Genomic DNA, 57671 nt, shown 5'->3' with positions numbered 1-57671 from the left:
AAATTAATACCGTTCACCTGCTTTTAGGTATTCTTTATAAATATGAAGATCCTACTTCAAATATTTTGGGAGCTTATGACATCGACTATGAGGGTGTTTCAAAAGAGTACCAAACTATGCTTAAAAATTCCGGGCAGTCACCACAGATGAGTGCTTATGATGACGATGATGAAAGAGAGGATTTTGAGCAGATGAGAAAGCCTACAGGAAACCTGGGCTCTGCAAAAAGTAAGACTCCAACTTTGGATAACTTTGGTAGAGACTTAACTTCCCTGGCAAGAGATGGAAAATTAGACCCAGTAATTGGTCGTGAAAAAGAAATTGAGAGAGTTTCTCAGATCCTATCACGTAGAAAGAAAAACAATCCGCTTCTTATTGGGGAACCGGGAGTTGGTAAATCTGCGATCGCGGAGGGGTTGGCATTAAGAATTCAACAAAAAAAAGTGTCACGAGTTCTTTACGGAAAACGTGTGATCACTTTGGATCTGGCAAGTTTAGTAGCCGGAACAAAATACCGTGGTCAGTTTGAGGAAAGAATGAAAGCGATCATGACAGAGCTGGAGAAAAACAGAGATGTCATCTTATTCATTGATGAGCTTCACACCATTGTAGGTGCGGGAAGTTCTACAGGAAGCCTGGATGCATCCAACATGTTCAAACCAGCCTTGGCAAGAGGTGAAATTCAATGCATCGGGGCTACCACTCTAGATGAATACCGTCAGTACATTGAAAAAGACGGAGCTTTAGAAAGAAGATTCCAGAAAGTAATGGTGGAACCTACTTCTATTGAGGAAACTATTCAGATTTTGAACCAGATTAAGGATAAGTATGAAGAACATCACAATGTAATTTATACTCCTGAGGCAATTAATGCATGTGTCAATTTGACATCAAGATATATTACGGATCGTTTCCTACCGGACAAAGCTATTGATGCTATGGACGAAGCGGGTTCCAGAGTTTATATTAAAAACATGAAAGTTCCTACTGAGATCATTGATTTTGAAAAGAAAATTGAAGATATCAAGGAATTGAAACAAAAAGCTGTAAAAGCTCAGGATTATCTTGAAGCAAGAAAGCTTAAAGATGAAGAGGAACGTCTTCAGATGGAACTGAATGCTGCTCAGGAAAAATGGGATAAAGATGTTAAGGAGAAAAAAGAAACCGTAAGTGAAGAAAGTGTTGCGGAAGTGGTTTCTATGATGAGTGGTGTTCCTGTAACGAAAGTGGGCAAAAACGAGCTTGATAAATTGGCTCAGATGGATGAGAAACTGAACGGAAAAGTAATAGGTCAGGAAGATGCTGTGAAGAAAGTAGTTAAGGCTATTCAAAGAAACAGAGCAGGTCTTAAGGATCCTAACCGTCCAATTGGTACATTTATCTTCCTTGGAACAACAGGGGTTGGTAAAACCGAGCTTGCAAAAGTAATGGCGAGAGAACTTTTTGAATCAGATGAATCTCTGATCCGAATTGATATGAGTGAATACATGGAGAAATTTGCAGTTTCAAGATTGGTTGGAGCGCCTCCGGGATATGTAGGATACGAAGAAGGGGGGCAGTTAACTGAAGCAGTAAGAAGAAAGCCTTATGCCGTGGTTCTTTTGGATGAGATTGAAAAAGCTCACCCGGATGTATTCAATATTCTGTTACAAATTCTGGATGAAGGACACGTTACAGATAGTTTAGGCAGAAAGATAGACTTTAGAAATACAATCATCATTCTTACTTCCAATATTGGAACAAGAGATCTTAAAGATTTCGGGGATGGTGTAGGATTCGGAACTTCAGCTAAAAAGACAACGTCTGATTCAAGAGCAAGAAGTACTATTGAAAATGCCCTTAAAAAAGCATTTGCTCCAGAATTCTTAAACAGAATTGATGATATTGTGATCTTCAACTCTCTTGTACAGGATGATATCAAGAAAATCATTGATATTGAACTGAACAAGCTTTATGGCAGACTTGAAAAATTAGGTTATAAGGTAGAATTAACTGAAGAAGCAAAAGACTTTATTTCTGAAAAAGGATGGGATAAAGACTTTGGTGCAAGACCACTGAAAAGAGCTATCCAGAAGTATATTGAAGATTTATTGGCAGAAATGCTGGTAAACAAACAATTAAATGAAGGAGAAACTGTAATTCTTGAACTTAATGAAGCAAAAGACGGATTGGTGGGAAAAACGTCAAAGCCAAAGAAATCATCAGCAGCTGAAAAATCTTCTCAACCTTAATAAATAAACAATCTAATTTCAATAGAAAAGCACCGGAAAGTTTCCGGTGCTTTTTATTTTTAATTGTATTCTAAATAGGCTTTGGCTAAAGTCTATCTCTATTGAATATCTATATTACAATCTAAATTATCTGGAAAATCTGCGAGATTATATTTAAGCTGCAAAATTTTTCCGTAGATTAACGATTAAAGGCCTACCACAAAACCGATATTGGGGACCAAGCCATTTGAAAATACACTTGAATTTTCTTTCCAAAGCACATTATACATTAATCCTAACTGCATAAAGGAATTATTTCCTATTCTCTGCATGTAGCCTCCACCAAGATATAATGCATTTTCTTCTCTGTTGTACTTGTAATCGTAATATTTATCATTATAATTGATGAAGTAATGTTGGAAGTTTGCACTTAAATAAAACGAGCGCGCAATATAATAATTGACAAAAGGTCCTATCCCGAACATCGTGGATCTATAATAATCTGAAGTCTGCCATGAAACACTTCCCACGGCTCCTGCTTCAAGATCTTCAGTAAGACGGTATCCTACTCTTGGAGAAGCCTGTAGATAGAATGAGCTGTTGCTTCCAAACCCAAGACCTATTCCGCCACCAAAGGTCCATTTATTATTCTCCTGTACCGGAGTACCTATTGAAACCTGGGAAAAAACTGATCCTGAGATCATCAGCACCATTGAAATAATAAACTTTTTCATATGTAAATATTTTATTTTGTCTAAGGATATTGATACATCATCATCATTTTCACCGGCATTCGGTCATTGAAAACTCCGTTAATTGTATCTTTTATACTACTATCGTTTTTATCAATGCTTAAAATTATGGTTTTTTTACGAATTTTTTTAGTTGTATTTTTGCCGGGTCAAACTAAGAACTCCCGTTAAGAGTTTCGTAAAATTGAAATACAATGAAAGTAGTAGTAGGCCTCTCCGGAGGTGTAGATTCAAGTGTCACAGCATATTTGCTACAACAGCAAGGCCATGAGGTAGTCGCCTTGTTTATGAGAAACTGGAATGATGCTTCCGTAACATTAGAAGATGAATGTCCTTGGATTGAGGACAGCAATGATGCCCTGATGGTTGCCCAGAAACTGGGAATTCCTTTCCAGGTTATAGATATGAGCGACCTTTACAAAGAACGTATTGTAGATTATATGTTCGATGAGTATCAAAAAGGAAGAACGCCAAATCCTGATGTTTTGTGTAACAGAGAAGTAAAATTCGATGTCTTTATGAAAACGGCAATGTCTTTAGGTGCTGATAAGGTGGCTACAGGACATTATGCAAGAGTCAATTCAACTATGGATGAAAATGGTAAGGAAGTTTTTCATCTTCTTGCCGGAAAAGATAACAATAAGGATCAATCTTATTTCCTTTGTCAGTTAAGCCAGGATCAGTTGTCTAAAGCCTTATTTCCTATTGGCGAGCTTACAAAGCCTCAGGTAAGAGAGATTGCGAAAGAAATAGGCCTAGTAACGGCTGATAAAAAAGATTCTCAGGGATTGTGCTTCATTGGAAAAGTAAGCCTTCCCCAATTCTTACAACAGCAACTTAAACCAAATGAGGGTGAAATCGTTGAGATTTTCAAAGATTCCCCATTATTTGCTGAAGAAAAACCGACATTCTCTTCCAAGAAGGAGGAGCTTGAATTTCTTTCAAGAAAAATCGACTATAAAAAGGCTGACGGAAAGGCAATTGGAAAGCATCAAGGCGCTCAATTTTTCACTATCGGACAAAGTAGGGGGCTAGGCATTGGCGGACACAAAGAAAGCTGCTTTATTATATCCAGAGACATGGAAAACAATATTATTTTTGTAGGAGAAGGAAATAAGTTCCCTGGTCTTTATAAAAAAGCTTTAAAAATTGACAATTCTGAATTGCATTGGGTTCGTGAAGATATGAAGTTGAAGAATGGAGAATCTATGGAAGTATTGGCAAGATTCAGATACAGACAGTCTTTACAGAAAGCAACTCTTTATCAGTTTGAAGATGGTTTTTATGTTGAATTTGAAGAACCTCAATCTGCCATTGCTGAAGGACAGTTTGCATCATGGTATATTGACGATGAACTTATTGGAAGCGGAGTAATCTCGTAGAACTTATTTTGAAGCTTTATTTTAATTAAAAATATTTTTTATTTTTTTTTGTAACGTATTTTGAATTGTCATACTTACTGGATAAATAACAATAAAAAATATCATTATGAAAACTTCAACAAACCCGTATGCTTATGCTAACAATATCCTTATTGCCATAGTATCCGCCATTTTTGGCTATAATTTGTATCAGGCAATTGTTCACCCCGATAATTCAAACATAGGAATAAGCCTTATTTTAGTAGTTCTCACTTCTGTTATGATCCGAAAATATGGTCATAAACAGACAAAGGATAGTCAAAAAAATAATTAATTTCAACAATTTATATAAAGCCCGAAGCATTTTGTTTCGGGTTTGTTTTTGATACTACTTCTTAATTTCATTCTTTACATGAAATAATCTAAACAATAATATTACAATACATTCCGAAATTAAAATAATTATTAAAAATCCTACAGGTTTTCCTAATAAAATTCCTCTTATTAATTTTATGATTCCCACCACGAAGATGAACAGCATAACATAAAGTGTGGTTTTCGAAATGGTTTCCTTTAATAATTTTAATATAAAAACTGAAAAATAAAACCCGAGTAAAAGAAGTAAATAAAATTTCAGAAATCCGGGACCTTTCAGCGTAAATGGATTAAGTGCCCGGCATGTTTCGATAAGCCACATAAAACTTATCACTATTGGAACTGAGTGAATGATTATCTTTTTCATAGGTATTCATTTTTATCCACCACAGCCGCCTCCGCAACCCCCACATCCACCTCCGCAGCTTCCCCCACCGCTACAACTGCTTCCTCCACTGCCACCGCTTTCTCCAGAACTTGATCCGGAATCCTTATTCTTTTTACCATTTGTATTCTGAATTAGAGAAACTACAATTCCAAAAGCAAAAATTCCCAGCATACTAAAAACTATAGATGTTACAGTGCCTATAATCTCTCCAAGGCAGGATGATAGCATAAAAAGAAGTCCAAAAAATGGAATTAGCCGCAGTCTTCGCCACCACTTGGTCTTACAATGAGCCTTTTCCTGTTCGTGCCAGATTTCCTGAGGGGCTTCAGATTGAAAAATTTCTTTGTAGTTCTTTAAGGTATTGGTAAACCAATGCTTGTGTTTAATACTTTCATTAGATCCTCCTTTCGATGGATGGTGATGCAAAGGCTTTTTTAGAATATTCGGACAAAATTCCTCCCAATAGTTTTGGGTATAGATCAGATGCATATGCCAGACCTTATCTACTATTTTGCTTGGTGAAGCTCCATTGGGAAGAATACAGCAGAGGTACACAAACCTTTTGTATTCTTCTATCGCCTTTCGGGCAAAATCAACACTCCAATTTTCTTCTTTTGCCAGTTTTTTCGAAAAGGGAAAATCAGCATCGGGAGCGTCCAGTGAAAATTCCTGAATTCTGTTCCAGAGGAACTCATCTTTTAATAACATTCTTGTTTCCATTGTTCTAACATTTGTTTTTCTACTCAAATATCAATGGATTTTACAATATAAAAGTCTTTCTATGGTATTCTTTAGTCTGATAAAAATCTTAAATTAGTCTTGTAAAAAATATAATAACAAATGAAAAAAGAAGATCTCCTTCACCTTGAGAAACTGATGAACTTCTTAAGCCGTCAATTTTTAAAGAAAAACCATTGGGAAGACGTTACCAAAACAGAATGGTCCTATATCTGTGCAGAGCTTAATGACCTTATTGCCAGTGACCATTCCGAGAAAGGAATAAAAAAGAGTCCAGATCTTCTGGGTTCAAATTATCTTTATGAACATTTGATTATCAATAAATTAAAGAAATTCTATCAAAACGAAAATGCCGTTTTAAGCAGACCAAATTTGGCAAAATTAAGTCTGATTGTTAGGGTTTTGGGATATTCGAACTACATTGACTTCATTAATTCCAATACAGAGGCTTTCAATTTTAACGATCTTAAGATTGATATGAATAATGTAAAGCTGAATACCATGTTATTGGATCGTTTAGTAGGCTGTTGGTATTCCTACAACAGAAATCTTCCTGAGAATCCCACACAAGCTAAAGAAGACCGGATCTGGCGCTCGGCCATGGAAATCTATAAGTCTGAAACTACAGGTGAGTATTTTATCGAAAGAAGTGGCGGTGACCATCATAAATATTTTGGAAAGGTCACCGCCTATTCCGATTATGTTTTTATTATCATGAACAGCAATACATTTATCAGACAGAGGCATTTTATATCGAGAATAAAAGATATTAAAGAAAAGCTTAAGAATCCGGAGTATAAACTTCATGAGCTTCATTTCATCAGTACCTGTATCAGTTTTAATCAGGAACCTATTGCCTTATTTGAAATCTTTCAGAAAGCAGACAGAAAGAACTTTATTTCCGATTCTATCAGCCTTCCCATAGACAGTGATGAGATCCCGGAATCTATTATTAAACAACTTGAAGACACTGAATCTAATAGAATTGATTACAGATAGTTAAGAGTGTAATTTTTTAGATATCTAATCATTTTGATTTTGCATTACTGAATGTATACTTTGGTAAAGAGATAAAGTTTTTTGAAATTTTTCTGTAATGTATTCGAATGGCATAATTACTAGATAAATAACAATAAAAACAATATTATGAAAACTTCAACCTCAAACAACCAGTACGCAGAATCCAACAATGTCCGGGTCATTCTCGCATCTATGCATTTAAGCTATAACATTTACCAGAAGATTTATTATCCTGAGAAATCAGATCTTTTTTATGGATTGTTTTGGTAGTACTTACCTCTGTAATGGTAAAAAATACAGCATCAAAACTGAGCAAAAAGACAAGAAATAAATACCCATATCTACTCATCATATCTACCCCAAAATAGTTTTTTTTCGGGTTTCATTATTATTTCTCCTATGTCTAGAATACTTTTAAGCTTTTAAAATCAAAACCTTACTATAATAATTACCTACCTTAATTGTTTTAATGTTGAACCCCAATTATCTTGTTATGGAATACTATGAATTATATGAAGTTTTGAAAGATCATTTTGATTCCAAAAAAGAGATGATTGAAATTGAAGATTTAAATATAACTATTGAATCGATCCCCTTTGAGTCTAAGGTTTCAGATTTGCTTCATGGCTCTGAAAATCTAGCCTGTCCCAAACATCATCAATCCTTGAAAACCAATGAAAGTGCTTATTTGGTATATCATCAGCCCTCGGTTGATATTAAAGATATTGATATAGAATGCAATAAAAAATTTGAGTATCATATTCTGAAAAGAACTGATATAGAAACGGCCAATGGATGTATTATTTTTTTTCATGGTCTGAATGAAAAGAAATGGGATAAATACCTTCCATGGGCTTATGAACTGGCTCAAAAAACTCATAAAGCTATTATTTTATTTCCAATCGCCTTTCATATGGATCGTGCAGAAGCTATCTGGAGTGACCGGCATCATATGATGGAAATTGTAAAATTCCGAAAGGGAAAATATCCGGAAAACACACATTTTTCCTATGTAAATGCAGCAATAAGCTCAAGACTGGAGGCTCATCCACAACGAATCTTTTGGTCAGGATTACAGACCTATTCTGATATTATTGAAGTAGTAAAGAAAATTAAAACCGGTAAGATTAAAAGCATATCTCCGGATGCAAGCCTGGATTTGTTTGGGTATTCTATTGGTTCTTTTCTTTCCCTGATTATTAAAATGGCAGATCCATATAGATTCTTCACCACCTCAAAGATCTTCTGCTTTTGTGGAGGAATGACCATTGACAGGATGTTTCCGATCTCAAAATACATTATGGACTCCCAGGCCACGATTAAAATGCAATCTGTTTTTACAGAGCTATTAAGTTCAGATTTTAAGTTTGATAACAGGCTGAAACATTATCAGGATGATGATCTCCATCCCCAAGAAAGCTGGTTTAAAAAGATGCTCAGATATAATTATTTTCAAAAGGAAAGAGAGGATCGAATCTCTGAAATCCAGTCTCAGGTAAAGGCTTTTGTATTGGAAAAAGATACTGTTGCACCTCCAATGGAAGCACTAAATACCCTGCAGGGTGGCTATCGAAACATCAATGTGGAAGTTGAGATAAAGGATTTCCCTTTTGATTATTCACACATGGTTCCTTTTCCTCTGGCTCGTAAGCAGAAGACGGAAGTGACTGAAGCCTTTCATACAGTTATGAACTCTGCAGCCGATTTTTACAACCAATCATGATCAGGGGTAAAAAATAGAGAGAAAAAGCTTGAAAAGTAATAATAAGAGGTCCATGGTAGTGTTTTTGAGGTTATTATATTTATAGTTTAGCTTACAAGCCAGTCTTTGAAATCTTTAACCCGATCTCTGCTAACGGTAATTTCTTCCTGAGGCTGAAATTCAAGGTCTACTTTGTAATAAGGTGACGTATGAATGTTTTTTATATAATCAGAATTGATAATAAACTGCCTATTGACACGGAAAAACTTTTTATTATCCAAAAGATCTTCCAATTCGTCTAGGGTAAAATCTGAAGGATAGGTACGATCTTCTGTTTGTAAATAGACAATCTTATTTTCACTGAAAAAGCAGCTTATTTCGGGTGCCTGAACAATTTTCAGATTATACCCTATCTTCACCAAGACTCTTGAAAGAGTGGATTTTTCTTTCCTGATCAGCTGCTTTATATCCTGCGAACCGATGGCATCATTGGCTGGAATAAATGACTTAAATTTTTCTACAGCCCCAATAAGATCTTCTTCAAGGATTGGTTTCAAAAGATAATCTATACTGTTTAGTTTAAAGGCTTTTAAGGTATACTGATCAAATGCGGTTGTATAAATGATAAATCCTTTGGTAGGAATTTTTTCAAAGATATCGAATGAAAGCCCGTCTCCCAGAACAATGTCAGAAAAGATCAGCTGAGGATGTTCATTCTCAGAAAACCAGGCTACCCCTTCTTCTACAGATTCTATTTTAGCAACCACTTCAATTTCAGGAAAGTTACTTAACATTCTCTCTAATTTCCTTGAAGCTGGTTTTTCGTCTTCAATAATAACCGTTTTGATCATTGAATTTACAGTTTTAGAATTTTGGAAATAAAATTAGATAAAAAATAGGAGGTTTTAAAAGTCTATTGCCTTTTTATCTTTTTTAAATTCCTTATCCATTATTTTCTTTTCCCATGAGTCATCAAAAACAAACAAAGAGATTGCTTTTATGATGATAAAAATTGCCCAGATAGTCAGTATCAAATGCCCGCTCAATACATTATAATGCAATCCGTTTTTAATAAGATCATTACCCATAATGATTCCTGCAACAATTCCAAACCACATAAGGTTTTTATAGAATTTTTTCAATTGCCGAACCCTGTTGTGTGCTCTGTTATAATCCATGATTATATTTTTTAAAGTTATTATAACGTTTTTGTTTTTCCTCTTTCCTGATCCATAAGCTCCTTAATTTTCTTCTCTTCCCAGCTTTTGCCAATTCCAAATATATTGACTGCATGAAACGCAATTCCTATTCCCCAGCCTAACATTGGCCATAAAAACCATAAATATCCGGGTGCTGTGATAATATTCAATAAAGCTAGAAAGGGAATTACGATACAGAAAGAAGTAAGGTTTCCATAGAATTCTTTTAATTCTTTTACTCTTTTTGAGGCTCTTTCATATGCGGTTGTTTCTTTGCTAAAAGTTTCCATACTATTTTGATTTAAGAGTTAATTTGTTTTTTTCTTGAATCAAAGGTATGATGGAAAAGGGCCTCAAATCAATTTTATATTACCGAATGGTAGTTTATGCTTTCCGAATGGTAAAAACCCTAGATTAACGGAACCAGATGGGCTTTAATAAATAAAAGGGATTAGTTTTTTTGTCGTTTTACGATAGGCAATATATTCTTCGCCAAACTGTTCTAATAAAGCCTGTTCTTCAATTTTAATTCTGTAGGCAAAGGCTAAAAATGGTGGAACAAACGCAAATAGCAATGACAGCCAATTATTTAAATATAATCCAAGCCCAAGTGATGTAAGCAAAGAAAAGGCATAGGATGGATGTCTCAGATATTTGTAGAAACCCACTTTTTTGATCTTATGATCCTGTTTGATAGTAACATCCACCGTAAAATATTTTCCTAAAGATCTTATGATGATAAATCTGATAAGAATTCCTATAAGAATAAAAGCTTCACCTACATACAGAATCCATTCTCCACCGGTAATGGGTAATGTAGATAATTTGGAAATTGTGATTGCCGCCGCAATGGAAAACGGAATGGCCAGCCACAGGATATTAAGCGTTGATTTATCCTTACCTTTTCTATCTTCTTTATTGGATTTTAAGATGCTTTTGTAAAGAAACTCGCTGAGAAACCATGCAGCCATGGAAATAGAGAACAGTATTTGTAAAGGATTCATATCGTGATTTTTTAGGGTAAAAAGGGTGAAATTCCGAAAGGCTTAATAACATCCTTTTACAAAAAAATTACCCTTTATTGATAAATTCATCAGTTATTATGTCCATTTAAGGCTGTATTAATCTCTTTTTTATTTTTCCATCAGCTCACGGATCTTTCTCTCTTCCCATTTTTGCAGGTAACTGGTTTTGGAAAGAAAAACTACTGCCGCATGTGCTAAAATCCCAATTCCCCAAAAAGTGGCAGTAAAGAAGTTCTTAAACTGAAAATAGCTTTCTCCGGGTTTTAAATGCGTATAATTATAATAGACAATCACCAGATTTATAATAAGGTAGATAAAAAGATGGCTATAAAATCCTCTTAACCTTTCTACCTGTCGTTTTGCTTTCTGATATTGAATATCATCATCGTCAAATGTTTCCATCATTTCTATTTTTTTGTTTATCCATTATTTCACGAATCTTTTTTTCCTGCCAGGATTCTCCAATCCCAAATACCTGAAAAGCGTGGGATGCGAGACCAATTCCCCAACCAAATACTGGGAACCAAAACCAATGACTTCGGCTTCCTGTAAAAAGATTGATAAAAATCAAAAAGGGAATAACGATACAATAAGAGATCAGATTGGTGTAGAACCCTCTGATTTCCTTTACTCTTTTTTGTGCTTTTTTGTAGGCCTTATAATCATCATCTGGTTTTGTACTGACAATATTAGGCTTATCTGCAAGCATTGGAAGTTTTACTTTAAAATAATCCTCAGATTTTTCTATAAAAACATTTCGCTTGGTAAGCAGAGAATAACGCTGTACAATATTGGATAATCCAATACCCGAACTCTCCTTAATTTGCTCCCTTACCTGTAAATTATTCTCAATGCATAGGATATCTCCCTCTGAAAATATTCTAATAACCAATGGTTTTGAAGAGGTTGCAAAATTATGCTTGATACAATTTTCCAACAGAAGCTGCAGTGATAGTGGTACTACATATTTCCGGTAGTCTTCTTTTTTAACACCAAAGTTAAAATCTACACTATCTTCAAATCTTGTTTTTAAAAGGTCACAATAGGTTTTTGCAAATTCCATTTCATCCTCCACGGTTACCAGTTCTTTATCTTTCTGTTCAAGCACATAACGATAAATCTTTGACATTGAAGCAGTAAACTTTTGGGCCTGATGAGGGTTTTCATCTATCAGGGCGCTTAAAACATTTAAAGAATTAAAAAGGAAATGAGGATCCAGTTGGTTCTTAAGACTTTCAAATTGTGCATTGGCAGACTTGGCAATAAGCTTCTGTTCTACCACTTCCTTTCTGGAAGTTTTCTTCAACTCTTCCATAAATCCTTTGGCATGTAGGAATGCTGAAATAAGCAGTGCAATATTGATGGTAAACCAATTGACAAGATTATATTTCCCTGAGAAAAACTCCTCGGTAGTACTTGCATTCTGAATCAACACAAAATTGATATAGTTACACAAATAGACCAATACAATGTTAGCAATAACAATGGAAATAATACTTATAACTGCTCTTTTGGTTGTTTCTTCAGACCAGGGAAATCTTTTATTGAGAAAACTGTTGAGAAACCCATTTCCGCCTCCCAATATCACAGTATAGAGCAGGGAAATAAGCATGGTAAGGACAAAACTCTCTATACTTTTCTCTGATGTAAAGGCAAAAAAGAAAAACATGGAGACTATGAGTGAGACCCAAAATAGTGTGATAATTTCCTTACGTTTCATGATTCATTTTCTTGGTTCAAAATTAGTCTTTATTAAAGGTAAGTAAAATTATTTCTTACTGAACGGTAGCTTTTTGCCCCCGAATGGTATTTGAAGACATAGCGAAAAAACACTATCTAATACTGAATTTACACTAATAATTAAAATTAACAATTCAATACATTTATTACATGTTTAAATATAAAATCTATTAAAAAATAAACATTTTTATGAAAATAATTTTGCAATTTAAAACATTTACCCTAATTTAGGGAAATACAAATTAGCGTTATCCGAAAAGCTTAAAGAGTAGGAAACATCAAAAAACAAACTAAAATGAAAAAACAAATCAAGTTAAAAGAACTAAAAAAATTAACCAGAGACGAGCAAAAGAAAGTTGCTGGAGGATTAATGATAAAAGATCCATTTGAAGATGATGGATGTGGATGGAATATGTGTAGAAACCAATTTGGAAGATGCTCTGTTTTTGCATGCTAATATTCAAATAATTTAAATTATAAAATCGGCTGCCTCACTTTGAGGCAGCCGATTTACTTTAATCCGCAATAAATGGTGTCGTTTGCTATTTCTAAACTGTAGAAAATGAAAACCAGTTCATTACTTACTCTTTTCTACAGGTAAGCTCATAAAATATTCTGCTTCTGCTCTTCCCCAGTTTGGGTCTAAAGTGGTTTTAGGCTTAAAAGCATTAAATTTTGCAATGGTTTCCTTAAACATTTCTATTCCCTTGGTTTTACTTCCTCCAAACTGTTCTGGAGTAAAATAAATATCCTCAGCTTTAATCAGGGCAATTCTTGGATTGGCAGGATCCAGCTTCTCTGCTCTAATAAGCTCTTCAGATGCTCTCGCACCATCGGTCATAAAACGTTGCTGTGGATTAACCATCATTCTGAGAGAATAAGCCATTTTTTTCAGCAGGTGAATCTCCGCATTATCTGCTCCAGCAAGATTCTGGGCTGTGCCTAAATATTTTTCAGCCTGTGCGGCTACCCCATCCAGTTCCTGCACATTTCCATTCCTCATCATAAGTCTTCCTTTTTGAATATAGGAAAAAGCAGCATAGTATGCAGGAAGCCATTGTCCACTTTCTTTACTTCCTATTCTCTGAAAATCATTTGCCAATGCCTGAAACTCTTCTGTTGTTTTGCAAGCCTCTATTTTCCCAATCTTTTCAGACATAATTTTTTCATAATCTGATTGAGCGAAAGCGGTTAAGCTCATCAAAACTAAAGCAAAGCTTAAAATGTATTTTTTCATTATATTAATTTTAAAAAGTTAATTGTATTGTTTTCCGAAGATATGTTTTTATAAATTACTGTTGATTACATCCTCTGTTTTATCTACTCCAAAGATGAAGAATGCACCTACAAATACAAAGGTATTTACTGGCGGCAAAACAGCTGAACTTCTGGAGCCGTCTGTTGAAAAATTATATCCATACACATTTTTTGAGCCTAAAATATTGGAAACACTCAGAACAAATATGGGAAATACCTTTGCGTCTTTCTTCCCTATATTGGGCAGGTAATTAAAGCTCAGATTAAGGCTGTTGTAGTCTTTTAATTCTCCTTCATTTCTAGTATAATTAACAGCTTTTCCATCTTCCCACCTCGATGCAATATCATAATACGGTCGTCCTTTGGTGTATAAATAAGACAGATTAGCACCTACTTTCCATTCCGGAATAAATCTTTTGACGACTACAGATAATGTATGTTCTGCAGCAAAGTTGGGTTTCATACTTACAGGATAATTAAGGAAGTCTCTTTTGGTATCCAGATAGGAATAACTAACCCAATAATCAATGTTTTTAAAGGTTTTATTATTATCGCGCCAGAATACTTCCATTCCTTTTGAATAACCGTAACCATCATTATTTAGGGCTGTTTGTACCTGTTGCTGCTGGGCATTTCCCGGAATAATGTTGTAGGTTTTGATCAGCTGGTCATACTTTTTGTAAAAAGCCTCCAGACGCAGCGATCTCCCTTCTGAACTTCTCTGAACCTGTAGAACATAGTGTTCCGATTTCTGAAAGCCCAAATTGGCCGGTCCATTAATGTATTTACTTTCTGGGTTTTGGTAGAAAATTCCATAGGCTAATGATGATGTCCAATTCTTTGCTAAACGGTATGCCAGAGCAAAACGAGGTGCAATATTATTCTTTCCCAAATAAGATGAATGCTCTGCCCTCACTCCTATTTTGGCTGACAATGCATTACTGAATCCAAGATCTGTTTCTACAAAAGCAGAGGAGATTAAATCCCTGTAATGCTTCCGAACATCTTCAAAGTTTAGTTTTTCATCGGCATTATTCAACTCAAAACCTCCTCTTATCGCGCTGATTCTGTTAATTTTTCTTTCAAGAACGGCTTTAAGATTGATATAGTTCCCATCTGTAAGCAATCTGGTTCTGTCTGATTCTACATTATTGGTTTCTGTAGAAAAATTAAGGTCAGATCTGTTAAATGCATACGAAGTTCCCACATTCAGCAGATATTTTCCAAATTTCTGTCTAAAAGTCAGATTATGATAAGTGCTTTTTCCTTTCAGTCTTACCAGAGAAAAATCACTTCCAGGCTCCAGACTTTCTGATTTCACGCCCATATTGTTTCCAGTATACATTCCGTAGTATTTTATGAACCCGCCTGATTTTGTCTTAATTCTAAAATTAAAGTTACCATTCAGCCCTTTGGGAGAGTCTACAAAGTTTGTATTATAATTGAATACTTTCTGCATTAGGCTTAAATCTGAATAATTCAAAGAAACTCCATAAGAATGCCTATTGTCATTGGTTAATTTTTGAAATCCACCACCGAGAAAAATCGGTGAAACTGAAAAATCATAGGAAGTCTGGTCCGGTAAATCAACACTTTCTAACAATACAGCTCCGGAAAGAGCCTGTCCGTATAATGCAGAATAACCACCACTTGAAAATACATTTCCTTTAAAAATAGAAGTATTAAACTGGTCTCTTCCTGCTATTCCTGATACTGAATTGGAGAAATAATTGTTGATTAAAATTCCATCCATGAATATTTTAGCTTCTGTTCCTGTACCTCCTCTGATAAAGACCCCCTCCGTTCCTCCCACTTTCTGTACTCCGGGAAGATAGTTTAGCGCAGAGGAAACTTGTGCATCGGCCCCTGCGATAGTATAAATATCCGTAGGCGTAAGTAATGCGCTTGCTCTTTTTTTATCACTGGCTTCAATGGAACCTGCAGAAACCACTATAGCATCAATCTCACTTACTTGTTCTTTAATTTCAATATTTCCTAATAAAACATCCTGATTATCAATTACAATAGTTTTGTTAATCTCTTCATATTTCGGGTGGGTAAAGGTTAGAACATGACTTCCTTTTTCTAAGGTTTCAAAGGAAAAACGTCCTTGTGCATCAGTTGTTGCTCCATCATAGGTGTCTTTTAATGTGACATTTACCTCATTTATCCCTTTATTTTTAAAGGTTACTTTACCCGATATTTTTATCTGAGAATATCCTATTACAAAAAAGAGAAGAGCAATAAGAAAGAATATTTTATGAGCTTGTGCTTTCATGGTTATTGTTTTCTGGATCAAAAGTAATACGATAAATACCCTTCTGTAAAAAAATTATTACTGAAGGGTATTGTTTTCTTACCGAATGGGAAATTAATGAATCGGAATACAAAAATCCACGGTATTATTTGTCTTTTATTGATCTTTTTCAGGCTTTGTTTTGATCTTATTTAAAAATAATTATCTTGACACCCAACCAGCAGGTTTAGAGGCCAAAACAAGGCATATTACAATTCTGAATAATAATATCTTCCTAAAAAAGACCGAAATCCTAAAGGGTTCTGGAAAATCTTTTTTAAATTTATCATTAAATCATTATAAATCATTTAAAAATGAAAGTACAAACATTAGCATTATTGGCGGGATGTGCGTTTTTTGCCGTTTCTTGCGGAACTACTAAAACATACAGCGTAAATGCCAAAAGCGGAACAGAAACAGGTGGAACAGCAAAGTTTACCCAACAAGGAAATGATGTCATCCTGAAGCTGGACATAACGAACCTTACCCCTGGAATACATGCTGTACACATTCATGAAAAAGGAGATTGTTCTGCTGCAGACGGAACCTCTACTGGCGGACACTGGAACCCATCCAAGAACGATCACGGAAAATGGGGTGCTGAGCATTTCCATATGGGAGATATAGGAAATTTAGTTGCTGACCAAAGCGGAACTGCAACACTTACATTCAAGACAGACAAGTGGTGTCTTGGCTGTACAGACGAGTCTAAGAACATTATCGGAAAAGGCCTTATTGTGCATGCTGCAGCTGATGACTTCCATACTCAGCCTACAGGAAACGCTGGAGGAAGAGTGGGATGTGTAGAAATTAAGTAATCCTTTTATTCAATAAAAAAACCGCTAATTTTCATTAGCGGTTTTTTTATGTTTATGATTTTGTTCCCATCTCTGAAACAATATTCATTGCTTCTTGCAGATAGAGATCCTTTTTAAGGTTCTTGATCCACATTTCAGATTTTTTCTTGAACGCTTCATCTTTTTTCTCTCTTTCAACCTCACTTGGATACATGATAAACTGAAGTCCATTTTCAAACTTAGTCAGTACCTTAAATTTTTCAATTTGAGATTTTCTATGTTTCATCACTTCATTGAATTTATTGATATTCAAAGTAATGTTTTCTTCTTTGTCTAATTTTTCTCTCCATTGAGCAGATTCTAAAAGCAACTGATAATTCTTGTTTTTAGCCATTCTATCTGCACTTGCCTTTTCAAGAGCCTGAATATTAAAGAAGTTCAGTTTTTCGAATTTGGTAGCCGGAATTTTATCCCAAGCCAGCGCAAAGTCATCATATCTTTCTCCTACTTCTGCATAGGTAAAGAAATCTTTCATCTGAATATCTGAAACAATTCCTTTTCTCTGTGTAGATTCACCTGTAATTCTATAGAATTTCTGAATGGTTAGTTTTAAAGATCCAAAATCATCCTCAGTATTCAGGAATCTGTTCAGGTCAACAAAAGTCTGTACGGTACCTTTCCCAAAAGATTGTGGAGATCCGATGATCATTGCTCTTCCGTAATCCTGCATTACACCTGCCAAGATCTCAGAAGCCGAAGCAGAAAGTTCGTTTTGCATAATCACTAAAGGGCCTGTCCAGATTGGAGTTTCATTTTTATTCTTTAGAGTCTGTATTTTTCCATTTCCATCCTTTACCTGTACATAAGGTCCGGCATCCATGAAAAGACCCATAATATCTCCTACTTCCGTTAAGGAACCTCCACCATTATTTCTAAGGTCTAAAACAATTCCTTCAATATTCTGAGCTTTAAGCTTAACGATTTCATTTTTAATATCATCCGAAGCGTTTCTTCCTTTGGCATTTTCAAAATCAGCATTAAAGCTAGGAAGATTGATAAACCCGTATTTTTTTCCATTTGGAGCATTTACTACAATACTTCTTGCAAAAGTATCTTCAATGGCAACTTCCTCACGGATCATGGTTACATCTTTTATGGTACCATCTTTTTTCTGAACCGTTAAGGTAACAGGTGTTCCTTTTTCTCCTCGGATTAATCTTACCGCTTCATCAGAAAGCATTCCTACTACGTTTACAGCATCATCTTTCGGCTTGGATTTTACCTTTAGAATCTTATCCCCTTCAGAAAGCTGCTTGGACTTCCATGCCGGAGCACCAATTGTAAGAGCACCCAGGTAAAGGTTTCCTTTTTTCTCCTGAATTAAAGCTCCAATCCCTATTACCTTTCCGGTAAACTGAGTATCGAAATCTTCTTTATCCTTTGGAGAATAATAATTGGTATGTGGATCAAATACTTCTGTATATGCATTCATATACACTGTAAACCAATCCATTTTCTTTCTCTTTTTGAATCTGGTAAACGTATCCTTTACAAGATCTTTTACTTCATCTGTTGCTTTTTTGATCTTTTCGTCCTGAGTAAGAACCTTAAACTTGATTGTATCCTGTAACTTGTACTTCTGAACTGAATCTTTCTTTTCTTTTTGAGCCTCTTCTTTACTGTTCATCGATTCAATTTCCTGAAGGATATTGTATTTAATGAACTTTTTCCACTCATTGTATTGTTCCTGCTTGTTGGCGGGTACCTTTTTAAGTTTGGGCTCTAAAGTAAGTGTTTCATCTTCCTGAAGATTAATCGGTTTACTGAAAATATCCTGTGTAATCTTATCAATCTCATCTACTCTCTGGTAAAGCCTGTCGATGGTAAGCTTATAGAATGAAAGATCACCCTGGTTGATATAATCATCAAGCTTGGTTTCATGCTTGTTGAATTCATCCATATCAGATTGAAGGAAATATCTTTTCGCAGGATCTACTAATTCAAAATAGTGCTTATAAACGTCCTTTGAGTAGGCATCATTAATAGTTTTTGGACTATAGTGCAGGTAAGAAAGGGTATTTTTTACGCTCACCATTATTGTCTGCATCTTTTCATCATCGTTCTTTGGCGAGTTGAAGCAAAACATTAGACTGGTTAATGGAATCAGTAGTAAAAATTTATTCAGTTTGAAATTTTTCCACATAAACTGTCTTTATTTATAATTTTAAAAATATAAGTATTGTAATGAGTAGCAATAATTAGCAGACTGTTACAAACTATCAAATTTAATACCTTATTTACAAATATCGTATAGTTTTCAGGTTTTTTATTCAATAGATGTGCGTCTTTTTTTATTGCAGAAACCATCATCTTAAATATAGGATAAAAAGTGAAACGGCTTTCATCAGCTAAGTATCATTCCTTGAAAAGAATTGAATCTATTGACATTGAAAGAAAAGGGCAGGAAAAAACTATTTCCTACCCTAAGTATGTTTAGAAATCAATGTTTTTTAAAATCCTATTTAGCATCCTTTACAGTATCAAAAACCATTACTTCCTCCAACTTTTTCATATATTCATATGCTGTCAGGTCAAACTTAACAGGTACAATCGAGATATATCCGTTGGCCAAAGCTATTTCATCAGCATCCTCAGAATCATCCATATTATTGAAGTAACCGGTTAACCAGTAATATTTTTTTCCGTGTGGGTTTACTCTTTCATCAAAGCTTTCTTCCCATTTAGCATTAGCCTGCTTACAAACTTTTACTCCTTTTATTTCCTCTTTAGGAAGTTTTGGAATATTTACATTCAGAACAATTCCCTTTGGCATTGGGTTTTCCAATGTTTTTCTTACTATATTCTGAATAAACTCTTTAGCTTGAGTAAAATCAGCCTCCCAGCTGAAATCCAGTAATGAGAACCCAATAGCAGGAATTCCCTCCACTCCTGCTTCTACAGCTGCAGACATTGTTCCTGAATAGATTACATTGATAGATGAGTTTGCTCCGTGATTAATTCCAGAAACTACGATATCCGGTCTTCTTGTTAAAATTTTATCGAGAGCCATTTTTACACAGTCTACAGGAGTTCCACTACAAGAAAAATCAATCTGTGGACCATCTAGGGTTACTTCTTCGTAACTTAGGGTAGAATTAATAGTGATTGCGTGGCCTTTTCCACTTTGAGGCGAGTTCGGAGCTACAACAATTACTTCTCCGATTTCATTCATAAAATTGACAAGGTTTCTGATACCTGGTGCTGTAATCCCATCATCATTAGTAACCAGAATAAGTGGTCTTTCCATATATTATCTTAATTTTTTTAATACAAATGCGTACAATCTGTTCATTTTGAGAATTGAACAAAAAGAATTTTCACCCATCAAATGTAGCTAAAAATAAGATGCTATAAAACAGCAGATTTGTTATCATTGAATTAAATAGAGAGATTTCTATACTCAATCTGAAAGGAAACCCTGTTGTAGAAATAGATAATGCCTCTATCTTAAAACAATACTCTATCTTCTTTTCTTAATTCTTCTAAATAGCTTTTCTTATCATCACGGTAGAAAAGGTTCATGGTTTCAAATGGGATCAGTTTCAGGTCTTTATTGACAATGTGAACACACGACTTTTTCACAGCCCGAACATCAAAATCATGGGCATCCATAAAGTTCATGATAATAATTCTGAACAGATTATCATAATCGAGGTCAGGGGCACAGACCTCCGGAAGACAACAAAGTAACTGGTTGACCTTAGGTTTTACTTTATCTACAGAAATACCGGTACTGAATATGTCCAGCAACTGCATGTGAAGCCCTTTATCCTGCTCGTAGACAATGGTATTTCTGGATTCATTATTCAGAAGATCAGCAGGATTAATATAACGTGTTAAAGGAATGGTTTCGTCTTCAAGTTTTAAAATATATCCCATTGCCAAGGCATCCGGATTACATGGAACCGGAATAATATCATCAGAATTCAAAATTGGAAACTGATTGATGATTTCCTGTCTCACTTCCGTTAAAGTGATTTTCTCGTAAGCCGAATCCTCCCTATTTCTCCCTGCAATTTCCACAGGCTGGAATGTAATTCCTCTTACACATTTCTGCTTCAGGGCAAATTCAATGATCTTCCCTATTTCATCTATATTTTTATCTTTTTGAAGAACAATAACCAAGGTAGTGGAAAGATTGAGTTCATTCAGTTTTTCCAGTGCTTTCATCCTTACCGAACTGAGATCCTTTCCCCTAAACTCCTCTAAAACTTCCGCCTTAAAAGAATCGAACTGAAGATACACCTCAAATTCAGGAGCATACGTTGCCAGTTTTTCTGCAAAACCTGGATCATTGGCAATTCTTATCCCATTCGTATTCAACATTAAATGTTTAATAGGCTTGGTCTTCGCTATGTCCATAATTTTAAAAAACTCAGGATGGATGGTGGGCTCTCCCCCACTGATCTGAACAACATCCGGTTCACCCTCATTTTTAACAATAACATCAAACATCGCCTCAATTTCCTCCAGACTTCTATGACTGCCATAATGAGGTGATGACATTGCATAGCAGGTAGGACAGGTCAGATTACAACGATCTGTAACCTCCACAATGGAAAGGCAGCTGTGTTGTTCATGATCTATACAAAGCCCACAGTCATAAGGACATCCGTACTCCACATCTGTTCCGAAGTGAAGTGGCATTTCCGAAGCTTTATTATAGTTTCTTATATTTTTGTAATAGGGTACGTCTGAAGCAATTTTTGTTTTAAAGAAACCATGATCAGGACATCTTTTGGTCATAAAAACGGCTTCATCCTCTATAATAATCTTTGCACCTACTCTCTTCAGACATTCCGGGCAAAGACTAATGGTATAATCGTAGTATGTATAATTTCTTATCGGCATAATTAATTTTTAAATTCCTTATCCACAAATATACCCGCTAATCAGGCCACAGATCAACAGACTAATCACAAAGGTTTGTATAAACTGTTTTTTGCTGAACTTCTTATCATCCTTTCTTTCGTAAATTAGCTTTACAACAAAGGTAACAATGATAGAAAAGAACAAGGCGCCTAAAATCATAATACCAACGATCATGATTACTAAACCCGTCAGGTCACCAGCTTCCAAAAGTGTTAAAGATTTCATCTTGAATATTTTAAATAGTGGATTGAGTGTTTTTCATAGTATAAATGTAGTAAATAATTACACAAATACATACTATTTGAATAGTTCCTAAATTCCCTAAAATTTCAACCCTGGGTTTAATAAAATCCAACAAAAGCCTAAAGGTAAAGTAACTCAGCATAAAGATCTGAAAAAGAAACCCTGATGGATGTCTTTTCAGTTTTTGAATATACTTCAGGCAAATCCAAAGAATGATTAAAAAACCAATCTCATACAAGGCAACAGGATGCCTGAGATATTGATCTCCCAGATTCATTCCAAAGATGGAATCCGTAGGAATACCATAGGTTTCCTCATAAATTCCCGTAAGGAAACAGCCGATTCTTCCAATGATCATGGCCAGCATTAAGGGAAAAACGATTAAATCGCCTGTACTTTCCTTATGATTAACTACCTTTTTGGCAAGCTCCACTCCTAATAATCCAAAGGCTAGTCCACCCACAATGGTATTACTTGACCAGAATTTTTGAACACTAAAACGATCAAACATCAAATAAGGATTTTCCAGATTTCCAATAAGTTTAGAGCCTAGTAAAGCGCCTGCTGTTGCCCCTATCAAAACTGCTGCAGAAGTGTTGAACGATAGCTTTTCCTTTGATTTTCTTTTGACATAAAAATAATACCGCATGCCCAGAAACATTCCTACCGCCTCAAAAAGAGGATGTGCAAAGATTGTTTTACCGAAAATATGAAAAGCTACAGGAAAATCCATTGCTCCAAAAATAATCCATTTCAGATTATTTACTACCTTTATTCTGACAAATAAATACAAGATGCGTATAGAATATGACATAAAACTGGGGTTTAAGGATGTAATGTTCCGCCCTAAACGTTCCACATTAAAGTCCCGTTCAGAAGTAGATCTGGAAAGGGAGTTTATTTTCAAGCACACTAAAAAAAGATGGAGTGGCATCCCTATTATTGCTGCCAATATGGATACTGTAGGAACCTTTGAAATGGCCGTAGAACTGGCTAAGGATAAAATTATCACAGCGGTACACAAACATTATACTGCTGAAGAATGGAGTCAATTTCTGCAAAGCCAGCCAGAAAGCATTCATCAATATATTGCCCTAAGTACCGGAACAGGAAAAGCAGATGAAGAGAAAATCCGATTAATCCTTGAAAAGCACCCAAAAATAGAGTTTCTCTGCATAGATGTAGCCAATGGATATTCGGAACATTTTGTTCAATTTGTGAAGACGGCAAGAGCAAATTTTCCGGATAAGATCATCATTGCCGGAAATGTGGTGACCGGAGAAATGGTAGAAGAGCTTCTTTTGGTAGGAGCAGATATCATCAAAGTTGGGATTGGTCCCGGATCCGTATGTACAACCCGTGTAAAAACAGGGGTAGGCTATCCTCAACTTTCAGCAATTATTGAATGTGCTGATGCTGCCCACGGATTGGGTGGTCATATCATTGCAGATGGAGGCTGCAAAGTTCCTGGAGATGTTGCCAAGGCCTTTGGTGGCGGTGCAGATTTCGTTATGCTGGGTGGAATGTTTGCCGGCCATGACGAAAGCGGTGGCGAAATGGTTGAAGAGAATGGTAAAAAATACCGTTCATTCTACGGAATGAGCTCCAAAACAGCTATGGATAAACATTCTGGAGGGGTAGCTGAGTACCGTGCATCTGAAGGGAAAACGGTGAAAGTGGCTTACAAAGGACCTGTTTCAGAAACAGTAAAGGATATTTTAGGAGGGGTACGATCTACCTGTACCTATGTAGGGGCTTCCAAACTTAAGGAACTTTCCAAAAGAACTACTTTTATCAGGGTTCAGGAACAGGAAAATCAGGTTTTTAATTAAAAAAAGAGGCTATACATTTTGTATAGCCTCTTTCTATTTTTTAAGTTAGCATTCCACCATCTACATTTAATGTCTGTCCGGTAATATATGCTGACATATCACTTCCGAAGAATACACAAGCATTAGCGATATCTTCCGGCTGGCCTCCTCTTTTCATTGGAACGCCATCTCTCCATCCCTGAACTGTTTTTTCATCCAAAACAGCTGTCATTTCAGTTTCAATAAATCCAGGAGCAATTGCATTACATCTGATATTTCTGGACCCTAATTCCAATGCAACAGACTTCGTAAAGCCAATTACCCCAGCTTTAGACGCGGCATAGTTAGCCTGTCCTGCATTTCCTTTTACTCCAACTACTGAGGTCATATTGATGATAGATCCTGACTTTGCCTTCATCATCGGTTTGATTACCGCTTTTGTAAGGTTAAAAACTGAATCCAGGTTTACCTTGATTACTTTATCCCAATCATCTTTGGACATTCTCAATAACAGGTTATCTTTTGTAATTCCTGCATTGTTTACCAAAATATCAATCTTTCCAAACTCCTCCATTACATCTTCTACTAGTTTTTGAGCTGCATCATAATCTGATGCGTCAGACTGATATCCTTTAATTTGGGTTACAGAACTTAAAGCTGCCTCTAATTCTTTAGCTTTGTCTACAGAGCCGGCATAGGTAAATGCTACTTTTGCCCCTTGCTGAGCAAACATTTCAGCGATCCCCTTTCCGATTCCTCTTGTAGCTCCGGTAATTAGTGCTACTTTTCCTTCTAATATTCTCATATCTATTGACAATTATTTTCTTTATAACTTGTTCAGCTTGTGATGGCTGACTCAATTAGCATTCATAATTCCTTTCCGGAATTAAACGGTTTGCAAAGATATTATAAATTGTTATTCAACACATTTAATTCATTAAAATACTGAACTTTTATGTGTTTTTTTTTGCAATTTTACTAAAGTTCCGTCAACTCATTTCTAAATCTGGTGAAATAAATGAAATCTGATTTTTTTCCTTTGTTCATTTTCAATACTTCTTTCATCCAAAAATAAGTGTCGTAAATAATCTCTGTTAAAGGCTCATTCTGAAAATTTAAAACTCCAAATTTGCTGTCTTTTTTTACAACAATTTCATTTTCAAAATTTTCAAATGCTATAATATCTTCGTAGACGAATGGTACAATTTCTGTTCCTTTTCCATCCAGAACACCATAAAGATGACTGTCATTCCTACAGACAAGAGGTTTTGAGTATTCATTAAGAATGTTAAAATATCCAATATCCTGACTTTTAACAAAAGTAATTCCTTCCAGTTCCACTCTAGATTGGGATGCCATTGAAATTTTGTAGTACTTATCTTTATTACTGATAATCAAACTCTCAGGATAAAAGCCAAGAATCCGATCCCCTTCATTTAAAATATTTTTAAGATCGGTATTAAGAAGCTGTTCTTCACTTCCTTTTTTAAGGTAAATAAAATCTTTTCCTGAAAGGGTAAAATCTTTAATAAATTCATACTCATGGGACATTATTATACTTCCTTGCAGATCAACAATACCGTACTTTTTTAACTTGTCGTTATAAACACTTAAAAAGCCGTGAAATAAAGGAGTTGGAAATTCAAAATTACCAGAGTATAATTGTCTATCCTTTTTAGAAAAAACCGTTATTTTACTTCGTTTTTTGAGATAAATATATTCTTTCTTGCCAAAGTATTCAGGAGTGATTTCATTAAAAACTTCATCAGCAATGATGTTTTCATCTGTATCAATCAATCCGTATTTTCCGGTCACCTTATTTTTTGTAATTAAAAAGGGATAAGCATTAATATTATCAATCTGTTTTGAAAATTTATGCAACGTATGCCCATCACTTCCTATAATCTCACTCTGATTTTCTTCATTGATGATAAGGGCTTTTCCATTTTCAAAGTTATAGTCGTCCCTAAATTCGCGATCATTGGTTTGCTTGCCATTATAGTCATACAAAAGCCATTTTTGATCTTTCAAAACAAAGAATCTGTCTTTTCCTGCAAACCTAATTTTATCTGAATAAGGAATTATCTGCTTTCCGTTATAATCATAAACCGCATCCTTCCCCTGTTTGGAAGAAATAATACGTTCCCTGCTCCACCACGGAGTATTGAACTCATGATCATCTAAAGGAACAAGTTCATTCCCTTTTTCATCGATAATTGCAGATTTTCTCTTGTTATTAGCTTCTTCCGAATAAAGAATAAATCTTTTTTTGAAAATATGTGAAATTCCTCCTTTGTGGGGAGATTCAAAGGTGATGGTTCCTGATGCATCTACAATTCCGTCTTTTTTGGAAACTGGGTCATACACCGTTCCGAATCCATCTGAATATGAATTTACCTCCTTACCGGTTTTTTTGGAAAGGAGAACCTTCGTGTATTGGTTAGTCTGCCCCATACAAACTGTAGAACACAATACAAAAATTAGTTTTTTCAATTAGAATTTAAATAGAATTATTGACAATAAGAACGATCTCTCCTTTTAAAGTTTTACTCTTGGAAAATTCAATTAATTCATTGATAGTTCCGCGTTTAGTTTCTTCAAATTTCTTGGAGATTTCGCGGCTCAAGCTAGCCTTTGTTTCTTCACCAAAGAATTCCTTGATCTGTTCCAATGTGGTATTGATCTTATGGGGGCTTTCATAAAGGACAATTGTTTTTTTCTCCTCTGCAAGTTGCTTAAGTTTGGTTTGTCTTCCTTTTTTCTGGGGCAAAAATCCTGCAAATAAAAATTCATTATTGGGAAGTCCGGAAACTACTAGAGCCGGAATTAATGCTGTTGCTCCTGGAAGGCAGATCATTTCTATATTATTATCTGCTCCTGCTTTTGCCAGTAAATAACCAGGGTCTGAGATACCAGGGGTTCCGGCATCGGTAATGATCGCGATATTCTGGCCATTTTTAAGGTCTGTAATCACTTTCTCTGTTGCCTGATGCTCATTGTGTAAATGATAAGACTTTAAAGGCTTAGAGATTTCAAAGTGCTTTAAAAGTATTCCAGAAGTTCTGGTGTCTTCACATAAAATATAATCTACTTCCTTAAGAACATTCACTGCTCTAAAGGTCATATCCTCAAGGTTCCCAACGGGTGTAGGAACAAAATATAAGATTCCGCTCAAAATTATAAGAATTTATTTTCCACCAATATCCAAAGTCTCTGAGCATATTCATCCACTCCATTCCATTTTCTCTCATAGTAAAGGTCACTCAGATATTCCTTTGCTTCCTCCAGCGTTTTGAATTGATTCAGATAAGCTACCGTTTCATTAAGATCTGCCTGACTTCCACCAAACAGCATTTTTGAAAAAGCAATTCTATCATTCAAATCCAGTTTAAACTCTGGTTTCTGCTTTTCAGCCTCCATAAAATTGGTAGGAATATTAGACTTCATAACACTTCCTGTGTCTTCCTTTACAAATGTAGTTTGGCTTTCCATTGGAAATTCTCTTTCCAGAGGATCATCGTCAAAGAGGGATTGAACAGCTTTCAACCCTTTGATATTGGCTAATTTTATTTTTTTCTCCTGATGATATTCATCTAAGTTTTCAAAACTTTCATCAGAAGGATGTCTTTCTGTTTCTTCGGGAACAGGCTTGTCTATTTCAACAATTTTTCTTCGGTCATAAACTTCTGCAAGAACATTTTCTTCCTTTATGTCTTGTTCGGAATGATCATTTTTAATCTCATTCAGAATATTTTCTACATTAGAGGTTTCTGTTACCAGCTCTCCTTGCTCTAACGAAATGTTTGAATTGGCAAACTGATCTTCATTTTCCTCAATCAACATTTCATCATCAAGCATTTCAGTATCGAAAATACTTGGAATTGTTTCAGTAGTTACCTTGTTATCTTTAAGTTCACTTACTGCAGCATAATCCACTTCATTTTTTTCTTCAGATTCATCATCATTCTCTATTTCATTCAGTTGATTGTTGAAAATCGCTTCCTCCTCTGTTACTTCATCATTAAACATATCTTCATTAATATCCTCATCTGAATCAGGCTTAGCATCAGAAAGAATTTTCTCTTCATCTACAAAACTCAGAATAGCATCCGGAGCAATTGAATGTTCATTTTCATCAATTTCGTTCAATTGATTATTGAAGATTGCTTCTTCTTCTGTCACTTCAGTAGAAGAAATTGACGTCTGCATACTTTCAGCAGACTTTTCTTCGTGGTTTTCTTCCACAAAGTTTACCATGTTTTCATGGAATTCATTTTCAACAATCTCATTCAATTGATTATTGAAAACAACCTCTTCTTCCTCGGATTCCAATATAAAACTGTCATTTTCATGCTCATCAATTTCATTCAGCTCATTATTAAAGATCGCTTCCTCCTCCGTTACTTCATTTCCGGAATCATGATGGTCCAATTCTCCTGAAGCAAAAGAAGTGGAATGATTGTCCGAATATTTAACTGGTTCGTCTGCTATGAAATATTCAATGTTTTTTTCCAGCAGTTTCAAAAAAGAAATCCTGTTAGCAAGCTCATCTACAAGATCTTGCTTGGAAAGTAACTCGTCTACATTATTTATTTTGTCCAGATTATCAATGATATTCTTGGATTCAAAAAAAATTTTTTCCTTTAAATCTTGGATATTTTGCATAATAAGATTCTTATTAAAATTGCTTACTTTTGATTTTGAAAATATACGGCTAATTTAACAAATGTTTTTAGAAAATACAATTAATCATTCCAAACAAAGTGGTTGGATGGAAGTGATTTGTGGCTCTATGTTTTCGGGTAAAACCGAGGAGTTGATCCGAAGATTACGGAGAGCTGAAATGGCAGGACAAAATGTGGAAATTTTTAAACCGAAACTGGATATCCGGTATTCTGAGGAAGATGTAGTTTCTCATAATCAGAATAAAATACGCAGTAGTGCAGTAGAAAATCCGAACGAAATTCTTCTACTGGCATCCAATTGTGATGTGGTAGGGATAGATGAAGCTCAGTTTTTTGATGAAAGCATTGTTGACATTGCGAATCAACTGGCCAATAGCGGCGTAAGAGTAGTTGTTGCAGGGTTGGACATGGACTTTTTGGGTCGTCCCTTTGGGCCAATGCCCAATCTGATGGCTACGGCAGAATATGTAACAAAAGTGCATGCTATTTGCAAGAGAACAGGTAATCTCGCCAACTATTCTATGAGAACTTCCCAGGGAGATAATCTTGTAGAATTGGGAGAAACTGAAAGCTACGAAGCAGTAAGCCGCCGTGTATTTATTGATGAAGTGCTTTCAAAAAGGAAGTAACACAAAAAGTAAAACTGCAAAGTCGCAAAAAAGCTCTATAATATAGTAGCCAGTAAAATACATTCACAGAATATTAATAAATGAAAAACGAAAAAGCAATAGTGTAAAATTTCAAAAATGAGAAATCAGTTAAAAATAAGCTTTTCTGACCTCTTTCCAGTTTTACCTTTTTGCAGTTTCGCCTAAAAATAAAGCAGAAAGGGCACCAATGAACTATACAGTACATCAAATTGCAGAAATCACCAATTCACAGGTTATTGGTGAGAATAATTTAATGGTTAAAAACATAGCTTACGACAGCAGGATTATTTATTCAACGAAGAATACTGCGTTTATTGCCATTAATACCCATAAAAATTCTGGCGAAAAGTTCATTGAATCTGCCATTGACAGAGGAATCAATATTATTATTTCCGAACATCAATATCCACAGTTTGAAAATATAACATGGATTATTGTCAAAAATTCCGTGGATTTTCTTCAACAATTAGCAAAGTATCACTTTGAAAATTCTCATTTGCGATCCATAGGAATTACAGGAAGTAATGGTAAAACCATTTTAAAGGAATGGCTTTATCAATGTTTATGGAATGAATTTCCAACTGTAAAGAGCCCAAAGAGTTTTAATTCTCAAATAGGCCTTCCCCTTTCATTACTTCAGATTAATGATTCTCATCAACTGGGAATTTTTGAGGTAGGAATTTCCAAACCGAATGAAATGGAAAAACTTGAAAATATTTTCCATCCACAAATCGGATTGTTAACCCATATCGGAACAGCTCATGCCGCCAACTTTTCTTCTGAGGAAGAATTGATAGATGAGAAGATTAAACTTTTTAAGGATTCTGAAGTTATCATTTATAATGGTGACCATCCTTTGGTAGATAAAAAAATTAAAAAATTATATTCGGATAAAAAATTAATCTCTTACGGATTTCAAGAAGGAAACCAGGTCTTCATCAAAAACAATATTTCCAAGGATGAAAACATCATTGTTGAATATTTTGGTGAAGAAATCAGTTTTCCTGCCCATCAAAGAGACGAAGCGACATTAACCAACGCTACAGCACTTATCGCTGCACTTAAGGAGTTAGGAGTCGAAAACAAAAAGATCGTTGAAAAAATCAACCTTTTAAAGGCCGTCGAAATGAGGCTTGAAGCCATCGAAGGAATTAAGGGTAATATTGTCATCAATGATTCATTTAACCTTGACCTCGATTCTTTGAAAACTGCCCTGCAATTTTTAAACGAATACAATAAGCCTAAAAAGTCATTGGTCTTGACGGATATTGTAGGAGTGAATACTAATTCTCAGGAACTTTATGAAGAAGTTTCCGAATTGGTAAATGATCAACATTTTGATTCTGTCTTTCTAATTGGCGATGAAATTTCAAAGTTCAGTGAATTATTTAAGTCTAAAACTTATACTTTCATAGACACTAAGGAACTTATTGAAAGTAAACACCTTTCTGAAATAGAAAATCAAATCATTCTTTTAAAAGGAGCAAGAAAATTTGAAATAGAGAAGCTTAAAGATATCCTTGAACTCAGAAAGCATGATACTGTTTTAGAGATTAATCTAAACGCTATTCTTCATAATATTAACTATCACAAGTCGCTATTGAAACCCGGAACGAAAATGATGGCTATGGTAAAAGCTAATGCCTACGGTTTGGGTAGTTATGAAATCTCAGAGTTCCTACAGCATCATCACATCGACTATCTTGGGGTAGCTTTTGCTGATGAAGGAGTAGAACTGCGTAAAAAGGGAATCACTACTCCTATTATAGTGATGAATCCTGAGCAACACAGTTATCAAACGATCATTGAATATAATCTGGAGCCTGAAATTTACAGTTTCAGGGTGTTGGAACTATTTTATGAAGCTGTGCAGAAATCAGGATATGATAAAAAATATCCTATTCATATTAAACTGGAAACGGGAATGCACCGTCTTGGATTTAAGGACTTTGAACTGGACCAACTCAGTGAAACTTTAAGCCAGAAAAATCTTAAAGTTCAAAGTATGTTCAGTCACTTATCTTCCTCAGATATGCCGGAAGAGAAAGAGTTTACTTTAAAGCAGCTGGAGGTTTTTGAAAAAAATTCTCGCTATTTAACTGAAAAATTAGACTACACTCCTATCCGACATATTTTAAACTCGTCTGGAATTACAAGCTATACGGATCATCAGCATGATATGGTGCGGATCGGTATCGGAATGATTGGAGAATCACCGGATAGTGAAATACAAAAACAATTACAGTCTGTAGTAAGCTTTAAAACAGTAATATCCCAAATTTCCGTGGTTGAAAGTGGAGAATCTGTAGGCTACAGCAGAAAATATAAAGCAGATCATAAGACTAAGATTGCAACGATCCCTGTTGGATATGCTGACGGTATCCCAAGATTGATAGGAAATCAGATAGGCCATTTGGGAGTCAATAAAACATTGGTTCCTATTGTTGGAAATATCTGTATGGATATGATGATGATTAACGTAGAAAATGCTCCCCATGTAAAGGAGGGAGATACTGTAACAGTCTTCAATGCTCAACCAAGTTTAAAACAATTTGCAGGCTACTGTAAAACTATAACCTATGAAGTATTAACGTCCATTTCCCCACGGGTGAAACGGATTTATATAAAAGATTAACTATGAGAAAACTCCTGATTCTTCTTTTCGTATTCCAATTGCTATTGTTCAACTCTCAGGTAAAAAAAGACTTAGTAATTCCGAAGAACCCCAAAATAGGACTCTCACTTGCCGGTGGTGGGGCCAAAGGTTTTTCACATGTCGGAGTGCTAAAAGTGTTAGATTCATTGGGAGTAAAGGTGGATTATATTGCCGGAACAAGTATGGGAGCCATCGTTGGTGGATTATACGCTTCCGGATATTCCGGAAAGGAAATAGAAAAAATCGTAATGGATACGGATTTCTATTCTTTGATTATGGATCCAAAATCAAGACAGGAAGCAAGTTTCTTCAATAAATCTGTAGACAAATATCTTTTATCTATTCCATTGAAAAATGGAAAAATTACCCTTCCCTCTTCCATTAGTACAGGCCAGAGAAATGTTTATCTTCTAAAGGAACTTTTCAAAAATGTTTCCAATATTGAGGACTTTTCCAAAATGCCTATCCCTTTTTTATGCGTTGCCACCAATCTTGAAAGTGGAAATATGCAGATCTTTGAAAAGGGTGACCTTGTACAATCTATAATGGCGAGTTCTGCTTTTCCATCTTTAATGGATCCTATTAAAATAGGTGATAGTATTTATATTGATGGAGCCATGACGGTAAACTACCCGTCAAAGCCATTAAAAGACAAAGGAATTGATATCGTTATCGGTGTGGATCTTAATCAGGACCTGTCAAAAAGAGAGGATTTAAACAATATTATTTCAATTCTGAATCAGGTTATTGACTTTGGAATAAAAAGGGATACAAAAAAGCAATATAAGTATACGGACATCAATATTAAGCCTAACCTTAAAGGAATGTCTGCCACAAGCTATGACGACAAGAAAAAAATTCTAGACAGCGGCTATGTAGAAGGCTTAAAGTATACCCAAGTTCTGGATCAATTACCCAAACGCCCGTTTGACCGCCTTAGACAACGCGTAAATCCAATATATTCCAATGTATATAAGATAGACAGCATCTCTATTGAAGGAAGTAAAATCTTCGGTAAAAACTATACGTTGGGTAAAATGGGTCTACGACTACCCTCTTTACAAACCTATGGCAGTATCAATAAGATGATTGATAAACTTGTTGCTACGAATAATTACAAATTCATCAATTATGATATCGTTCAGGAGAATGATGCTAATTATCTAAAGCTTTATGTAACGGAAGATGATACCCGTCATTTTTTAAGATTTGGTTTGCATTATGATGAAGTTTTCAAAACAGGGTTGCTATTAAACTACTCTGCAAAGAGACTTTTATTCAAAAACTCTAACCTTTCGGTAGATGTAGTTGTAGGTGACAAACTTAGATATTATGTAAATTATTTTATTGATAACGGATATATTCCTGGATTTGGTATTTATTCTTCTGGAATGAGCTTTGATTTGAAGAATGGGGATAATTATGTTATCGACAAATGGGAATGGGCCAGAAATGAAGCTTATATACAGTCCATTTGGAAAGATAAATTTGCTATTGGCGGTGGTATTAGCCACGATTACTTTAGAGCGGAAATTAACGGTGAAAACAGGCGTTATAGCCGTTTTTTAAATCCTTATGTATTTCTGAAGACAGATACACAGGATGACAAGGAATTTCCAACAAAAGGAGTCTATTTTGCTGCAGAAGGAAAAGTGATTGATCTTTTAAAATCTGAAGTGGAAAGAAGAATCGTTCAGATAAAAGCTGATTTGAAAATAAATATTCCTCTTGGTAAACAGTTCACTTACCGCCTTAACTTATTTGGAGGTGTTACCCTTGGAGAACACCTTCCCTCCTATTATCAATATAGATTGGGAGGACTTTTTGAACAGAATATTATTAACTTCAAAAGCTTTGGAGGATTTTATTTTGCCCAGCTACATACAAATAATGTAATATTGGCATCCAATGATCTTCAGTTTAAATTCAATAAGAACTATTTTATCAGCGGAAACTTTACCTTTGCCAACCTTTCAAATGATATTAAATTTGAAGATGCAGTTAAAGTAAATTTTAGTTCACTAGGACTTACGGCTGGATACAAATCTCCTTTCGGACAGATTAAAGTAAACTTTAGCCACTCACTTAAAAACAATCAAAAAGGCATATTCAGTGTTATTTTAGGACACTGGTTTTAATACAATGATACAATTCTTTTACGAAAATTTACCAGAGTCGGTAAACACAGATTACAAAAAATGGCTGGAAGATCTTATTCTTTCAGAAGGAAAAAAACTAGGAGAAATCAATTACATTTTCTGTGATGATGAATATCTTTTAAAGATTAATCAGGATTATTTACAGCATGATTATTATACCGATATTATCACTTTTGATTATGTAAAAGGCAAGACAATAAGCGCTGAGATTTTTGTATCTTTGCAGCGCATTTCTGATAACGCCTCTACCCTTTCCCGAGATCATGAAGAAGAATTAAGAAGGGTTTTAGCCCACGGTATTTTACACCTTGCCGGCTATAAAGACAAGACGGAAGAAGAAGAAAAAGAGATGCGAAGAATGGAAGATTTGTACTTAGCTAAATACAGGGATTTAAAGAATTGAAATTGAACAATTACTTAAAGTCTGATATCTAAAGTACTCTATTCTAGCAATAATACAAGTTTACCTAGAGTGCATTCTTCAAAAATGTTTCACGTGAAACATTAGTAATAAAGATAAGGTTTAAAAGCTTAAACAAGCGAGATAAAAATGATTTCAGAAATATATGATGTGATGGTAGTAGGTGCAGGACACGCAGGATGTGAAGCAGCAGCAGCAGCAGCCAACCTGGGTTCAAAAACACTATTGATTACAATGAATATGCAGACCATCGGACAGATGAGTTGCAACCCCGCAATGGGTGGAATCGCAAAAGGACAGATCGTAAGAGAGATTGATGCAATGGGAGGATATTCCGGAATTGTAGCAGACAAATCAGCAATACAATTCAAGATGCTGAATCTTTCAAAAGGTCCTGCCATGTGGTCCCCAAGAACCCAAAATGATAGAATGCTTTTCGCAGAAGAATGGCGACTTGCATTAGAGAATACTCCGAATCTTGATTTCTTTCAGGATATGGTGAAACAGCTAATTGTAGAGAACAATAAAGTAACCGGAGTGATCAGTTCTTTAGGAATTGAAATCAAAGGAAAATCAGTAGTCCTTACCAACGGAACTTTTCTTAACGGATTAATTCACGTTGGAGATAAACAATTAGGAGGAGGAAGAATGGGTGAACCTAGAGCGTTTGGTATTACCGAGCAATTGGTAACTTTAGGTTTCGAAGCTGGAAGAATGAAGACGGGTACTCCACCGAGAGTAGATGGAAGAAGTTTGGATTATTCTAAAATGGAAGAACAGAAAGGAGATGAAAATCCTCAAAAGTTCAGTTATCTTGATACTCCTAAATTAACAAAACAATTAAGCTGCCATATTGTTTATACCAACGAAACAGTTCATGATATTCTTCGTGAAGGATTTGATAGAAGTCCAATGTTCAATGGTACCATCCAAAGTTTAGGTCCAAGATATTGTCCAAGTATTGAAGATAAGATTAATCGTTTCGCTGAAAGAAACAGACACCAGCTTTTCGTAGAACCGGAAGGATGGAAAACTGTAGAGATCTATGTAAACGGATTTAGTTCATCTCTTCCTGAGGATGTACAGATCAAAGCCATGAGACATATTCCAGGATTTGAAAATGTAAAAGTTTTCCGTCCGGGTTACGCTATTGAATATGACTACTTCCCTCCTACCCAATTGAAACATACCCTGGAAACAAAATTAATTGACAATTTATATTTCGCAGGACAGATCAATGGAACTACAGGATATGAAGAAGCAGCAGGCCAAGGTTTAATTGCCGGAATCAACGCACACAATAAAGTTCATGAGAAAGGAGACTTTATCCTTAATAGAGATGAAGCCTATATTGGAGTATTGATAGATGACCTGATTACAAAGGGAACTGAAGAACCTTACAGAATGTTTACTTCACGTGCAGAATACAGACTTCTTTTAAGACAAGATAACGCCGATATCAGATTAACTGAAAAAGCTTATAACTTAGGACTTGCAAAAGAAGAAAGATTAAGAAAAGTAGAATCTAAAATATCTGATAGTCAATCACTTGAAGAGTTTCTTAAAGAAACTTCTTTAAAACCAGGCGTTATTAACCCTATTTTAGAATCTGTAGAAAGTAATCCTGTAGATCAAGCCTATAGAGCAGCTCAAATTCTTACAAGACCCAATATTACATTAGAAAAATTAGATGAAATTGATTTCATTAAAGAAGTTTCTAGTCGATATAATGATGAAGTAAGAGAGCAGGCGCAAATTAATATCAAGTATAGAGGCTATATTGAGAAAGAAAAGGAAAATGTGGCTAAACTTAATCGTTTAGAAAACATTAAAATTCCTGAAGACTTTGATTATATGAAGCTTTCAAGCCTTTCTGCAGAAGCAAAACAGAAGATGTCCAACGTACGTCCCAAGACTATTGCACAAGCAGGAAGAATAAGCGGGGTTTCTCCGGCTGATATTAACGTTTTACTAGTGTATTTAGGACGTTAAAAAAGAAATGTTTCACGTGAAACATTAAAAAAAATACAACAGAAATTAAGGTATTTATGAGCATGCAATATATCTCTGAATATCTTAATTTTTTAAATATAACAGATAGCGAATTCAATGAAAATAAAAGATCATTTTCTTTCACAGGAAATATTTGAAATTAAGGAAACAGAAACAAAAGGAGTATATAAAACCTCCCCTATCCCATCCAATATTTCCAAATACTACGAAAGCGAAGATTATATTTCTCATCATCAGGACTCCGGAAGTTTGAAAGAAAAGCTTTACAAATTTCTTCAGTCTTTCAATTTACAATATAAGAAGAATATTCTTGTTGACAGAATTAAAAAGGGATCAAAAGTATTAGACTACGGATGTGGTGCAGGAGAATTCGTAAGGTATATAGAGAATGATTTTGAAACATTCGGTTTTGAACCCGATGCAGATGCAAGAAATGCCGCACAGGGGAAAATAGCAAAAGCCAAGATTCTGGATGATATCAATAAAATTGAAGAAAACAGTTTAGACGCTATTACACTTTGGCATGTATTTGAACACATCGAGAATCAGGATGAAATGCTAAATGCTTTTCACGGGAAATTAAAAGAAAAAGGACTTCTTATCATTGCCGTACCCAACCCTACTTCTTACGATGCAAAACATTACAAAGAATATTGGGCAGCCTATGACGTTCCAAGACACATCTACCATTTTTCAAAAAATGGAATGGAAAATTTGATTTCAAAAAAATCAGACTGGAAAATGAGAAAGATAAAACCATTGGTTCTAGATTCTTATTATATCTCCATGCTCAGCGAAAAATATAAAAAATCACCTCTATTTTGGCTAAAAGCTACAATCTACGGAACGATTTCGAACATAAAAGCCCTTTTTTCGAACGAATTTTCAAGTTTGATATATATTATCGAAAAAAGATAGAAAATCGATTTTTAAGCCATTTCTGAAAGCCGAATTTCAGTATTTTCATCAAAAAATTTAAAAAACTCAGGATAATTACTCCTGAGTTTTTATTTTTATAAAAGGATGCTACTCAGATTTATTTAAAAATTCAAAAAAGAAAATTAGATTTCTAAATAATCAAATTTTGCATTTACAATCCTACTCTATTTTCACATGAAAACTATTTAGTACTTTTCAGATCGCGATAAATTTAGAAAATAAACAAATATTCAAAAAAAATAAAATTTTAAGAAAATCATCTTTATAACCAATCAAAAAATCAAAAAAAACAACTTCAAAAGAAAAAAAACAAATAGAAACCTATTATTTCAGGCTTTATTTCTTATTAAGCATACAAATACTCGGAAATATATAGTTTTTTGATTTTTAAAGTATTTATGGATGTCGATTTTCACACTATAAAAAACAAAGACCGGAATAATTCAGGCCTTTGTTTTATAAGCTAACAATCAAGTTACTAACTAAATTTGGATTTCCTGAAAATATGGTTGATGTCATGTTATCAACTTTAAATTTCACATCCGACGTTCCTCCGGCACCAAAAGTATGGGCATTGAAGAAAAGTTCAGGGAACGGATATGTTGGCTGAATGGTGTACATCCCCCCTACCCTCTTGTGGCTACTTGAAAGTACAGGACTAATCAGAGCAGATCCCCCACCATTAATACTAGGTACAGGTGTACTCACTAATGACAGAACATATTTAGCTTTATTGGACGGATCAGCCAAGAATACTAAAGAAGGTGTAAACTCAACTTTTGGCTGGTTTGAAATATAAATATTATCTCTTACCGTTGTGGATTGAATAATATCACTATTGATCTCAATCAGGTTTTCAACCGAGCTATTATCAAGTACAGTAGAATTGTTAGCAATTAAACAATAATTCAATTTTCTTGCCTCTATTTTAACTAATTTAGAAGAAGAAGTAAAATTATTACCTGAAATTTTAATAAAAGAAAAATCCACATACTGAGTATTAGGCGGATCAGCAGTAGTAAATTTTACTCCAAGAGAATGCCCAATAAAATGATTATCACAGATCTCTAAAGATTCTGTTGCACAAGAAATACCAATAGCAAATCTTGTTTCAATATTATTGTTTTCAGAATACAGTATATGAGAAACATTGTTTCTTACAGTAACTCTCTCACATTTACCCAACTTATTTTCAATAATTAATAAAGATTGCCATCCATTATAAAATGGAAGTTCACCTACAATATGTTTATGTCTAATATTATTAGAAGCAATAAGGACATTTGAGGTAATACAATTCTTTGTACCCCATAAATAAACAGCACCAGCTGTTAATTCAGCAATATTATCAGAAATTGTAATATTAGAAATACTCTCTTTTTCACCAGCATTTCCTACTACAAAATTCATTCTCAAATAGTTGTATATTTTATTGTTTGAGAACGATGTATTACTAGCATGAATTTCACATGCACAGCCAATAAATCTTGTTTGCTCATTACCAATAAAAACATTATCATAAACAGATAAAAAATTAGCATTTCCATAGATCGTAGAATGATCATCATTAATTTTTTTATTACTCATAACTAGATTTTCAAAAATACAGTTATGGATAGAAACCTTATTACCATTTTCAGCCCAACCAACTCCTATACAGTTAGTTAAATCACCATTCGTCCAATATAGTCCATCTATATCAACATTTGTACAGTTACCTCCCTCAAAACCGATTCTACGTTTATAAGAAGTCCTTAATTGTGAAACCTGCCCATTAAAATCAATAACTCCCCTACCTTTAAAAGTGATATTGTATAAAGGTGAAAAATTTATAGGCTTTCGAGCATTAAAACCAGAAAAAAGTACAAATGCCTTGTCATCAAAGAACTCACCAAGCTTAATAACGCTATATTCCTCAAATTCTACATCTAAATAAGATCTTAATTCTAAAACATTGGCATGCTCCAAAACAAGAACTGCATCATCACTGTAAGAATTAATTAGAAAATGACCACTTGGAAAAACTAATTTTAATCCAAGCTTGGAGCTGATATCAAATACCTTTTGGATAGCAGGTCTTTGATCTACAGTATAAGATGACTTAACACCAAAACAGGTTACATATACTCTTTTTGAAGCAAAAACTACAGTGTTTACATAATAATCATTACCCCTTGATCGATAAATAATCTCATCACTCAATACTCTGGGATCATTCACACCAAGAGCTTGCCCATCAATCCAAGTAGTTACTTTTTTAAAGTTGACATTCTCTTTGGTAAAACTGTCAATTAGCTGTATAAGATCATCATTAGGAGCTGTATTTCCTACCGCGAAAAATTCATTTGTATACATCAAAATATTTTAATTTGGTACTGCAAATGTATTTCCCGCTAACGCCAAAACTTGACGTATAAAAAATATTCAGAAAGAAGAAAAGATTTAATTTCTACTCTTAAAAAAACTAGAATTCTATTTGAAATTAAAATGATCATTTTTCGTTTTAAAAAGCTTGTTATAATATAACTTTCTATCAATGAATCAAGTCTATTTAGTATAACCTAAGGTTATATCTAAAAACAATACAAACCACGATCAATTCAGGATTTCTCAATAGAATTTCAAACATAAAAAAGCCTGCTAATTAAATTAGCAGGCTTTAAAATATAGATATTTATTTCTTATTAATTATTGATAGCAGCTACTCCAGGAAGTTCAAGTCCTTCAAGACTTTCAAGCATTGCTCCACCTCCGGTAGAAACATAGCTTACTTTATCAGCATATCCAAACTGCTTAACGAAAGCAACACTGTCTCCTCCTCCAACTAAAGAGAAAGCACCTAATCTTGTAGCTTCAGCAATACTGTCACCCAATGCAACAGTTCCTCCTGCAAAATGTGACATTTCAAAAACTCCAATTGGACCATTCCAAAGAATTGTTCTTGAATTTAATAATACATCATTAAACTGATCTCTTGATTTGTGACCTGCATCCAATCCCATCCATCCTTCAGGAATAGCATAAATGTCTGCTTCTTTTCTTTCAACATCATTACTGAAACTTTCAGCGATGATGGCATCAGAAGGAAGATAAATCTTAACCTTATGTTCTTTTGCCTTACCTAAAATTTCAAGAGCTAAAGGAATCTTATCTTCTTCTACTAATGAATTTCCAATTTTCCCTCCCAGAGCCTTAATAAATGTGAAAGCCATTCCACCTCCAATAATCAGATTATCTACTGCCGGAAGAATATTTTCTATAATGGTTATTTTAGTTGAAACCTTAGATCCACCTAAGATTGCAGTGATAGGTTTCTCACCACTTTTCAAAACTTTATCGATTGCCTGAAGTTCTTTAGCCATCAATAAACCGAAGAATTTAGTTGAACTAAAGAATTTCGCAATGACAGCTGTTGAAGCATGTGCTCTGTGTGCTGTTCCAAAAGCATCGTTTACAAAAGCATCCCCAAGCTTGGAAAGTTGTTCAGCAAAACCTTCATCTCCTTTCTCTTCTTCATTGTGAAAACGTACATTCTCTAATAATAAAATTTCACCCGGCTTAAGTTCAGAAGCTGCTTTCTCAGCCTTTTCCCCAATACATTCATCAACGAACTTCACTTCCTGACCAAGAACATCGGAAACTTCTCCTAGGATATGTTTTAGAGAAAACTCATCCTTAACCTCTCCTTTGGGTCTTCCAAGGTGTGTCATTAAGATAACAGAACCGCCATCTTTAAGGATTTTCTCTACTGTCGGCTTCACTGCAACAATTCTGGTATTGTCAGTCACATTCAGTTGGTCATCCTGTGGAACATTGAAATCAACTCTTACAAGAGCTTTCTTATCTTTAAAATTGAAGTCGTTAATTGTTTTCATTTTTATATTTAGATTTATTTTTTTCTAAAATCACTTGGAAATACTAATCCAGCTCTAATGGCTTTTCAGCAAATTTCGCCAGAGGCAGTTCCATCAATTTCTTCGATTTTTCGTTTCACAAATGTAAGGTTTTAAACTTTTTCAACAGATTGATTAAAATAAAAGTTTTCAAAAACTTTCCCCGAACCCAATCACCCACTAATCAACATTTCTTCTCTCTTTAAAAAAAAGAATAATGTAGTTGTTGTTGTATATTGTTAGTATCGGGGATAAGTTTTTGGCTAAAAATTGATAATACTCAACCGGTACTCAATTCATATTTAACTCACAATATAAATGCTTGTAAACCTGCATATTTAGACACTTATTCACAATTGTTGATAACTTTACCAAGAAACCATTATTAGTTATTTTATTATGGAAAAATCTGGGGATAGCTTGAGAAAAGATCTGGAAAGTTGTGGTGAAAACTTTCAAAAGGATTTTCTATTACGAAATATATTCTTCTTGAAAAATAGAAAGTTGAAAAAAGTTTTCCACAGTTATTCACATACCTTTTCACAATTAACTCACGGTTTACTAACACGAATTGTTATTATTCTTACCTTTGTAAGGAAATAAAATCTAAAAAAGCTTAATAAGAGTATTATGAAAAGAAAAATTGCTATCGCAGCGGACCATGCAGGCTATGAATATAAGGAGATTGTTAAGAACTACCTTTCAGAACAGTTTGAAGTTCAAGATTTTGGAACGTTTTCCACAAACAGTGTGGATTATCCAGACTTTGTCCACCCTGCTGCCACCTCTGTGGAAAACGGAGAAAATGAGCTGGGAATTTTGATCTGTGGAAGCGGAAACGGGGTTCAGATCACTGCGAACAAACATCAGAAGATTAGATGCGCACTTTGCTGGATGCCGGAGATTGCGACATTGGCAAGACTGCATAATGATGCGAATATGATTTCCATGCCGGCAAGGTTTATATCAAAGGAACTGGCCATTGAAATTGTAGATAAATTTCTTTCTACAGATTTCGAAGGTGGAAGACACCAAAACAGGGTTGATAAGATTGCTGTTTGCTAAATATACTAGGGCTTGTAATTTGAATTACAAGCCTTATTTATTTTTTATTCGTACATTTGCAGTGTTCAATAGAAGTTATATTCTATTCTTCTTCCAGAACCTTTATAATATTAAAACATATTAAATAGAAGGTTTTTCTCCTTTCTTCTCGATATTTGTATTAAATTTATACAAAACTAAAGCTTCCGTTATTAAGTAGATTTAGAAAAATAAGGTTGAATTAAACATTAAGGTTTGATGAAAAAAAGAATATCTGTAGTATTGTTTTTGTGGCTTGCTGTTTCCGGGCTTAGGAAATAATAGTGAAGAATTCTTAAAAAAGTGTAGAATCATTTTCACAACAAAGCTCACCCGAATGGATGAATTTGAAATATGAAAATGTTATATATTAAGTAAAGAATAGAATATTGAAAAGTTACCATTGATAATACTTATATTCGATCAGAATATGACCATGATTTATAATCAATGAAAGAGGGTAACTGAAAAGTTTACCAATAGAGATGGTAACCTATCTCATATTAAATTCAATCTTTAAAAAAGATTGGCTTCTGACCAAGGGAGGAAGTAAAAAACGAATTAAAAAAGAAATTAAATGTCAAAAAAAAGAAAATATATAAGTCATAAAAATGATTTGAAACTCATGGAAATCGGAAGATTGATCCTACGTTTCATGAATGCAAATGCATCAAAAATTTATAATTATAAGCAGATTTCGGACGGAATAGAATACAAGAATCCAAGACAAAGAGAACTTGTGATCCAGGCTTTGCATAAACTTCAGGGCTCTGAAAAGATCAAGGAAGTGGAAAAAGGAAAGTATATCGTAAACATGAAAATTGCAGGAACGTTAACTGGGATTATTGATTTCAACCAGAGCGGAAATGCTTACGTAAATGTTGAGGGAATGGAAAATGACGTCTTCATTCACGCTAAAAATGTAAAGGATGCTTTACAGGGAGATAAGGTTCTTATTATAACTTATCATTATAAAGGAAAGAAATTGGAAGGCTCTGTTTTGGAAGTTTTGGAAAGAACAAGAACGGAGTTTGTAGGAACTTTTCAAAAGGTTGCCCATAAGGATTTCGGGTTTGTAGTTTGTGATAAAAAATCTATCAATACAGATATCTTTATTCCAAAAGATAAATTCAATAATGTTGAAGATGGAGACAAGGTAATTGTGAAGATGACGGAATGGAAACCGGGAGATAAAAATCCTGAGGGTGAAATTCTGCAGGTATTGGGTGCTCCGGGAGAGCATGAAACAGAGATCCACTCTATTCTTGCAGAATATGGTTTACCATATGAGTTTCCACCAGAGGTAGAGGCTGATGCAGATAAGATCGACAGAAGCATTACTGATGAAGAAGTAGCAAAACGTTGGGATATGCGTGACATATGCACATTTACCATTGACCCTAAGGATGCGAAGGACTTTGATGATGCCTTATCCATGAGAAAACTAGAAAACGGAAACTGGGAAATTGGTGTTCACATTGCCGATGTATCTCACTATGTGGTTCCGGGAACGATCCTGGATGATGAAGCGTATAAGAGGGCCACTTCAGTTTACCTTGTAGACAGAGTTGTTCCCATGCTACCGGAAGTATTGAGTAATGATGTTTGCTCTCTTCGTCCAAACGAAGATAAATATACATTCTCTGCAGTTTTTGAATTGAATGATGAGGCTGAGATCCAAAAACAATGGTTTGGAAGAACAGTGATTCATTCAGACAGAAGATTTACCTATGAGGAAGCACAAGAGCGTATTGAAACTGGTGAGGGAGATCTGGCTGAAGAAATCAATACTCTTGATAAACTTGCTAAGATCATGCGTAATGAGCGTATAAGAAAAGGGGCAATTACATTTGACAGAAGTGAGGTAAGGTTTAATCTGGATGAAAATAATGAACCCATCGGGGTTTACTTTAAAATAAGCAAGGATTCCAATCACCTGATCGAAGAATTTATGCTTTTAGCAAATAAAAAAGTATCTGAGTTTGTATCCTTAACAAAGAAAAGGGAGATCACTAATAATACATTTATTTATAGAGTTCACGATGATCCGGATCCAGCGAAACTGGAAGCTTTAAGAGACTTTGTTTCTACATTCGGATATAAAATGGACCTTGCCAATACCAAGAAAGTTGCAGAATCTTTGAATAAACTTCTTCATGATGTAAAAGGAAAAGGCGAAGAAAATATGATTGAAACACTGGCGATGAGAAGCATGAGTAAAGCGGTGTATTCTACGGAACCAATAGGTCACTATGGGTTAGGTTTTGAGTACTATAGCCACTTTACCTCTCCTATCCGTCGTTATCCGGATTTATTGGCACATCGTCTTCTTCAGCATTATCTGGATGGAGGAAAATCTCCGGCTAAGCCTGAATTGGAAGAAAAAGCGAAGCATTGCAGTGCTATGGAAAGACTGGCAGCAGATGCTGAGAGAGATTCCATTAAATATATGCAGGTGAAGTTTATGGAAAAGCACCTTGGAGAAACTTTCACGGGAGTAATTTCCGGTGTTGCTGAATTCGGGTTCTGGGTAGAAATTCCTGAAAACGGAGCTGAAGGTCTAATCAAATTAAGAGATTTAGTGGATGATTCCTATACGTATGATGCAAAAACTCATGCTGTATACGGAAACAGACACGGAAATAGGTATCAATTAGGAGATCAGGTTCAGATCAAGGTTGTAAAGGCCAATCTGATTCAAAAGCAACTGGACTTTAAGGTGGTTAGCTAATATCAATAATTAAGAAATAACAATAGAAAGAGATTGTTCCGTAAAGGAATGATCTCTTTTATTTTTAAGACCTATTAAAAATCATAAAATAGACTTTTAGCTGCCTGTTCTTACGACAAGGACTTCTCTGCTTCCCTCTATAGCTTATTTTATAAAAAAAATCTCTTCTAAAATCAAGATCAAATACAATTGATATATCACAACTTTATTGAATAATTAAATCATAAAGTATAACTTTGTATAAAACGGAATGAATTTTTTTCATTTTAAAATATATTAAATGCTTGAACTTGTACTATCTGCCATCATATTAGGATTCATGCTGAGTCTGGTTTTTATAGGACCTATATTCTTCCTGCTAATAGAAACCAGCTTCTCCAGAGGCCCAAAGCATGCCTTATCATTGGATCTTGGCGTTATCACCGCAGATTTATTATGTATTGTAGCAGCTTATTATGCCAGTACGGATATCGTAACTTTAATAGATAAACATCCCGGGTTTTACAGGATTACCTCCATTCTTATTTTTATTTATGGAATTGTGATGCTGGTTACTAAGACCAAAATGCATATGCCCGGCGAAGAAAGAATCATTGGACAAAATTATTTTAAGACCTTTTTTAATGGTTTTTTCTTTAATCTTTTAAATGTTGGAGTTATTCTTTTCTGGCTGGTAACGGTGATTTCCGTAAGGAATCAATATCCGGACACCAGCAGTTTTATTTTATACATAGGAATAGTTCTTGCCACTTACCTTTCCATTGATCTCGCTAAAATATTTCTGGCTAAACAATTTCACGATAAACTTACCCAAAAACTGGCCAACCAGATCAGAAGAGTTGTTGGGTGTATTCTTATTGTCTTCAGTTTCTTTATCTTCTTACAAAGCTTCAAGAAGTTCAATCAGTTTGAAAGACAGCTGGAGGAAGCAGAGAAAAAAGAAGTAAAATATCAAAAAACAAAATGAAAAAAATAATCTTTCCAAAACCCCTTAAGAAAGGGGCGAAAATAGCTGTTATCTCCCCTGCAGGAGCCGTAGATGCCTCACAACTTGAAAAAGGCATAAAACTGATTAAAAGTAAAGGATTTGAGCCTGTTTTAGGAGAACATCTTTATACAAAGTTTGCCAATGGCTACAATTATGCAGGAACAGAAAAGGAAAGAATAAAAGATATCAATTGGGCCTTAAATGACAAGGAAATTGGGGCGGTCTGGGCTTCCAGAGGTGGCTATGGATGCCAGCACCTCATTCAGCATCTGAAGCTGAAAAACTTTACAGAAAATCCGAAATGGTATATCGGTTATTCCGACAATACAGTAATCCAAAGTTATCTATTAAAAAAAGGGTTTGCCTCCATTCATGGACAAACCATTAAAACATCAAGCTTTGGAGTTACCGAAGAAAGCTATAATCTAATCTTTGCTATTCTCAAAGGGAAAATGCCTAACTATAGCCTAAAATCTCATCAATTCAATATAAAAGGGAATGTTGAGGGAGAATTGGTTGGAGGGAATTTAGCCCTTGTCTATGCTCTTTTAGGGACCAAATATTCTTTCGATTTTAAAGATAAAATTTTGTTCATCGAAGATATCGGAGAAAACTTTTACGCGCTGGATCGTATGATCATGAGCTTGGAGCTGGCAGGTGTCTTCAATAAAATTAAAGGACTTATTATAGGTGGAATGACGAATATGGGTGATGAAAAAGAAAACAAAAGCTACGAAGAAAGCTTTGATGAATTTGCCTATAAACTGATCTCGGAAAGGATTTCAAAGTATAAATTCCCTGTAGTATTTGGCTTCCCGAACGGACATATTAAAGACAATAGACCGTTGATTATTGGAGGAAAAACTAAGATGAAAGTTGAGAATAAGGTAAAGATTGAATTTTAAATAGTAGCACTCTCCTACTCTGATAAACTCAAATAAAAGATATGGCTGATCATAATGACTTTGGAAAAATAGCAGAGGATATGGCTGCTGATTATCTTCAAAAAAATGGCTATAAAGTTATAGCCAGAAACTTCAGGTTTCAGAAAGCTGAGATTGATATTATTGCTGAAAAAAATGATTTAATAATTATTGTTGAAGTAAAGGCCAGATCTACGGACGCATTTATGCTGCCTCAGGAAGCTGTTACCAAAACGAAGATGAAGTCAATTGTAACTGCAGCTAACCATTATCTTGAAGAATCTGAAAAACAGAACGAAGTAAGATTTGATATTATCTCCGTTCTTCCCGATGAAAACAAAAAATTAATGATTGACCATATACCCGATGCCTTTCAGGCATTTGATGCTAATTAACTCTTCAAAATATGAGTCACAAACAGTAACTTATTATCATGAGTAGAATTGAGGATCTAATGGGTTGTAATGAAAATAAAATGTAATAAAAGAGTACAAATATAATGATGAATCATTGTAACAATAAAGATCAATATTGTAAAAGCGCGTATTGGTAAATTGTTATATTGATACACTGGGACATTAAATAAATTAACCTTTATGAAGACAATATTAATCACCGGAGCTACCTCCGGAATAGGTAAATCCACAGCAGAACTTCTGGCAAAACAAGGAAACAGAATCATTATATGTGGAAGGAGAAATGAAGTACTTAAATCTTTAGATACTGAGCTTTCTCTATATACCGAAATATTTAGTTTAAAATTTGATGTAAGGAATCTTGAAGAGGTTGAAGCAGCCATCAATTCCCTTCCTGAAGAATGGAAAGATATTGATGTTCTGATTAATAATGCAGGAAATGCTCATGGACTTGATCCACTCTCTGCAGGAAAGACGGATGACTGGGATTCTATGATTGATGGAAATATAAAGGGACTGTTGTATGTCTCCAAAATGATCATCCCATCTATGAAAACTAAAAATTTAGGTCATATTATAAACATTAGTTCTGTGGCGGCGAGGCAAACCTATGCCAATGGAGTAGTATATTGTGCTACCAAAAAAGCAGTAGATGTTATTTCAGAAGGAATGAGACTGGAGCTTACTGAGTTTGGAATCAAGGTGACCAATATTCAGCCGGGAGCAGTAGAGACGGATTTCTCATTGATCAGATTCAAGGGTGACAACGAAAAGGCTGCTACAGTATATGCCGGCTATGAGGCGTTGAAAGCTGAAGACATTGCAGATGCCATTGCCTACTGTGTAAATGCTCCCAAACACGTTACCATTGCTGATATGACTATTTATCCAAGCGCTCAGGCGGAACCAAGAACAATCTATAGAAAATAGTCTCAAAATAATGGAGTAAATTTGCAGAATATTTAAAAGCGATTTTGCTTTTTTGCAATTTTGCAGTTTAGCTTAAAACGATAAAATGAAAATCCTATATCTCGAAACATCATCTAAAAACTGTTCAGTAGCCGTATCCGATGATGACAAACTACTGTGCCTCTGTGAAGAGGTTTCCGAAAACTATAAGCAGTCTGAAAGTCTTCATACCTATGTAGAATGGGCATTGGAAGGGGCTGGAATTTCACTTAAAGACATTGAAGCTGTTTCTCTGGGAAAAGGACCGGGTTCTTATACAGGCCTGAGAATTGGTGCAGCCTCTGCAAAGGGGTTCTGCTACGGGCTTAAAGTTCCTTTTATTGCCGTAAATTCTCTTGAAAGTATGATAGAGCCGTTTTTAGGACATAACTATGATTTTGTAGTGCCATTGATTGATGCAAGGAGAATGGAGGTGTATACAGCCGTTTATGATGGTTCTACGGGAAAAGAACGCTCTGCTACCGAGGCTAAAATTTTAGATGAAACTTCTTTTGAAGAATTTAAGGATAAAAAAGTAATCTTTGTAGGAGACGGAGCCAAGAAAGCTAAAGATATTTTAAATCTACCTGATGCAGACTTTAACGAGAGTATCTATCCATCATCACAATACCTTATCAAAAAGACGCTGGAAAAGATAAACAACAAAGACTTTGAGGATATGGCTTACTTTGAGCCTTTCTATCTCAAGGATTTCCATGGGGTAAAGAAAAAGAAAAGCGAAGATTAAATCTTCGCTTTTTTATTTTTATTGTGGTCCTCCTGGAGGGACATGTGATTTTATTGGTTTGTTTGGAGTTCCAACACTGTTTTTCTGCTGCTGGACATTATTGGAAGGATTTTGCTGAGGTGGGGTTAATTCTAAATTTTGCGAATTATTTATACCCTCCGGTTTTTTCCCTCTTTCATTAATCATTTGCTGGGCATTATTACTTTGGATCCCAGACTGAACAGGGGAGGACGGCTGTTGCATAACAGCATTTCCTTTATTGTCAGTAGCCTGGAAGCTTAGATCACTTTTCAGGTAGTTAAGCATTTCCTTGGCTCTTATCCCTTCGGGTGTTTTAGCGTAGTTTAAAGCAATCTGCTCAAGTTGAAGGATCATTACTTCTTTTCCACTGGATTTTCCTGCGTTAAAGGCATTTAATAGATATAGTTTCGGAACTAATGCGTCTTTCGGATATTTCTGAAGGGTCTGGTCTATAACTTGTCTGCTTTCCCCAAATTTTTCAGATTCATAAAGTGCATATGCTCTTTTATATTCATTTTCAACATCTTCTGTTGATTTTACAAAAGAAACATTTTTAGGATTTCTTGCAAACTCAGCATAAGAAGTATAAGGATAATCAGTCAAAAGAATTTGTTTTGCCCTATCTGATGCCTGAGGATTTTTCTCATAATTCATGGCAAAGATCTCATACAATGCCTGCAGCATTACCTTTTCTTCCGGTTTTACATCCACAAGGTCGTAAAGTGTTTTAGTAGCTAGGGGAGTATTGGTAAAATAATTCTGATACATAATACCAAGTCCTAAGGAAGCTGTATCCCTGTCCTTTTTTAACTGTCCTAATTTGCCTTGGTCAGTAGGAATCTGCTCAATATAATAACTTGGTTCAAAACGTCTTGGATTAGGAGCTGAAGTGACTCCAAGAGCTTCATTTTTCATATCCTCAATAGAAGCCATCTTTTTGGAAAAGCGCCAGTTATCAGAAAGGGCTCTGTCGCCCCAAACTTGCTTAAACGAAGATGTTCCCTTACTTACAGTTCCGGTATTATTGAAATAAAAACCTTTTGTAGTTACCCCAAAATCTTCAAAAGCACTGGAGTTATTATTGGCAAAAATTGAATTAGAACTATAATCTCCGGAATCAAAACCTTTATTTCTCTCAGCACGTTTTCTCTCTTGCTCTTCCTTTTCTTCCTTGATCTTTAATTTAGCAATATGCTTTGAGAAAAAATCTGTTTTCTGGGCGTCATCCATTTTGGCCAAAGAAAGAATACTGTCATTCTTCTTGATCAGATAATAGTTTTTGGAGATCTTTTTGATATATTCAGATTGATCCTTCAACAATATTTTTGATGGTTCATAGGTCATTACAGCAAGTGCAGAATCATAATAACTACCGGCTCCGATATAGTCATTCTTGTCCAGATAGCTTTTTCCTATCTCATAATAAGCCAACCCACGGATTTGTGGATCAGAAACCTTTTCAAATAAAGACTTTTTGAAAAACTGCTGTGCTTCGTCTTTTTTTCCTGCTTTATTGGCCATTAGCCCCAAAGCATAGTAAAATTCATTCTTTCTGGAACCATAAGTTCCTTTTTTACTGATTCCTTCCAGATAGTTTTTAGCCCCATTGTAATCTCCTTTGCCATTAAAGGTTTTAGCAATAGCAATCTGAGATTTTACTTCAAATTCAAAATCACTGGAATACTTGTAGGCGGCAGTATAACTTTCTCTGGCTTTATCATTTTGACCTAAGTTTTCAAGAACCTGACCTCTCAGGTAAGCAATTCTGCTCTTTAGTTTTCTGTTTGAATTCAATTCAAAAGCAAGATCAAGTTCTTTAGACGCCTCTTCTTTTTTACCCGCATCCAAAAGGGATTCAGCATAATAAATACTTAATAACTTAGCATAAGTTTTATTGATATCCTCACCCTTTAGCTTGGCAAAAGTTTCATGGGCTCTGTGATAATCTTTGACTTTATCATAAGCCACTCCCTGATAAATTCTTGCCAAAGGAATCCTTTTGTCATCTTTCATATGAGTGAAAACATAATTGAGGGCATCCATGGCCTGTAGAGGCTTATTCTGATAAATCCTTGACTGTGCAAGAATCATATAGGCATCAAAAATCTGCTTGTTTTTTTCTTCACCGTTTCGGGTTACAGAATATTTATTGATTGCTTTTAGGGCCTTAGCTTCAGCAATTTCTAATGTAGTGGCACCTTTATTCTGACCTTCATCAGGATTATTTTGTCCGGCTCCCGGTGGCCCCTGCATATTGGGAACTCCTGAATTGCTTCTTGACGAAGACCTGTTCGCTACTTCAGCCATTTTCATTGAATTCTCTGCAAAAGCTGTGGATTGACCAAGATCACTTCCTAAAGGCTGATCTTCAAAAGTAAGGATAGGGATATAAGGAGCATAAAAATTATCCTTATGTCCTTTATCACGGGCAGTAAACTCACTGTTTAATGCATCTTTGGCATTAAATAGAGTGTTATAATATGTGGAAAATCCTTTCAATAGCTTTGATCGTTGTTCCGGCTTTTTTGTTTTGGTAGCACAAGAAGCAACGAGACAGATTACTAAAAGGAACAATATATTCTTTTTCATTATTCAATATAACTTGCTAATTTGCTTTTTATTATCAGCTGTTTGATGATTTTGTAAAAATAATAAAATTTTATAATGAATAATATTTATATTTCTTTCTGAAATATTTTATTTCATCTTTATCGGGGCCGGGAGCCTCATAACTTTTTAAATCATTGAGGTTTCTTTCAAAATTTTATATACAAGATGGGTAGGGAGTCCCATAATGGTATAAAAGCTTCCTGTCATTTTACTGATTTTTGCCATTCCCAGCCATTCCTGAATACCATAACTGCCTGCTTTATCAAAAGGTTTGTAATTTTGAATGTAATAATTTATTTCATCATCAGTAATCTCATCCAATGTTACATCTGCTACATCTGTTTCAGTAAAGATCTTATCAGCAGTTTTAATCGTAATGCCGGTATACACCTGATGGGTTTTCCCTGAAAGGCTGCGAAGCATATTGAAGGCATCTGCTTCATCCTTAGGCTTACCAAGAACCCGATTATCAATGGCAACTACTGTGTCTGCAGTCAGTAAAACCTCGTCAGCGGTCAGGCTTCTGAATGCATCTGCTTTTAATTCAGACAAATAAGCGGCTGCTTCTTCTATTTTGATGTGTTCTGGAAGAATCTCTTCACAGTCAATTTTTACCACTTCAAATTCAAAACCAAGGCTGGAGAGAAGTTCCTTTCTTCTTGGGGATTGTGATGCTAAAAGTAATTTCATGAATTAAGATTATACAGATTGAGTGTTATCATCATGCCAGTTTCCCTGAACCTTCATTACCTGTTCGATCACATCACGTACAGCGCCGCTACCTCCTTTTTTAGGAGAAATATAATCAGATACTCCCTTTACCTCAGGAACTGCGTTTTCGGGGCAGGCTGCAATTGCCGAATTTTCCATGATGTGAATATCCGGAAGATCATCACCCATGGTTAGAATCTCCTCATTTTTAAGATTGTACTTCTTTTTAAAATCTTCAAAATCCTCTATCTTGTTATGAGATTTCGGGTAATAATCCTGAATTCCAAGATAATTGATCCTGTGTTTTACCATTTCATCATTTCCACCAGTAATTACACCTATCAAATAATTATTTTTTAATGCTTTAACTACTGCATAGCCATCCAAAACATTCATTACTCTGCACATATTTCCTCCAGGCATCAGATAAACACTTCCGTCTGTGAAAACTCCGTCTACATCAAATACAAATGCTTTAATATCCTTTAATTTCTCTTTATAACTCATACATTTTTTGAATAGATTGATTCATCGTCTTGTAAATGTCAAGACTTTCTTCATTTTTTATTAATTGTTCATGTAACTGTAAAACCCTTAGATCATTTCTCACTGCGGGTCCGGTTTGGGCCAATTTAGGCTCTATTTCATGAATCTTCTGAACCGTTTCATCAATCAACGGTAAAAAGTAATCAAACGGAATTTCCTGAGAATCTGAAATTTCTTTTGCTCTTGAAAAAAGATGGTTCACAAAATTGCAGGCAAAAACGGCTGTTAAATGAATATATTTCCTTTTTTCATGATTACTTTCCATTACATTTTTTGAAATTCTGGAAGCCAGTTCAACAAGAGTTTTCTGATCCTCTTCATTCTCCGTTTCAATGAAAAACGGAATTTTTTCATATTCCAGTTCTTTTGATCTTGAAAAGGTCTGCAAGGGATAAAAACTTGATTTTCTGTATTCACCAATCAGAATTTCCTTGGGAAGCGAACCTGAAGTATGAGCCACCAAACAATCTTTTTTTGTAATGATTTTTGATACTTGCTCTACAGAATTATCACTTACACAGATGATATAAAGATCTGCATCTTCCAAGTGTTCCGTGGAATAAGGAATACTTAATTCTTCAGAAATCTTACTTAATTCTTTTTCGTTCCTGCCAAAAATCTGGGCCAGCGAAATCCCTTTCAGTGTGAAAGCTTTTGCCATGTGATAGGCAACATTTCCGGAACCGATAATTACAATTTGCATCTAACAAATATAGGATTTTAAGCTGAGTCGGGAAAGGAAGATGAGTATAGAAGCCATGAAGATAAATAGAGGCACGTTTATTGCGTAACTGTCTCATATTATTTTTAATATTTAAACTGAAAATTGAATAACTAATTTAACTTTCAGCTATTTTTGTAATCCAAAACAGTGAAAGGCATCTTATGAAGATTAAGGACGCGGAAATTATTTCGTTGATGCAGAATCCACGGACCCAGGATAAAGGTGTCCGTGCCTTGATGGATGCCTATCAAAGCAGATTGTACTGGCACATTAGAAGAATTATTGTGGATGGAGATCTTGCCCAGGATACTTTGCAGGAAACTTTTATTAAAGCTTATCAGAATTTTCATCAGTTCAAGAATGATAGCCAGTTGTATACCTGGCTGTACAGAATTGCAACCAATGAGGCCCTACAGCAGGTTAATAAAATGAAGAAGATGCAGAAAACTGATGAAGATCCCGAGTACCACATGCAAAATCTTGTTGCAGACAATGCTGAGGATGATGCTGAAGAAATACAAATTTTGCTTCAGAACGCTATACAAAGCCTGCCAGAAAAGCAGAAACTAGTATTTATGATGCGGTATTATGATGACTTGCCCTATGAAGAAATCTCAAAAATTGTAGATATGTCGGTAGGGACATTAAAGACTAATTATCATTATGCCAAGCAGAAAATAGAAGATTATATTAAAAAAAATTACGAAAGATAATTTTTGAGAAAACAAAGATGAAAGAGTTCGACATAGAAAAATTAGAACGTAAAAACATTTACACAGTTCCTGACAATTTGTTTGAAAATATTCAGGAGAGCATTTTGAATGATATAAAGACAGAAAAAAAAGCGCCTGTCTTTAAGTTAAACTGGATGTATGCTGTAGCTGCATCATTGGCTTTGATCTTTGGGATAACATTTATTTTTAATTACAATAATGATTCGGACAAAGGATTGAATTCAAAAGAAACATATGCTGTAAACAAAGGAGAACCGAAAACTGAGGGCGAAATTGCATATGAAACATTGAAAGCAGATTTAACTTCGGTTGAAAGTAATAATCAAACATTTGTAAATCAGAAGAATAGTGTGGATTTTTCCAACAATGCTGAAAATGAGAGTGGAAAAGAAACAGTATCACAAAAACCTGTGAAAGCAGTAGTGAAAAAAGAAGAAAACAGAATGAATGAATATCTGGATTCGTTTTCCAATTCTGAAATTGCAGAATTGGCAAGTAACTCAACTCAGGACGTTTATTTGGATTTATATAACTAATAAAGAAAGATGAAAAAGATAATATTGACGTTTTTTATTATTTATGGTTTTGGCTTTAATGCTCAAATCAATGATTATGACTGGAAAAAGATGGATCCTAAACAAAGAAAGGAAGTCATCAATAATCTTTCTCCTGAAGAAAGAAAGGAACTCCTTAAGAAATTCAGGAACAATATGATCATGGATAATTTGAATGTTGATCCCGGTGATAAAGCCGAATTTACACAGCTTTATAACGAGTATCTGGACAGTCAGAAACAGATAAAAAGTCAGTTTGATCCAGGCTTTAACCCTGAAACATTATCAGATGATGAAGCTAAAGCAAAACTACAGCAAAGCTTTGAAATAGGGCAAAGACTTCTGGATAACAGAAAAAAATATGCAGAAAAAATGCAACAGGTAATTCCCTGCCAGAAAGTTCTGAAGCTGTTTCAGTCTGAGGGGATGATGCGGGATAAAATGAATGAAAGAAAACCTCACGGAAACAATAATGCTCCGGGACCTAAACAGACCCCATAATAGTTTATTTTTTTAATGTTGGACGGCTCTCACAGATTTTTTTGTGGGAGCCGTTTGATTAAATTTATATTTTTGCGGAAACTGATTTTATGAAGAAGATACTTCAAATTGTACTTATTTGCATTACCATAATCACTTTCGCTCAAAAGAAAGAAATTATAAAACTTAAAGGTAATATTCCCAATAACGGAGACCGTGAATACAGCGCATTACACGTTATAGACCAGAGAATAGATAAAACCATAGGAATCCTCCCTTTTGATGATCATAAAGAAATAAGAGAGGTTGCTTTTGCAACTTCACCCAATGACGATTTGGGAAACTGGTATCGTAAAAGCAACTATAAAGGGGGAAAACAAGAACTGATTTTGGTTTTAAAGGCGCTTAAACTATCTGTAAAAGAGACAGGAAATATAAAAAATATGGGGACTATTGATTTCTCAGCACAGGCTTTTGCAAAAGAGGGAGAGCAATATCATTTTTTGTATAAAAAGGATACTGTTTTTGCTTTCAGTAATAAAGATGTTTCGGATCTTATGGTTAAAAACATTCATCATATTTTTTCAGGTTTTCTTTTATTGACCTATAATAAAAAACCATATGCAGATATTTTAACCCTTGATGAAGCTTCAGACTATGAGGGTTATATTAAAAATAACTACGAAATCTTTAGAACAGAAACTCTTAAAGAAGGTATTTATCTGGATCATATATCTTTTTTTAAGCAAATTCCAGAAGATGGGAATTTTGTTCTGGAAAAGAATGGACATAGTGGAGGTGTGGTAAGGGCTATAGCAGAGAAAGACGGAAAAAAAAGGAGGATTTCTGCTTCTAAGATGTTTGCGTATGTAGAAAATGGAAAAGCTTATAAAAAAGTATCTGAAAGGTTTTTAGAATTAAACAGAAATAAAAAAGGATTTTATCTATTGTCTAAACCTGCGGACATTTTTTCAACAAATGCAAGTCCTTTTATGATGATGGGCCTGGCAGGAGCACTAATACAAAGTATAACAACAGAAAGGATAAACAATGATGATGTGAAAGAAATTTATATTGATCCTCTTACCGGAGAATATGACATTTCTGAGTAGAAATTAAATAAATTGATACATTAAGATAATGAGATACAATAATCTCTCTCTTTTTTTTATCTTTGCAAATTACAAGATTCTTAAATGAAAAACATACGAAATTTTTGCATAATCGCTCATATCGACCACGGTAAAAGTACCTTGGCAGACCGTCTTTTGGAGTATACGAATACCGTTACCCAAAGAGAACTACAGTCTCAGACGCTTGATGATATGGATTTGGAAAAAGAACGTGGGATTACGATTAAATCCCATGCCATCCAAATGGATTATGAATATAAAGGCGAAAAATATATCTTAAACCTGATTGATACACCGGGACACGTTGATTTCTCTTATGAGGTTTCCCGTTCCATTGCTGCCTGTGAAGGTGCACTTCTTATTGTAGATGCTGCACAGAGTATTCAGGCACAAACGATCAGTAATTTATATTTAGCCCTGGAAAATGATTTAACAATCATTCCGATTTTAAATAAAATTGACCTTCCATCTGCAAATCCTGAAGAAGTAACCGATGAGATCATGAACCTGATTGGTTGCGAATATGAAGATGTATTGAGAGTTTCAGGAAAAACCGGAGAGGGAGTTCATCATTTATTAGAGCAGATCGTAGATAGAATTCCCGCACCTGTAGGAAACCCTGACGGCCCACTTCAAGCTTTGATTTTTGACTCTGTTTATAATCCATTTAGAGGAATTGAAGCCTATTTCAAGGTGGTAAACGGAAGCATTACTAAAAATGAAAAAATTAAATTCTTTGCTACTGGTAAAGAATATGGAGCAGATGAGGTAGGTACCTTAAAGTTGAAGCAGGTTCCAAAGAAAAGCGTTCAGTGTGGAGATGTAGGGTATTTGGTTTCCGGGATTAAAGATGCCCGTGAAGTAAAAGTAGGAGATACAATTACTTCGTTTGACAAACCTGCTGCTGGTCCAATTGACGGATTTGAGGAAGTGAAGCCAATGGTATTTGCTGGTATTTATCCAATTGATTCTGAGGATTTTGAAGAGCTAAGGTTCTCCCTTGAAAAACTTAGGCTGAATGATGCTTCCCTTGTTTTCGAACCGGAAAGTTCTGCCGCT

Annotated in this window: 53 protein-coding genes (2 of these 53 running past the window's edge); 27 read left to right on the top strand and 26 right to left on the bottom strand. The window is 34.9% G+C overall.

Translation table 11 applies throughout. The features are described from left to right. Positions 1-2231: the 3' portion of an ATP-dependent Clp protease ATP-binding subunit gene (locus SCA31_RS06715; RefSeq protein WP_410696208.1), read on the top strand. 310 nt of this gene lie to the left of the window's left edge; 2231 of the gene's 2541 nt are visible here — the last part of the coding sequence; its start codon lies beyond the left edge, outside the window; the stop codon is at positions 2229-2231. Positions 2232-2416: 185 nt separating this feature from the next. Here SCA31_RS06715 and SCA31_RS06710 read toward each other — a convergent pair whose 3' ends face one another. After that, positions 2417-2944 carry a hypothetical protein gene (locus SCA31_RS06710; protein WP_410696207.1) on the bottom strand — a complete coding sequence of 176 codons (528 nt, stop codon included), beginning with the start codon at positions 2942-2944 and terminating at the stop codon, positions 2417-2419. A 212-nt stretch (positions 2945-3156) separates the two neighbouring features. Between SCA31_RS06710 and mnmA the strand changes: the two genes are divergently transcribed. Together mnmA and SCA31_RS06700 are read left to right on the top strand one after the other, a co-directional pair. Continuing rightward, positions 3157-4344: a tRNA 2-thiouridine(34) synthase MnmA gene (gene mnmA / locus SCA31_RS06705; protein WP_410696206.1), complete on the top strand. Its 1188-nt coding sequence runs from the start codon at positions 3157-3159 to the stop codon at positions 4342-4344. A 106-nt stretch (positions 4345-4450) separates the two neighbouring features. Next, the gene (locus SCA31_RS06700; protein ID WP_410696205.1) at positions 4451-4657 is read left to right on the top strand and encodes a hypothetical protein; all 207 of its coding nucleotides are present in this window, start codon (positions 4451-4453) and stop codon (positions 4655-4657) included. A gap of 54 nt (positions 4658-4711) precedes the next feature. Here SCA31_RS06700 and SCA31_RS06695 read toward each other — a convergent pair whose 3' ends face one another. Together SCA31_RS06695 and SCA31_RS06690 are read right to left on the bottom strand one after the other, a co-directional pair. Further along, complete coding sequence (locus tag SCA31_RS06695) at positions 4712-5065, bottom strand: hypothetical protein (protein ID WP_410696204.1); 354 nt, start codon at positions 5063-5065, stop codon at positions 4712-4714. A gap of 12 nt (positions 5066-5077) precedes the next feature. Next, positions 5078-5806, bottom strand: coding sequence for a glycine-rich domain-containing protein (locus SCA31_RS06690; protein WP_410696203.1), 729 nt, complete (start codon positions 5804-5806; stop codon positions 5078-5080). 120 nt (positions 5807-5926) lie between these two features. Between SCA31_RS06690 and SCA31_RS06685 the strand changes: the two genes are divergently transcribed. The 3 genes from SCA31_RS06685 to SCA31_RS06675 all read left to right on the top strand — a co-directional run bounded on the left by SCA31_RS06685 (position 5927) and on the right by SCA31_RS06675 (position 8567). Then, on the top strand, positions 5927-6823 hold the full coding sequence (locus SCA31_RS06685) for a hypothetical protein (protein ID WP_410696202.1): 897 nt from the start codon (positions 5927-5929) through the stop codon (positions 6821-6823). A 147-nt stretch (positions 6824-6970) separates the two neighbouring features. Continuing rightward, positions 6971-7114, top strand: coding sequence for a hypothetical protein (locus tag SCA31_RS06680; RefSeq protein WP_410696201.1), 144 nt, complete (start codon positions 6971-6973; stop codon positions 7112-7114). A 223-nt stretch (positions 7115-7337) separates the two neighbouring features. Further along, positions 7338-8567, top strand: a complete 1230-nt coding sequence (locus SCA31_RS06675) for a DUF6051 family protein (protein ID WP_410696200.1) — start codon at positions 7338-7340, stop codon at positions 8565-8567. 86 nt (positions 8568-8653) lie between these two features. Here the strand turns inward: SCA31_RS06675 and SCA31_RS06670 are convergent, their stop codons facing one another. The 6 genes from SCA31_RS06670 to SCA31_RS06645 all read right to left on the bottom strand — a co-directional run bounded on the left by SCA31_RS06670 (position 8654) and on the right by SCA31_RS06645 (position 12490). Continuing rightward, complete coding sequence (locus tag SCA31_RS06670) at positions 8654-9397, bottom strand: LytR/AlgR family response regulator transcription factor (RefSeq protein ID WP_410696199.1); 744 nt, start codon at positions 9395-9397, stop codon at positions 8654-8656. A 54-nt stretch (positions 9398-9451) separates the two neighbouring features. Beyond that, positions 9452-9724, bottom strand: a complete 273-nt coding sequence (locus tag SCA31_RS06665; RefSeq protein ID WP_410696198.1) for a 2TM domain-containing protein — start codon at positions 9722-9724, stop codon at positions 9452-9454. Positions 9725-9744: 20 nt separating this feature from the next. Continuing rightward, a complete protein-coding gene (locus tag SCA31_RS06660) occupies positions 9745-10035 on the bottom strand; it encodes a 2TM domain-containing protein (RefSeq protein WP_410696197.1) in 291 nt (96 codons plus the stop codon). Positions 10036-10179: 144 nt separating this feature from the next. Next, positions 10180-10749, bottom strand: coding sequence for a methyltransferase family protein (locus tag SCA31_RS06655; RefSeq protein ID WP_410696196.1), 570 nt, complete (start codon positions 10747-10749; stop codon positions 10180-10182). A gap of 129 nt (positions 10750-10878) precedes the next feature. Beyond that, on the bottom strand, positions 10879-11175 hold the full coding sequence (locus SCA31_RS06650; RefSeq protein ID WP_410696195.1) for a 2TM domain-containing protein: 297 nt from the start codon (positions 11173-11175) through the stop codon (positions 10879-10881). Then, positions 11159-12490: a 2TM domain-containing protein gene (locus SCA31_RS06645; RefSeq protein WP_410696194.1), complete on the bottom strand. Its 1332-nt coding sequence runs from the start codon at positions 12488-12490 to the stop codon at positions 11159-11161. Before SCA31_RS06645 ends, SCA31_RS06650 begins: the two co-directional genes overlap by 17 nt. A 315-nt stretch (positions 12491-12805) precedes the next feature. Between SCA31_RS06645 and SCA31_RS06640 the strand changes: the two genes are divergently transcribed. Next, positions 12806-12967 carry a hypothetical protein gene (locus SCA31_RS06640; RefSeq protein WP_162926217.1) on the top strand — a complete coding sequence of 54 codons (162 nt, stop codon included), beginning with the start codon at positions 12806-12808 and terminating at the stop codon, positions 12965-12967. 120 nt (positions 12968-13087) lie between these two features. On the opposite strand, the gene SCA31_RS06635 is transcribed toward SCA31_RS06640, so the two are convergent. Next, positions 13088-13747, bottom strand: a complete 660-nt coding sequence (locus SCA31_RS06635; RefSeq protein WP_410696193.1) for a hypothetical protein — start codon at positions 13745-13747, stop codon at positions 13088-13090. Positions 13748-13795: 48 nt separating this feature from the next. Next, complete coding sequence (locus tag SCA31_RS06630; RefSeq protein ID WP_410696192.1) at positions 13796-16045, bottom strand: carboxypeptidase-like regulatory domain-containing protein; 2250 nt, start codon at positions 16043-16045, stop codon at positions 13796-13798. A 332-nt stretch (positions 16046-16377) separates the two neighbouring features. Here SCA31_RS06630 and SCA31_RS06625 point away from each other — a divergent pair, with 332 nt between their 5' ends. After that, complete coding sequence (locus SCA31_RS06625; protein WP_410696191.1) at positions 16378-16881, top strand: superoxide dismutase family protein; 504 nt, start codon at positions 16378-16380, stop codon at positions 16879-16881. A gap of 52 nt (positions 16882-16933) precedes the next feature. Here SCA31_RS06625 and SCA31_RS06620 read toward each other — a convergent pair whose 3' ends face one another. The 5 genes from SCA31_RS06620 to SCA31_RS06600 all read right to left on the bottom strand — a co-directional run bounded on the left by SCA31_RS06620 (position 16934) and on the right by SCA31_RS06600 (position 22849). Next, positions 16934-19063 carry a carboxy terminal-processing peptidase gene (locus tag SCA31_RS06620; RefSeq protein WP_410696190.1) on the bottom strand — a complete coding sequence of 710 codons (2130 nt, stop codon included), beginning with the start codon at positions 19061-19063 and terminating at the stop codon, positions 16934-16936. A gap of 315 nt (positions 19064-19378) precedes the next feature. After that, the gene (surE, locus tag SCA31_RS06615; protein WP_410696189.1) at positions 19379-20167 is read right to left on the bottom strand and encodes a 5'/3'-nucleotidase SurE; all 789 of its coding nucleotides are present in this window, start codon (positions 20165-20167) and stop codon (positions 19379-19381) included. A 200-nt stretch (positions 20168-20367) separates the two neighbouring features. After that, positions 20368-21771, bottom strand: a complete 1404-nt coding sequence (locus SCA31_RS06610) for a radical SAM protein (RefSeq protein WP_410696188.1) — start codon at positions 21769-21771, stop codon at positions 20368-20370. 18 nt (positions 21772-21789) lie between these two features. Further along, the gene (locus SCA31_RS06605) at positions 21790-22017 is read right to left on the bottom strand and encodes a hypothetical protein (protein WP_410696186.1); all 228 of its coding nucleotides are present in this window, start codon (positions 22015-22017) and stop codon (positions 21790-21792) included. Between the two features lie 10 nt (positions 22018-22027). Further along, positions 22028-22849, bottom strand: coding sequence for a prolipoprotein diacylglyceryl transferase (locus SCA31_RS06600; protein WP_410696184.1), 822 nt, complete (start codon positions 22847-22849; stop codon positions 22028-22030). Here SCA31_RS06600 and SCA31_RS06595 point away from each other — a divergent pair. Then, positions 22830-23867 carry a GMP reductase gene (locus SCA31_RS06595; protein ID WP_410696182.1) on the top strand — a complete coding sequence of 346 codons (1038 nt, stop codon included), beginning with the start codon at positions 22830-22832 and terminating at the stop codon, positions 23865-23867. The two genes, SCA31_RS06600 and SCA31_RS06595, sit on opposite strands and share 20 nt — an antisense overlap. A 40-nt stretch (positions 23868-23907) precedes the next feature. Here the strand turns inward: SCA31_RS06595 and fabG are convergent, their stop codons facing one another. From fabG to SCA31_RS06575, 4 genes are all read right to left on the bottom strand, one after another. After that, the gene (gene fabG, locus SCA31_RS06590; RefSeq protein ID WP_410696180.1) at positions 23908-24651 is read right to left on the bottom strand and encodes a 3-oxoacyl-[acyl-carrier-protein] reductase; all 744 of its coding nucleotides are present in this window, start codon (positions 24649-24651) and stop codon (positions 23908-23910) included. Positions 24652-24824: 173 nt separating this feature from the next. After that, positions 24825-26339 (bottom strand): WG repeat-containing protein, encoded by a 1515-nt coding sequence (locus tag SCA31_RS06585; protein ID WP_410696178.1) that lies wholly within the window; start codon positions 26337-26339, stop codon positions 24825-24827. 7 nt (positions 26340-26346) lie between these two features. After that, on the bottom strand, positions 26347-27021 hold the full coding sequence (gene rsmI / locus SCA31_RS06580; RefSeq protein WP_076352891.1) for a 16S rRNA (cytidine(1402)-2'-O)-methyltransferase: 675 nt from the start codon (positions 27019-27021) through the stop codon (positions 26347-26349). Between the two features lie 2 nt (positions 27022-27023). Further along, positions 27024-28511, bottom strand: coding sequence for a hypothetical protein (locus tag SCA31_RS06575; protein WP_410696176.1), 1488 nt, complete (start codon positions 28509-28511; stop codon positions 27024-27026). 61 nt (positions 28512-28572) lie between these two features. On the opposite strand from SCA31_RS06575, the gene SCA31_RS06570 reads away from it, so the two are divergent. The 6 genes from SCA31_RS06570 to SCA31_RS06545 all read left to right on the top strand — a co-directional run bounded on the left by SCA31_RS06570 (position 28573) and on the right by SCA31_RS06545 (position 37348). Beyond that, the gene (locus tag SCA31_RS06570; protein ID WP_410696174.1) at positions 28573-29160 is read left to right on the top strand and encodes a thymidine kinase; all 588 of its coding nucleotides are present in this window, start codon (positions 28573-28575) and stop codon (positions 29158-29160) included. 208 nt (positions 29161-29368) lie between these two features. Then, complete coding sequence (locus SCA31_RS06565; RefSeq protein WP_410696172.1) at positions 29369-31816, top strand: bifunctional UDP-N-acetylmuramoyl-tripeptide:D-alanyl-D-alanine ligase/alanine racemase; 2448 nt, start codon at positions 29369-29371, stop codon at positions 31814-31816. 2 nt (positions 31817-31818) lie between these two features. Next, the gene (locus tag SCA31_RS06560) at positions 31819-33975 is read left to right on the top strand and encodes a patatin-like phospholipase family protein (protein ID WP_410696170.1); all 2157 of its coding nucleotides are present in this window, start codon (positions 31819-31821) and stop codon (positions 33973-33975) included. 4 nt (positions 33976-33979) lie between these two features. Continuing rightward, positions 33980-34399 carry an rRNA maturation RNase YbeY gene (ybeY, locus tag SCA31_RS06555; protein WP_106917801.1) on the top strand — a complete coding sequence of 140 codons (420 nt, stop codon included), beginning with the start codon at positions 33980-33982 and terminating at the stop codon, positions 34397-34399. A gap of 147 nt (positions 34400-34546) precedes the next feature. After that, on the top strand, positions 34547-36409 hold the full coding sequence (gene mnmG, locus SCA31_RS06550; RefSeq protein ID WP_410696168.1) for a tRNA uridine-5-carboxymethylaminomethyl(34) synthesis enzyme MnmG: 1863 nt from the start codon (positions 34547-34549) through the stop codon (positions 36407-36409). Between the two features lie 117 nt (positions 36410-36526). Continuing rightward, positions 36527-37348 carry a class I SAM-dependent methyltransferase gene (locus SCA31_RS06545; protein WP_410696166.1) on the top strand — a complete coding sequence of 274 codons (822 nt, stop codon included), beginning with the start codon at positions 36527-36529 and terminating at the stop codon, positions 37346-37348. Positions 37349-37825: 477 nt separating this feature from the next. Here SCA31_RS06545 and SCA31_RS06540 read toward each other — a convergent pair whose 3' ends face one another. Beyond that, the gene (locus SCA31_RS06540) at positions 37826-39724 is read right to left on the bottom strand and encodes a hypothetical protein (RefSeq protein WP_410696164.1); all 1899 of its coding nucleotides are present in this window, start codon (positions 39722-39724) and stop codon (positions 37826-37828) included. Between the two features lie 329 nt (positions 39725-40053). Beyond that, positions 40054-41244: a phosphoglycerate kinase gene (locus SCA31_RS06535; RefSeq protein WP_410696162.1), complete on the bottom strand. Its 1191-nt coding sequence runs from the start codon at positions 41242-41244 to the stop codon at positions 40054-40056. Between the two features lie 648 nt (positions 41245-41892). On the opposite strand from SCA31_RS06535, the gene rpiB reads away from it, so the two are divergent. The 7 genes from rpiB (at position 41893) to tsaB (ending at position 49099) form a co-directional block, all read left to right on the top strand. Beyond that, positions 41893-42327: a ribose 5-phosphate isomerase B gene (gene rpiB, locus SCA31_RS06530; RefSeq protein ID WP_076352881.1), complete on the top strand. Its 435-nt coding sequence runs from the start codon at positions 41893-41895 to the stop codon at positions 42325-42327. A gap of 595 nt (positions 42328-42922) precedes the next feature. Next, positions 42923-45076 (top strand): ribonuclease R, encoded by a 2154-nt coding sequence (gene rnr / locus SCA31_RS06525; protein WP_410696160.1) that lies wholly within the window; start codon positions 42923-42925, stop codon positions 45074-45076. A 280-nt stretch (positions 45077-45356) separates the two neighbouring features. Then, entirely contained in the window at positions 45357-46043 is a 687-nt protein-coding gene (locus SCA31_RS06520) for a LysE family translocator (RefSeq protein WP_106917795.1), read from the top strand. Then, positions 46040-46969 carry an LD-carboxypeptidase gene (locus SCA31_RS06515; protein ID WP_410696158.1) on the top strand — a complete coding sequence of 310 codons (930 nt, stop codon included), beginning with the start codon at positions 46040-46042 and terminating at the stop codon, positions 46967-46969. Before SCA31_RS06520 ends, SCA31_RS06515 begins: the two co-directional genes overlap by 4 nt. A 41-nt stretch (positions 46970-47010) precedes the next feature. Continuing rightward, positions 47011-47382 (top strand): YraN family protein, encoded by a 372-nt coding sequence (locus tag SCA31_RS06510; protein ID WP_410696156.1) that lies wholly within the window; start codon positions 47011-47013, stop codon positions 47380-47382. A 201-nt stretch (positions 47383-47583) separates the two neighbouring features. Further along, on the top strand, positions 47584-48333 hold the full coding sequence (locus SCA31_RS06505) for an SDR family NAD(P)-dependent oxidoreductase (protein ID WP_410696154.1): 750 nt from the start codon (positions 47584-47586) through the stop codon (positions 48331-48333). 85 nt (positions 48334-48418) lie between these two features. Then, on the top strand, positions 48419-49099 hold the full coding sequence (tsaB, locus tag SCA31_RS06500) for a tRNA (adenosine(37)-N6)-threonylcarbamoyltransferase complex dimerization subunit type 1 TsaB (RefSeq protein WP_410696152.1): 681 nt from the start codon (positions 48419-48421) through the stop codon (positions 49097-49099). Between the two features lie 18 nt (positions 49100-49117). Here tsaB and SCA31_RS06495 read toward each other — a convergent pair whose 3' ends face one another. From SCA31_RS06495 to SCA31_RS06480, 4 genes are all read right to left on the bottom strand, one after another. Continuing rightward, positions 49118-51709, bottom strand: coding sequence for a tetratricopeptide repeat protein (locus SCA31_RS06495; RefSeq protein WP_410696151.1), 2592 nt, complete (start codon positions 51707-51709; stop codon positions 49118-49120). A gap of 147 nt (positions 51710-51856) precedes the next feature. Next, positions 51857-52420 (bottom strand): Maf family protein, encoded by a 564-nt coding sequence (locus SCA31_RS06490; RefSeq protein WP_410696149.1) that lies wholly within the window; start codon positions 52418-52420, stop codon positions 51857-51859. A 9-nt stretch (positions 52421-52429) separates the two neighbouring features. After that, positions 52430-52948, bottom strand: a complete 519-nt coding sequence (locus SCA31_RS06485) for a KdsC family phosphatase (protein WP_106917789.1) — start codon at positions 52946-52948, stop codon at positions 52430-52432. Beyond that, the gene (locus SCA31_RS06480) at positions 52938-53690 is read right to left on the bottom strand and encodes a Rossmann-like and DUF2520 domain-containing protein (RefSeq protein ID WP_410696147.1); all 753 of its coding nucleotides are present in this window, start codon (positions 53688-53690) and stop codon (positions 52938-52940) included. The genes SCA31_RS06485 and SCA31_RS06480 overlap by 11 nt, the downstream gene beginning before the upstream one ends. Positions 53691-53872: 182 nt before the next feature. On the opposite strand from SCA31_RS06480, the gene SCA31_RS06475 reads away from it, so the two are divergent. The 5 genes from SCA31_RS06475 to lepA all read left to right on the top strand — a co-directional run. Further along, entirely contained in the window at positions 53873-54424 is a 552-nt protein-coding gene (locus tag SCA31_RS06475) for an RNA polymerase sigma factor (protein ID WP_410696145.1), read from the top strand. Between the two features lie 17 nt (positions 54425-54441). Further along, positions 54442-54981: a hypothetical protein gene (locus SCA31_RS06470; RefSeq protein WP_410696144.1), complete on the top strand. Its 540-nt coding sequence runs from the start codon at positions 54442-54444 to the stop codon at positions 54979-54981. A gap of 9 nt (positions 54982-54990) precedes the next feature. Next, a complete protein-coding gene (locus SCA31_RS06465; RefSeq protein ID WP_410696142.1) occupies positions 54991-55500 on the top strand; it encodes a hypothetical protein in 510 nt (169 codons plus the stop codon). A gap of 89 nt (positions 55501-55589) precedes the next feature. After that, a complete protein-coding gene (locus tag SCA31_RS06460; protein ID WP_410696140.1) occupies positions 55590-56591 on the top strand; it encodes a hypothetical protein in 1002 nt (333 codons plus the stop codon). Between the two features lie 84 nt (positions 56592-56675). Further along, on the top strand, positions 56676-57671 hold the 5' portion of the coding sequence (gene lepA / locus SCA31_RS06455; RefSeq protein WP_410696139.1) for a translation elongation factor 4. It continues 801 nt past the right edge of the window; 996 of the gene's 1797 nt are visible here — the first part of the coding sequence; its start codon is at positions 56676-56678; the stop codon falls past the right edge of the window.

The sequence above is a fragment of the Chryseobacterium sp. SIMBA_028 genome, from assembly GCF_046535285.1.
GTDB lineage: Bacteria > Bacteroidota > Bacteroidia > Flavobacteriales > Weeksellaceae > Chryseobacterium.
This window is presented reverse-complemented; position numbering and strand designations above follow the sequence as displayed.

Excerpts from the sequence above, each read along its gene's own strand:
- SCA31_RS06560 (WP_410696170.1), top strand. The coding sequence starts at position 31,819 with ATGAGAAAACTCCTGATTCTTCTTTTCGTATTCCAATTGCTATTGTTC.
- SCA31_RS06600 (WP_410696184.1), bottom strand. The coding sequence starts at position 22,849 with ATGTCATATTCTATACGCATCTTGTATTTATTTGTCAGAATAAAGGTA.
- SCA31_RS06495 (WP_410696151.1), bottom strand. The coding sequence starts at position 51,709 with ATGAAAAAGAATATATTGTTCCTTTTAGTAATCTGTCTCGTTGCTTCT.
- SCA31_RS06635 (WP_410696193.1), bottom strand. The coding sequence starts at position 13,747 with ATGAAAAAATACATTTTAAGCTTTGCTTTAGTTTTGATGAGCTTAACC.
- SCA31_RS06465 (WP_410696142.1), top strand. The coding sequence starts at position 54,991 with ATGAAAAAGATAATATTGACGTTTTTTATTATTTATGGTTTTGGCTTT.
- SCA31_RS06695 (WP_410696204.1), bottom strand. The coding sequence starts at position 5,065 with ATGAAAAAGATAATCATTCACTCAGTTCCAATAGTGATAAGTTTTATG.
- SCA31_RS06485 (WP_106917789.1), bottom strand. The coding sequence starts at position 52,948 with ATGAGTTATAAAGAGAAATTAAAGGATATTAAAGCATTTGTATTTGAT.
- SCA31_RS06690 (WP_410696203.1), bottom strand. The coding sequence starts at position 5,806 with ATGGAAACAAGAATGTTATTAAAAGATGAGTTCCTCTGGAACAGAATT.
- SCA31_RS06680 (WP_410696201.1), top strand. The coding sequence starts at position 6,971 with ATGAAAACTTCAACCTCAAACAACCAGTACGCAGAATCCAACAATGTC.
- SCA31_RS06460 (WP_410696140.1), top strand. The coding sequence starts at position 55,590 with ATGAAGAAGATACTTCAAATTGTACTTATTTGCATTACCATAATCACT.
- SCA31_RS06545 (WP_410696166.1), top strand. The coding sequence starts at position 36,527 with ATGAAAATAAAAGATCATTTTCTTTCACAGGAAATATTTGAAATTAAG.
- SCA31_RS06480 (WP_410696147.1), bottom strand. The coding sequence starts at position 53,690 with ATGCAAATTGTAATTATCGGTTCCGGAAATGTTGCCTATCACATGGCA.
- SCA31_RS06610 (WP_410696188.1), bottom strand. The coding sequence starts at position 21,771 with ATGCCGATAAGAAATTATACATACTACGATTATACCATTAGTCTTTGC.
- SCA31_RS06505 (WP_410696154.1), top strand. The coding sequence starts at position 47,584 with ATGAAGACAATATTAATCACCGGAGCTACCTCCGGAATAGGTAAATCC.
- SCA31_RS06470 (WP_410696144.1), top strand. The coding sequence starts at position 54,442 with ATGAAAGAGTTCGACATAGAAAAATTAGAACGTAAAAACATTTACACA.
- SCA31_RS06650 (WP_410696195.1), bottom strand. The coding sequence starts at position 11,175 with ATGATGGAAACATTTGACGATGATGATATTCAATATCAGAAAGCAAAA.
- mnmG (WP_410696168.1), top strand. The coding sequence starts at position 34,547 with ATGATTTCAGAAATATATGATGTGATGGTAGTAGGTGCAGGACACGCA.
- SCA31_RS06670 (WP_410696199.1), bottom strand. The coding sequence starts at position 9,397 with ATGATCAAAACGGTTATTATTGAAGACGAAAAACCAGCTTCAAGGAAA.
- SCA31_RS06665 (WP_410696198.1), bottom strand. The coding sequence starts at position 9,724 with ATGGATTATAACAGAGCACACAACAGGGTTCGGCAATTGAAAAAATTC.
- SCA31_RS06700 (WP_410696205.1), top strand. The coding sequence starts at position 4,451 with ATGAAAACTTCAACAAACCCGTATGCTTATGCTAACAATATCCTTATT.
- SCA31_RS06540 (WP_410696164.1), bottom strand. The coding sequence starts at position 39,724 with ATGTATACAAATGAATTTTTCGCGGTAGGAAATACAGCTCCTAATGAT.
- SCA31_RS06605 (WP_410696186.1), bottom strand. The coding sequence starts at position 22,017 with ATGAAATCTTTAACACTTTTGGAAGCTGGTGACCTGACGGGTTTAGTA.
- SCA31_RS06630 (WP_410696192.1), bottom strand. The coding sequence starts at position 16,045 with ATGAAAGCACAAGCTCATAAAATATTCTTTCTTATTGCTCTTCTCTTT.
- rnr (WP_410696160.1), top strand. The coding sequence starts at position 42,923 with ATGTCAAAAAAAAGAAAATATATAAGTCATAAAAATGATTTGAAACTC.
- SCA31_RS06595 (WP_410696182.1), top strand. The coding sequence starts at position 22,830 with ATGCGTATAGAATATGACATAAAACTGGGGTTTAAGGATGTAATGTTC.
- SCA31_RS06475 (WP_410696145.1), top strand. The coding sequence starts at position 53,873 with ATGAAGATTAAGGACGCGGAAATTATTTCGTTGATGCAGAATCCACGG.
- SCA31_RS06575 (WP_410696176.1), bottom strand. The coding sequence starts at position 28,511 with ATGCAAAATATCCAAGATTTAAAGGAAAAAATTTTTTTTGAATCCAAG.
- SCA31_RS06710 (WP_410696207.1), bottom strand. The coding sequence starts at position 2,944 with ATGAAAAAGTTTATTATTTCAATGGTGCTGATGATCTCAGGATCAGTT.
- SCA31_RS06685 (WP_410696202.1), top strand. The coding sequence starts at position 5,927 with ATGAAAAAAGAAGATCTCCTTCACCTTGAGAAACTGATGAACTTCTTA.
- SCA31_RS06570 (WP_410696174.1), top strand. The coding sequence starts at position 28,573 with ATGTTTTTAGAAAATACAATTAATCATTCCAAACAAAGTGGTTGGATG.
- SCA31_RS06660 (WP_410696197.1), bottom strand. The coding sequence starts at position 10,035 with ATGGAAACTTTTAGCAAAGAAACAACCGCATATGAAAGAGCCTCAAAA.
- SCA31_RS06535 (WP_410696162.1), bottom strand. The coding sequence starts at position 41,244 with ATGAAAACAATTAACGACTTCAATTTTAAAGATAAGAAAGCTCTTGTA.
- rpiB (WP_076352881.1), top strand. The coding sequence starts at position 41,893 with ATGAAAAGAAAAATTGCTATCGCAGCGGACCATGCAGGCTATGAATAT.
- SCA31_RS06565 (WP_410696172.1), top strand. The coding sequence starts at position 29,369 with ATGAACTATACAGTACATCAAATTGCAGAAATCACCAATTCACAGGTT.
- SCA31_RS06620 (WP_410696190.1), bottom strand. The coding sequence starts at position 19,063 with ATGTGGAAAAATTTCAAACTGAATAAATTTTTACTACTGATTCCATTA.
- SCA31_RS06655 (WP_410696196.1), bottom strand. The coding sequence starts at position 10,749 with ATGAATCCTTTACAAATACTGTTCTCTATTTCCATGGCTGCATGGTTT.
- surE (WP_410696189.1), bottom strand. The coding sequence starts at position 20,167 with ATGGAAAGACCACTTATTCTGGTTACTAATGATGATGGGATTACAGCA.
- tsaB (WP_410696152.1), top strand. The coding sequence starts at position 48,419 with ATGAAAATCCTATATCTCGAAACATCATCTAAAAACTGTTCAGTAGCC.
- SCA31_RS06490 (WP_410696149.1), bottom strand. The coding sequence starts at position 52,420 with ATGAAATTACTTTTAGCATCACAATCCCCAAGAAGAAAGGAACTTCTC.
- SCA31_RS06515 (WP_410696158.1), top strand. The coding sequence starts at position 46,040 with ATGAAAAAAATAATCTTTCCAAAACCCCTTAAGAAAGGGGCGAAAATA.
- SCA31_RS06520 (WP_106917795.1), top strand. The coding sequence starts at position 45,357 with ATGCTTGAACTTGTACTATCTGCCATCATATTAGGATTCATGCTGAGT.
- SCA31_RS06510 (WP_410696156.1), top strand. The coding sequence starts at position 47,011 with ATGGCTGATCATAATGACTTTGGAAAAATAGCAGAGGATATGGCTGCT.
- SCA31_RS06625 (WP_410696191.1), top strand. The coding sequence starts at position 16,378 with ATGAAAGTACAAACATTAGCATTATTGGCGGGATGTGCGTTTTTTGCC.
- SCA31_RS06640 (WP_162926217.1), top strand. The coding sequence starts at position 12,806 with ATGAAAAAACAAATCAAGTTAAAAGAACTAAAAAAATTAACCAGAGAC.
- ybeY (WP_106917801.1), top strand. The coding sequence starts at position 33,980 with ATGATACAATTCTTTTACGAAAATTTACCAGAGTCGGTAAACACAGAT.
- SCA31_RS06645 (WP_410696194.1), bottom strand. The coding sequence starts at position 12,490 with ATGAAACGTAAGGAAATTATCACACTATTTTGGGTCTCACTCATAGTC.
- SCA31_RS06675 (WP_410696200.1), top strand. The coding sequence starts at position 7,338 with ATGGAATACTATGAATTATATGAAGTTTTGAAAGATCATTTTGATTCC.
- fabG (WP_410696180.1), bottom strand. The coding sequence starts at position 24,651 with ATGAGAATATTAGAAGGAAAAGTAGCACTAATTACCGGAGCTACAAGA.
- mnmA (WP_410696206.1), top strand. The coding sequence starts at position 3,157 with ATGAAAGTAGTAGTAGGCCTCTCCGGAGGTGTAGATTCAAGTGTCACA.